The organism is Paenarthrobacter sp. AR 02 (genome assembly GCF_021538675.1).
Classification (GTDB): Bacteria; Actinomycetota; Actinomycetes; order Actinomycetales; family Micrococcaceae; genus Arthrobacter.
Genome location: NZ_JAJUKH010000011.1, coordinates 114,363 through 166,638, shown reverse-complemented (window position 1 = coordinate 166,638; position 52,276 = coordinate 114,363). Strand labels below are relative to the sequence as shown.

General features: G+C 62.6%; 51 protein-coding genes and 1 tRNA gene (1 of these 52 running past the window's edge). 40 read left to right on the top strand and 12 right to left on the bottom strand.

From position 1 onward, the window contains the following. Positions 1-135 precede the first annotated feature (135 nt). The 6 genes from LRQ04_RS17750 to LRQ04_RS17725 all read right to left on the bottom strand — a co-directional run bounded on the left by LRQ04_RS17750 (position 136) and on the right by LRQ04_RS17725 (position 4,756). Positions 136-438, bottom strand: coding sequence for a protealysin inhibitor emfourin (locus LRQ04_RS17750; RefSeq protein ID WP_235521624.1), 303 nt, complete (start codon positions 436-438; stop codon positions 136-138). Positions 439-517: 79 nt separating this feature from the next. After that, complete coding sequence (locus LRQ04_RS17745) at positions 518-1,561, bottom strand: M4 family metallopeptidase (RefSeq protein WP_257369156.1); 1,044 nt, start codon at positions 1,559-1,561, stop codon at positions 518-520. Between the two features lie 157 nt (positions 1,562-1,718). Continuing rightward, positions 1,719-1,791 (bottom strand) — tRNA-Arg (locus LRQ04_RS17740). 108 nt (positions 1,792-1,899) lie between these two features. Continuing rightward, complete coding sequence (locus LRQ04_RS17735) at positions 1,900-3,405, bottom strand: FAD-dependent oxidoreductase (RefSeq protein WP_235521623.1); 1,506 nt, start codon at positions 3,403-3,405, stop codon at positions 1,900-1,902. Then, entirely contained in the window at positions 3,402-4,274 is an 873-nt protein-coding gene (locus tag LRQ04_RS17730; protein WP_235521622.1) for an FAD:protein FMN transferase, read from the bottom strand. The genes LRQ04_RS17735 and LRQ04_RS17730 overlap by 4 nt, the downstream gene beginning before the upstream one ends. A 5-nt stretch (positions 4,275-4,279) precedes the next feature. Beyond that, positions 4,280-4,756, bottom strand: coding sequence for an FMN-binding protein (locus LRQ04_RS17725; RefSeq protein WP_235521621.1), 477 nt, complete (start codon positions 4,754-4,756; stop codon positions 4,280-4,282). Between the two features lie 245 nt (positions 4,757-5,001). Between LRQ04_RS17725 and argS the strand changes: the two genes are divergently transcribed. The 25 genes from argS (at position 5,002) to LRQ04_RS17600 (ending at position 32,450) form a co-directional block, all read left to right on the top strand. Next, a complete protein-coding gene (gene argS / locus LRQ04_RS17720; RefSeq protein ID WP_235521620.1) occupies positions 5,002-6,651 on the top strand; it encodes an arginine--tRNA ligase in 1,650 nt (549 codons plus the stop codon). Positions 6,652-6,654: 3 nt separating this feature from the next. Next, positions 6,655-8,127 (top strand): diaminopimelate decarboxylase, encoded by a 1,473-nt coding sequence (gene lysA, locus LRQ04_RS17715; RefSeq protein ID WP_235521619.1) that lies wholly within the window; start codon positions 6,655-6,657, stop codon positions 8,125-8,127. Further along, positions 8,120-9,436, top strand: coding sequence for a homoserine dehydrogenase (locus LRQ04_RS17710; protein WP_235521618.1), 1,317 nt, complete (start codon positions 8,120-8,122; stop codon positions 9,434-9,436). The genes lysA and LRQ04_RS17710 overlap by 8 nt, the downstream gene beginning before the upstream one ends. Continuing rightward, on the top strand, positions 9,437-10,540 hold the full coding sequence (thrC, locus tag LRQ04_RS17705) for a threonine synthase (protein WP_235521617.1): 1,104 nt from the start codon (positions 9,437-9,439) through the stop codon (positions 10,538-10,540). A gap of 2 nt (positions 10,541-10,542) precedes the next feature. Beyond that, positions 10,543-11,517, top strand: coding sequence for a homoserine kinase (gene thrB, locus LRQ04_RS17700; protein ID WP_235521616.1), 975 nt, complete (start codon positions 10,543-10,545; stop codon positions 11,515-11,517). Between the two features lie 300 nt (positions 11,518-11,817). Further along, positions 11,818-13,962: a transcription termination factor Rho gene (rho, locus tag LRQ04_RS17695; RefSeq protein WP_235521615.1), complete on the top strand. Its 2,145-nt coding sequence runs from the start codon at positions 11,818-11,820 to the stop codon at positions 13,960-13,962. 238 nt (positions 13,963-14,200) lie between these two features. Continuing rightward, positions 14,201-15,274 (top strand): peptide chain release factor 1, encoded by a 1,074-nt coding sequence (prfA, locus tag LRQ04_RS17690; RefSeq protein WP_235521614.1) that lies wholly within the window; start codon positions 14,201-14,203, stop codon positions 15,272-15,274. A gap of 33 nt (positions 15,275-15,307) precedes the next feature. After that, a complete protein-coding gene (prmC, locus tag LRQ04_RS17685) occupies positions 15,308-16,180 on the top strand; it encodes a peptide chain release factor N(5)-glutamine methyltransferase (protein WP_235521613.1) in 873 nt (290 codons plus the stop codon). Between the two features lie 12 nt (positions 16,181-16,192). After that, positions 16,193-17,008, top strand: coding sequence for an L-threonylcarbamoyladenylate synthase (locus LRQ04_RS17680; RefSeq protein WP_235521612.1), 816 nt, complete (start codon positions 16,193-16,195; stop codon positions 17,006-17,008). Then, entirely contained in the window at positions 17,005-17,790 is a 786-nt protein-coding gene (locus LRQ04_RS17675) for a WecB/TagA/CpsF family glycosyltransferase (RefSeq protein ID WP_235521611.1), read from the top strand. The genes LRQ04_RS17680 and LRQ04_RS17675 overlap by 4 nt, the downstream gene beginning before the upstream one ends. Further along, on the top strand, positions 17,791-18,750 hold the full coding sequence (locus tag LRQ04_RS17670; protein WP_235521610.1) for a glycosyltransferase: 960 nt from the start codon (positions 17,791-17,793) through the stop codon (positions 18,748-18,750). A 279-nt stretch (positions 18,751-19,029) separates the two neighbouring features. Then, positions 19,030-20,145 (top strand): MraY family glycosyltransferase, encoded by a 1,116-nt coding sequence (locus LRQ04_RS17665; RefSeq protein WP_235521609.1) that lies wholly within the window; start codon positions 19,030-19,032, stop codon positions 20,143-20,145. A 118-nt stretch (positions 20,146-20,263) separates the two neighbouring features. After that, positions 20,264-20,755 (top strand): hypothetical protein, encoded by a 492-nt coding sequence (locus LRQ04_RS17660; RefSeq protein ID WP_235521608.1) that lies wholly within the window; start codon positions 20,264-20,266, stop codon positions 20,753-20,755. Next, a complete protein-coding gene (locus LRQ04_RS17655) occupies positions 20,742-21,077 on the top strand; it encodes a hypothetical protein (protein WP_235521607.1) in 336 nt (111 codons plus the stop codon). The genes LRQ04_RS17660 and LRQ04_RS17655 overlap by 14 nt, the downstream gene beginning before the upstream one ends. Before the next feature lie 81 nt (positions 21,078-21,158). Then, a complete protein-coding gene (gene atpB, locus LRQ04_RS17650) occupies positions 21,159-21,959 on the top strand; it encodes a F0F1 ATP synthase subunit A (protein WP_235521606.1) in 801 nt (266 codons plus the stop codon). Between the two features lie 80 nt (positions 21,960-22,039). Further along, on the top strand, positions 22,040-22,258 hold the full coding sequence (gene atpE / locus LRQ04_RS17645; RefSeq protein WP_011775261.1) for an ATP synthase F0 subunit C: 219 nt from the start codon (positions 22,040-22,042) through the stop codon (positions 22,256-22,258). A 50-nt stretch (positions 22,259-22,308) separates the two neighbouring features. Beyond that, entirely contained in the window at positions 22,309-22,866 is a 558-nt protein-coding gene (locus tag LRQ04_RS17640) for a F0F1 ATP synthase subunit B (RefSeq protein WP_235521605.1), read from the top strand. Next, positions 22,866-23,693 (top strand): F0F1 ATP synthase subunit delta, encoded by an 828-nt coding sequence (locus LRQ04_RS17635; protein WP_235521604.1) that lies wholly within the window; start codon positions 22,866-22,868, stop codon positions 23,691-23,693. Before LRQ04_RS17640 ends, LRQ04_RS17635 begins: the two co-directional genes overlap by 1 nt. 86 nt (positions 23,694-23,779) lie before the next feature. After that, entirely contained in the window at positions 23,780-25,417 is a 1,638-nt protein-coding gene (gene atpA, locus LRQ04_RS17630; RefSeq protein ID WP_211711786.1) for a F0F1 ATP synthase subunit alpha, read from the top strand. A gap of 76 nt (positions 25,418-25,493) precedes the next feature. Continuing rightward, positions 25,494-26,384 carry a F0F1 ATP synthase subunit gamma gene (locus tag LRQ04_RS17625; RefSeq protein ID WP_211711548.1) on the top strand — a complete coding sequence of 297 codons (891 nt, stop codon included), beginning with the start codon at positions 25,494-25,496 and terminating at the stop codon, positions 26,382-26,384. Between the two features lie 84 nt (positions 26,385-26,468). Further along, a complete protein-coding gene (gene atpD, locus LRQ04_RS17620; RefSeq protein WP_014922173.1) occupies positions 26,469-27,920 on the top strand; it encodes a F0F1 ATP synthase subunit beta in 1,452 nt (483 codons plus the stop codon). A gap of 1 nt (position 27,921) precedes the next feature. Further along, complete coding sequence (locus LRQ04_RS17615) at positions 27,922-28,206, top strand: F0F1 ATP synthase subunit epsilon (protein ID WP_026540143.1); 285 nt, start codon at positions 27,922-27,924, stop codon at positions 28,204-28,206. Positions 28,207-28,216: 10 nt separating this feature from the next. Further along, positions 28,217-28,648, top strand: coding sequence for a DUF2550 domain-containing protein (locus tag LRQ04_RS17610; protein WP_235521603.1), 432 nt, complete (start codon positions 28,217-28,219; stop codon positions 28,646-28,648). A gap of 5 nt (positions 28,649-28,653) precedes the next feature. Next, positions 28,654-29,952, top strand: a complete 1,299-nt coding sequence (locus LRQ04_RS17605; RefSeq protein ID WP_235521602.1) for an alpha/beta hydrolase family protein — start codon at positions 28,654-28,656, stop codon at positions 29,950-29,952. Then, positions 29,934-32,450 (top strand): bifunctional lysylphosphatidylglycerol flippase/synthetase MprF, encoded by a 2,517-nt coding sequence (locus LRQ04_RS17600; RefSeq protein WP_235521601.1) that lies wholly within the window; start codon positions 29,934-29,936, stop codon positions 32,448-32,450. Before LRQ04_RS17605 ends, LRQ04_RS17600 begins: the two co-directional genes overlap by 19 nt. A gap of 107 nt (positions 32,451-32,557) precedes the next feature. Here the strand turns inward: LRQ04_RS17600 and LRQ04_RS17595 are convergent, their stop codons facing one another. The 3 genes from LRQ04_RS17595 to nucS all read right to left on the bottom strand — a co-directional run bounded on the left by LRQ04_RS17595 (position 32,558) and on the right by nucS (position 35,015). Then, positions 32,558-32,761, bottom strand: a complete 204-nt coding sequence (locus LRQ04_RS17595; RefSeq protein ID WP_018776337.1) for a cold-shock protein — start codon at positions 32,759-32,761, stop codon at positions 32,558-32,560. Between the two features lie 272 nt (positions 32,762-33,033). Then, positions 33,034-34,272, bottom strand: coding sequence for an N-acetylglucosamine-6-phosphate deacetylase (locus tag LRQ04_RS17590; protein WP_235521600.1), 1,239 nt, complete (start codon positions 34,270-34,272; stop codon positions 33,034-33,036). Positions 34,273-34,319: 47 nt separating this feature from the next. Then, entirely contained in the window at positions 34,320-35,015 is a 696-nt protein-coding gene (gene nucS, locus LRQ04_RS17585) for an endonuclease NucS (RefSeq protein ID WP_235521599.1), read from the bottom strand. A gap of 49 nt (positions 35,016-35,064) precedes the next feature. On the opposite strand from nucS, the gene LRQ04_RS17580 reads away from it, so the two are divergent. Both LRQ04_RS17580 and LRQ04_RS17575 read left to right on the top strand, forming a co-directional pair. Further along, positions 35,065-35,409, top strand: coding sequence for an ATP/GTP-binding protein (locus LRQ04_RS17580; protein WP_235521598.1), 345 nt, complete (start codon positions 35,065-35,067; stop codon positions 35,407-35,409). 19 nt (positions 35,410-35,428) lie between these two features. Next, positions 35,429-36,223 (top strand): alpha/beta hydrolase, encoded by a 795-nt coding sequence (locus tag LRQ04_RS17575; RefSeq protein WP_235521597.1) that lies wholly within the window; start codon positions 35,429-35,431, stop codon positions 36,221-36,223. Positions 36,224-36,332: 109 nt separating this feature from the next. Here LRQ04_RS17575 and LRQ04_RS17570 read toward each other — a convergent pair whose 3' ends face one another. Then, positions 36,333-37,625 carry an AI-2E family transporter gene (locus LRQ04_RS17570; protein WP_235521596.1) on the bottom strand — a complete coding sequence of 431 codons (1,293 nt, stop codon included), beginning with the start codon at positions 37,623-37,625 and terminating at the stop codon, positions 36,333-36,335. Positions 37,626-37,827: 202 nt separating this feature from the next. Between LRQ04_RS17570 and LRQ04_RS17565 the strand changes: the two genes are divergently transcribed. The 8 genes from LRQ04_RS17565 to LRQ04_RS17530 all read left to right on the top strand — a co-directional run bounded on the left by LRQ04_RS17565 (position 37,828) and on the right by LRQ04_RS17530 (position 47,274). Next, the gene (locus LRQ04_RS17565) at positions 37,828-39,576 is read left to right on the top strand and encodes a hypothetical protein (RefSeq protein WP_235521595.1); all 1,749 of its coding nucleotides are present in this window, start codon (positions 37,828-37,830) and stop codon (positions 39,574-39,576) included. Between the two features lie 36 nt (positions 39,577-39,612). Continuing rightward, positions 39,613-40,599 carry a tetratricopeptide repeat protein gene (locus LRQ04_RS17560; protein WP_235521594.1) on the top strand — a complete coding sequence of 329 codons (987 nt, stop codon included), beginning with the start codon at positions 39,613-39,615 and terminating at the stop codon, positions 40,597-40,599. Further along, a complete protein-coding gene (locus LRQ04_RS17555; protein ID WP_235521593.1) occupies positions 40,599-41,699 on the top strand; it encodes an NADH:flavin oxidoreductase/NADH oxidase in 1,101 nt (366 codons plus the stop codon). The genes LRQ04_RS17560 and LRQ04_RS17555 overlap by 1 nt, the downstream gene beginning before the upstream one ends. Positions 41,700-41,741: 42 nt before the next feature. Beyond that, positions 41,742-42,617, top strand: coding sequence for an ABC transporter ATP-binding protein (locus tag LRQ04_RS17550; protein WP_235521592.1), 876 nt, complete (start codon positions 41,742-41,744; stop codon positions 42,615-42,617). After that, complete coding sequence (locus LRQ04_RS17545; protein ID WP_235521591.1) at positions 42,599-44,170, top strand: transporter; 1,572 nt, start codon at positions 42,599-42,601, stop codon at positions 44,168-44,170. Before LRQ04_RS17550 ends, LRQ04_RS17545 begins: the two co-directional genes overlap by 19 nt. A gap of 86 nt (positions 44,171-44,256) precedes the next feature. After that, positions 44,257-45,039: a glucosamine-6-phosphate deaminase gene (gene nagB / locus LRQ04_RS17540; RefSeq protein ID WP_235521590.1), complete on the top strand. Its 783-nt coding sequence runs from the start codon at positions 44,257-44,259 to the stop codon at positions 45,037-45,039. Positions 45,040-45,047: 8 nt separating this feature from the next. Next, positions 45,048-45,386, top strand: coding sequence for a DUF3039 domain-containing protein (locus LRQ04_RS17535; protein ID WP_211711563.1), 339 nt, complete (start codon positions 45,048-45,050; stop codon positions 45,384-45,386). A gap of 112 nt (positions 45,387-45,498) precedes the next feature. Beyond that, positions 45,499-47,274, top strand: a complete 1,776-nt coding sequence (locus tag LRQ04_RS17530) for a DEAD/DEAH box helicase (protein ID WP_235521589.1) — start codon at positions 45,499-45,501, stop codon at positions 47,272-47,274. Between the two features lie 73 nt (positions 47,275-47,347). Here LRQ04_RS17530 and LRQ04_RS17525 read toward each other — a convergent pair whose 3' ends face one another. Both LRQ04_RS17525 and LRQ04_RS17520 read right to left on the bottom strand, forming a co-directional pair. After that, positions 47,348-47,974, bottom strand: a complete 627-nt coding sequence (locus tag LRQ04_RS17525; protein WP_235521588.1) for an isochorismatase family protein — start codon at positions 47,972-47,974, stop codon at positions 47,348-47,350. After that, positions 47,974-49,302, bottom strand: a complete 1,329-nt coding sequence (locus LRQ04_RS17520) for a nicotinate phosphoribosyltransferase (RefSeq protein WP_235521587.1) — start codon at positions 49,300-49,302, stop codon at positions 47,974-47,976. Before LRQ04_RS17520 ends, LRQ04_RS17525 begins: the two co-directional genes overlap by 1 nt. 37 nt (positions 49,303-49,339) lie before the next feature. Here LRQ04_RS17520 and clpS point away from each other — a divergent pair, with 37 nt between their 5' ends. From clpS to rph, 5 genes are all read left to right on the top strand, one after another. After that, positions 49,340-49,702, top strand: a complete 363-nt coding sequence (gene clpS, locus LRQ04_RS17515; protein WP_235521586.1) for an ATP-dependent Clp protease adapter ClpS — start codon at positions 49,340-49,342, stop codon at positions 49,700-49,702. Then, positions 49,695-50,261 carry a DUF2017 domain-containing protein gene (locus LRQ04_RS17510; RefSeq protein ID WP_235521585.1) on the top strand — a complete coding sequence of 189 codons (567 nt, stop codon included), beginning with the start codon at positions 49,695-49,697 and terminating at the stop codon, positions 50,259-50,261. Before clpS ends, LRQ04_RS17510 begins: the two co-directional genes overlap by 8 nt. A 64-nt stretch (positions 50,262-50,325) precedes the next feature. Further along, positions 50,326-51,399, top strand: a complete 1,074-nt coding sequence (gene murI / locus LRQ04_RS17505) for a glutamate racemase (RefSeq protein ID WP_374198974.1) — start codon at positions 50,326-50,328, stop codon at positions 51,397-51,399. Continuing rightward, positions 51,396-52,190 (top strand): MBL fold metallo-hydrolase, encoded by a 795-nt coding sequence (locus LRQ04_RS17500; RefSeq protein ID WP_235521583.1) that lies wholly within the window; start codon positions 51,396-51,398, stop codon positions 52,188-52,190. Before murI ends, LRQ04_RS17500 begins: the two co-directional genes overlap by 4 nt. A 45-nt stretch (positions 52,191-52,235) precedes the next feature. Next, positions 52,236-52,276, top strand: partial view of a ribonuclease PH gene (rph, locus tag LRQ04_RS17495; protein ID WP_011775233.1) — the 5' end (the start) only. It continues 718 nt past the right edge of the window; 41 of the gene's 759 nt are visible here — the first part of the coding sequence; the start codon lies at positions 52,236-52,238; its stop codon lies beyond the right edge, outside the window.

Sequence of the window (52,276 nt, the reverse complement as noted above, 5' to 3'; positions counted from 1 at the left end):
CGTTAGAGTGGGACACGAGGACCTCCTGGTATCTGTGTTTGCTCTCGACAAGCTCCACATAACACCCGGAGGTCCTCTTTACTTCGTCAATTCCAGCCCCGTGTCATCAACCTGCCGGGACAGTACATCTAGGCGTCAGCGCCGACTGCCCGATTTTCCCCGCAACTCCGAGCCCTCCGCCTTGGCGCACTCCACCAGTTCCTGCCACGGGCCCGTAATGGCCCGCTCGGGAAGTGTTGCGCGGCGTTGGCCGGCCCGGATTGAGTACATGAAGCGATCCGGTTCGTTCAGCGTACGGTCCATGCCCTGTGCCTCGTCCCATGGGCACGCCTCAACGATGGGAACCCACCGTTCCTTCTCCTCGGAAGAGATGGCTTCGACGATCCAGACGCGCGTCATCGCTGCGATTCCTCCACTGCGTTGGACGGTGATCTTCATGACCCGGCTGTTTCTCGTTCCACCCTCGGATGCCAGTCACCCGGCGGGTCCGAACACGGCCGTGGGTCCCGCCAACTGACTAAACCTTGACCTTCACAGTGTCCCACGCCTTCAGGACGGCGTCATGCTCCGCGGAGCCCGCACCGTACAGTTCTTCGGCCGTAGCAACCGTGGTCCTGGCGAACTTCCCAAAGGTGCAGGCCGCGGGCAAGGCCCCACTGGTCAGGGTGCCGTACCAGATCTGTCCCGGAGCCTCCCAGGCATTGCCGCCCAGGGTGGCGCTGACCAGGTAGAAGGCCCTGTTGGGGATACCCGAGTTGATGTGCACACCGCCGTTGTCGGCACTGGTCCTGACGTAGGTGTCCATGGAATCAGGCTGGGGGTCTTTGCCCAGGACGTCGTCGTCGTACGCCGTTCCGGGGGCTTTCATGGAGCGAAGGGCGGCGCCCTGGACCTGATCGGTGAAGAGTCCTTCGCCGATGAGCCAGCTCGCCTGCTCAACCGACTCCTGTTTCGCGTACTGCTCCACGAGGACTCCGAAGACGTCCGACATCGACTCATTGAGGGCCCCCGCTTGGTTGCGGTAGGCGAGATTGGCGGTGTATTGGGTCACACCGTGGGCCAGTTCGTGGCCGATGACGCTCACGGACTTGGTGAAGCGCTGGAAGATCTGGCCGTCTCCGTCGCCGAAGACCATTTGGCTTCCGTCCCAGAAGGCGTTGTCATACAGCTTGCCGTAATGAACGGACGCGTCGAGGGGGAGACCGGCGCCATCGATGGAGTCCCGGCCGAAGATCTCGCCGTACAGCCGGTGGGTGTTCCCCAAGCCGTCATAGGCCTCATCTGCTGCGGGATCCCCGACGGCGGGGGCGCCTTCTTTCCGGACGAGACGGCCCGGCAGCGTCTCCAGGCTCCCGGCATCGTAGATGGTCCGCTTCGGAGGGCCCGGCTTGGCCTGCCGCGCGCTGGGCGGTGCTGCTGGAAGGGGTGCCGTCCGAAGGGCCTGCAGGCCTTTGACGTGCAGCAAGGATTCCTTGGCCGCCCTGGCAACTGCCCGCAGGCGCGGTTCATTCTGGGCAGCAATCCTGCGGAGCATGTAAGGCGGGACGATTGAGCAAATCACGGCAAACCCCTTTGGCTACGGACGAGGACCCTTTGGGATCAGCCTAGGAGCAGGGGCGGACAAAATAGTGTTGGAGGCCCGGCAAGCCCCGAAGTGATAGCGGCTGACCGGGAGACAAAAATACCCCGCCAGCAAGGCTGGCGGGGTATTTTCATTGTGCCCTCGATAGGATTCGAACCTACGGCCTTCTGCTCCGGAGGCAGACGCTCTATCCCCTGAGCTACGAGGGCATCCAGGGATCCCTCCGTTGCCGGTGGGACGTCCTAGAGCTTAGCAGCCACTGAGCCGCAAAGGAAAACTGCAACACACTTCCTTCAGCAGGTTGTTCGGCAGGTTGCTCAGTACCCCGCGAAAGAGTCCACATGAACCCGTCGTGCACCTGCGCCTCGGGCTGCCGCCCGCAAGGAGTCCACGCTGGAGGGCGAACCGGAGACAAACACCTCACGTTCGGCAATATCCGGCACCAACTCCTTCAGGCGCCCTGCATCGATCCGCGACGTTCCGGCGTCGTGCATGAAGGCCGGGGGAGTGGAACCGTCCGCGAGCCGGGCAATGACTTTCGCCCCTGAGGCTTCCAACTCGTCTGTTCCGGCCAGCTCGGTGCGGCTTTTGGCGAGGTACAGCACCACCGTGTCCCGACTCCCGCGGGAGTCGGACGCCAGCTGCGACAGGAAAGGCGTGATGCCGATTCCTGCCGCTATCAGCAGGACTGGTTTGCCGGCGTCGTGCGGGAGCAGGAAATCACCGCCCACCGCGGTGGCCGAGACGGTATCCCCGGGGTGGAGCGCCAACAATGCCCTCTTGGCAGTGGACAGCGGCTCTGCCGTGCCGACTCCGAACGTCACCTCCGCCGCACCGGGCGGGTTGGTCATGCTGAAGACACGACGGCGGCCCTTCCCATCGGAGCCGGAATGCGGCAGGTTCAACTCCATGAACTGCCCGGCCGCGAACCTGACAGGACGCTGTGGTTCGAACCTGAACTCCGTGCTTCCAGGTGTCAAAGGCCGGGAGCCCTTGAAGACCAGCTCGACACCGCCCCGCTGGCCCAGGAAGAACGCAATCAGGTTGCCAAGCAGCAGCGCCAGTTCCGGAGAATTGGCGACGAATCCGAGGTTATAGGGGACAGCGAAGACAACACCCACGACGGCGGCAAGCGCCAACTGCTGCCAGCGCCGGGGAGGCAGGGTGAGCGGCTCGGAAAGCATGAAGCCGACAAAAAAGAGCAAAGGACGCTGGGCCAGGGGCTGCCACAGGGCCTGTCCGAACGTCATGCCCCGGTTCAGGAGTTCGGTGGTGATGATGCCGGTGGCGGTTACCATGAACACCGCTGCCATGAGCATCTTCCGGGTGCGGTAAAGGACAACCAGCACCCCGGGCACCAGCAGCCACAGCATCGCCGGTGTCGCAGCCCACCAGGTCGCAATGTTCAGGCCCGTCAGGCCAGTCAGGAAAGCCCCGGCCGCGGCCGGGTTGAAGATGTGCCGGCCACGGAACGCCAGCGCGTACTTGGAAACGCTCGCCAACACGCAGGCCAGTGCCACGCCGGCCATGTCAGCCGCCCCGAACGCCGGCCAGAACAGGAAGTAGAGCAGCAGCCCCGTAATGAGCGAAGACTCCGAGTGCGGCCTGACCCGGAACACCAGGGCCAGCAAGCGGCTCGACAAGTACGTCAAGCCAACGCAGAGCGCCAGGTGCACCAGCATCTCCGGGATACCGAACGTCAGCCAACCCAGCACGTCGAGAACCATGCTGTAGGCCACCAGGATGGCAAGGACCCAGAGAATCAGGCGGTACATCGTGAAGCGGCCCAGCCAGGTATCCAGACGGGACTTAACGGCAATCATGAAAACAGTCTCCCCTCAAATGCCGCGGAATACGTGGCACCACCAGCCGATGACACCTTGAGCCACGAGAACTCGAACTCATCCTCCAACGGCCCCGGATCCATCATGAACAATGCCGTGGCCAGCGCATCGGCCTCCAAGGCGCTCGCAGCCATGGTCCAGGTCGCAACAGTGGTTTCGATGGGCTGGCCGGTGGCGCCATCGAGTACATGGTGCAGCCCATCGCCCCAGGCTCGCCGGTTGGATGCCGAGGCACACAGCGCGGAGTTGGCCAGTTCCACGGTGCCAATGGCCTGCTTCGGGTTGTACGGGTGTTCCAACGCGACGACGACCGGATGCGTACCGGAATGCAGCATGTCGCCGCTGCCGTCCACCAGGAAATCGGTGTGTCCGGCAGCCCGCAGGACGTCGCCCAGAAGATCAACCAACTGGCCTTTCCCGGCGGCGCCGATATCCAGGACCACCGCTTTGGTAACCATCAGCTCCCTGCCTGTCCACTCAAGGGTGCCTTCCCACGGGGGTGGCGCCTCCGGGCTGCCCGGGCTGGCCAGGGCGTAGTTTGCGTCGTAGCCGAGATGCTCGAGGCTGCTGCCGATCAGTGGCGTCATCCTTCCACCGCTGAGCCGGTACAGGGCCGCATAGATCTTTTGCAGGGCAGGTGCGTGGTCCGGAAGGGTGATGCGGCCGGGGTCCCGTGACACGGTCGCCACCAATGAGTCCGGCCGGAACCGCGACCACGCCTTGTCGTACGCGGACACGGTGTCAAGCAGTTGGCCCCGGAGCCCAGCACCCAGGGTGTCCGGCGTCGAAATTTCCCACCGTGTACCGATCCCCTCGAAGTCGAACAGGCTCCAGCCAGGGTGCGGCATGGCTGCTACTTGGCCTGGGACTTGATCTGTTGCACGGCATCGTTGAAACCGCCGGACGTCAGCGAGGAGCCAGCCACTTTCGAGACGTTCAGCTCATCGATGTCCTTGCCGACAATCTGGGCTGCGATGCCACTGGCAAATTCGCCTTGGAACTTCTTGGTGTTCGGATTGGAGGGATGGGTTGTGATGTTGACCGCAGTGACCTTATCCGCAGCCAACGTCAGCTCTACGCCTACCGTTTCCTGGCCGTTGGGCGAGGTGTAGGTGCCGTCAGCGCTGTAGGTGCCGTCCTTGTAACCGGATGCCCCGTTGGCTGCGGATCCCTGGGACGAGGGAGCGGTGGTGGAGACCTGGCCACCGTTCTGGGCAGCGGGAGTCTCCACGGCCGGCGATTCGGCCTTGGGGGCGCAGGCCGCAGCCGTCCCGATGATGGAGAGGCCGGCAAATCCAACGTAGAGGCTCTTGCGGAGTGGCGTAGTCATGGTTCTGCTCGTTTCAACTGGGCGTTCGACGGGACCGGTTTGCATTAGGGGCAATGACTGCAAAGTCCTTGCCTGTCCGGGGTGGCCGCTCATGCCGTCCCCTTACGTGTTCATAACGTTGAAATGAGCCTAATGGTTCAGGCTGTGCCGGCCGCCAGCCAGGCCTGTGCAGGGGCTGTGTCAAAAGTATCCACATACGGCAGCCTCAATTCCGCGACTTTGCGGGCCCCCGGTAGGCTAGATCCGTGACTCCCGAAGAACTCTCTGCTGCCATATCCGCCTGCCTCAAGGACGCCGTCTCTGCCGGCGAAATCGCGTTGACGGAAACGTCCGTGCCAGACGCCGTGCGCGTGGAGCGACCCAAGAACCGGGACCACGGAGACTGGGCCACCAATATTGCCTTGCAGTTGTCCAAGCAAGCAGGCATGAATCCCCGCGAATTCGCCGGAATCCTCAGTAACCGGCTGCAGGCCATTCCCGGTGTCACGGGCGTGGATATCGCCGGTCCCGGCTTCCTGAACATCACAGTCGATGCTGCTGCAGCCGGCGCCTTGGCCAAGGCCATTGTCGAAGCCGGTTCCAGCTACGGTACAAACCAGGCCCTCGCTGGCCGCGTGGTCAACATGGAATTCGTTTCCGCCAACCCCACCGGTCCGCTGCACATCGGGCACACGCGCTGGGCTGCCCTGGGTGATTCGATTGCCCGCGTCCTGCGTGCTTCGGGCGCCGACGTCACCGCTGAGTACTACATCAACGACGCCGGTTCGCAGATGAACGTCTTCGCCAACTCCGTGCTGTCGCGGCTGCATGGACGGGGAGTCCCCGAAGGCGGGTACCCGGGCGAGTACATCCGGGAACTCGGCGACGAAGTCCTGAAGGCCCACCCGGATGTCCGCGAACTGACGGACGAGGCAGCGCTGCCGGTCATCCGTGCGGCAGCCTACGAGGCCCAGATGGCTGACATCAAGGCCACGCTGGCCGGATTTGGCGTGGAGTTTGATGTCTTCTTCTCCGAGAAGGAACTGCACGACGCCGGTGCGATCGAATCTGCCGTCGCCCGCCTCCGCGAGCAGGGCCACGTGTTCGACGACGGCGGTGCTGTCTGGTTGCGCACTACCGACTTCGGCGACGATAAAGACCGCGTCATGATCCGTGCAAACGGCGAACCGACCTACTTTGCAGCGGATGCCGCCTATTACTTGTCCAAGAAGGACCGCGGATTCACTGAGAAGATCTACCTCCTCGGCGCGGACCACCACGGCTACATCAACCGCCTGAAGGCCATTGCCGCGTGTGCCGGTGACGATCCCGAGGTCAACATTGAGGTCCTGATCGGTCAGCTGGTGTCGGTCAACGGTGCCAAGCTGTCCAAGCGCGCGGGCAACATCATCGAGCTCAAGGACCTCATTTCCTGGCTCGGCAAGGACGCTGTCCGTTACTCGTTGGCCCGCTTCCCCGCAGATTCCCCGCTGACCCTGGACCCGGAACTGTTGAAAAAGCACAGCAACGAGAACCCTGTGTTCTACGTGCAGTACGCGCATGCCCGTTCCCGCGGCACTGCACGGAACGCCGAAGAGGCCGGCGTGGACCGTTCAGTCTTCGATGCGTCGCTGCTGGATCACCCCACGGAAAACGAGTTGCTCTCCTATTTGGGCAGCTACCCGTCCATCGTTGCCAAAGCTGCCGAGCTGCGGGAACCCCACCGGGTGGCCCGCCACCTTGAGGTCATCGCCGGTGCCTACCACCGTTGGTACGACGCCTGCCGTGTCTCGCCCCAGGGTGAGGAACCCGTCCAGGACGTCAACCGCACCCGCCTGTGGCTGAACGACGCCACCAGCCAGGTGCTGGCCAACGGACTCGAACTGCTGGGCGTGTCAGCGCCGGAACGGATGTAGGCCATGAACACCAACGCAGCACATGCTTCTCCGCTCGCTCCTGATTGGCTGGCAGTTCCCGAGAACCTCAACGCCCTGCAGTCGCCCATGTGGGCCGCCGGCGTTGAGAAGAACGACGCCGGTGAGGTCGCCATTGACGGCATTACTGTCAGTGAGCTGAAGGAACAATACGGAACGCCGCTCTTTGTCATGAGCGAGTCGGACTTCCGGTCCCGCGCCCGGGCGTTCAAGGACGCGTTCGACGAAGCCTTCGCGGACATCTGCGGGGGAGTGGACGTCTACTACGCAGGTAAGTCCTTCCTGTGCACCGCAGTGGCCAGCTGGGTGGCCGACGAGGGCCTCCGCCTGGACACCTGCTCCGGCGGTGAACTTGCGGTTGCTGCACGTGCGGGGATCCCGGGTGCCAACCTTGGCCTGCACGGCAACAACAAATCCGACGCGGAAATCAACCGTGCCTTGGATATGTCCCTTGGCCGGATCGTGGTGGACAGCCTCGACGAACTGGAACGGGTGGCAAAGATCGCCTCCAGCCGGGGCGAAACAGCCAAAGTCATGTTGCGGCTGACCCCTGGCGTTCACGCCCACACCCACGAATTCATCGCCACGGCCCACGAGGACCAGAAGTTCGGCCTCTCGATGGCAGGCGATTCCACCGACGAAGCCGGGCTCTCGGCAGCAGAAGAGGCAGTCGCTGCGGCCACCGCCTACGACAGCATCGAGCTGCTGGGCCTGCACTGCCATATCGGCTCACAGATTTTCGAGCCTGACGGCTTTGCCTTGGCAGCGGAGAAACTCCTGGGATTCCTTGCTGCCATGCAGGCGAAATACTCCATCAACCTTCCCGAGCTGGACCTCGGCGGCGGTTACGGCATCGCCTACACGCCGGTGGACACTCCCCGGCCGCCTGCCGAGATCGCGCAGGCCATGGCCGACGTCGTTCGTTCCACGTGTGCCGCACTGGGCATCACCGCCCCCCGGATCTCCATCGAACCAGGCCGCGCGATCGTAGGGAGCAGCACCTTCACCCTCTACGAGGTTGGCACGCTCAAAACGGTCCGCGTCGACGTCCCGGAGAGCGAAACGGAGGACAAGAACGTTACGTATCCGCGGCGCTATGTGTCGGTGGACGGCGGGATGAGCGACAACGCCCGTCCGGTGCTGTACGACGCGGATTATTCGGCAATTTTGGCTTCACGCGACTCCACGGCCGTTCCGCAGCTGTCCCGCGTAGTGGGCAAACATTGCGAGAGCGGCGACATAGTTGTTAGAGATGTATATCTGCCCGCGGATGTGGCAGCCGGTGATTTGCTCGCAGTACCGGGTACCGGCGCCTACTGCTGGGCCCTCTCCAGCAACTACAACTACCTGGCCCGGCCTGGCGTTGTCGCTGTACGCGACGGAGCCGCCCGGCTGATTGTCCGCGGGGAAACCGAAGAAGATCTCTTGAACCGCGACATGGGAGTGGCGAATGTCTGAAGTGCAAACCTTGAAGGTGGCCCTGCTGGGCTGTGGCAACGTTGGGGCCCAGGTTGCGCGGATTCTGATTGACGACGCCGAAGCTTTGGCTGCCCGCACCGGAGCCCGTCTGGAACTTTCGGGCATTGCCGTGCGCACCATCGATGCACCCCGCGACGTCGAGCTGCCCCGCGAACTGTTCACTACCGATGCCGACACCCTGGTCAAGGATGCGGACCTCGTCATCGAGCTCATGGGCGGCATCGAGCCCGCCCGCTCCTTGATCCTGACGGCCATCCAGAACGGTGCCTGCGTGGTTACCGGCAACAAGGCATTGCTCGCCCAGGACGGCCCCACTCTTTATGAAGAGGCTGACAAGGCAGGCGTCCAGCTCTCGTATGAAGCGGCCGTTGCGGGAGCGATTCCCATCCTGCGTCCCATCCGCGACAGCCTGTCAGGCGACCGCATCACCCGTGTCCTGGGCATCGTCAATGGCACCACCAACTTCATCCTCGACCAGATGGACACCACAGGCGCACAGTTCGCTGACGCCCTCGCCGAAGCCCAGCGGCTCGGGTACGCAGAAGCGGATCCTACTGCCGACATCGAAGGACACGACGCCGCGGCCAAGGCTGCCATCCTCGCGTCCCTTTCCTTCCACACGCGCTTCTCCCTGGACGACGTCTACTGCGAAGGCATCACGAAGGTCAGCGCTGCGGACATCGCTTCGGCCAAGGAAGCGGGCTTTGTCATCAAGTTGCTCGCCATTGCCGAAAAGATCGAATCTTCGGATAACGGCAGCGGCATTTCGGTGCGGGTCCACCCCACCCTCCTGCCCCGCGAGCACCCGCTGGCTGCAGTACGCGGTGCCTTCAACGCGGTGTTCATTGAGGCCGAAAACGCTGGGGAACTGATGTTCTACGGCCAGGGTGCGGGGGGTACCCCCACAGCATCTGCCGTTTTGGGCGATCTGGTCTCCGCGGCCCGCCGACTCGTGCTGGGCGGTCCGGGTCGTACGGAAACCACCACAGGCCATGTCCCTGCGCTGCCCGTCGATGCATCCAACACGAGCTACTACATTGGCCTGGACGTCGCCGACCAGGCCGGCGTCCTGGCCCGCATCGCGCACATCTTTGCCGAGCACGCCGTGTCCATCGAGACAATGCGCCAGACAATCCACCGCGACGCTGCCTCCAAGGTCGAGTCGGCGGAGCTGAAAATCGTGACGCACCGTGCATCCGAAGCTGCACTCGCAGCAACCGTCGAGGCCGTGAAGGGCCTTGACGTCATCAATTCTGTGACATCCGTACTGCGGGTAGAAGGGGTCTAAGTGGCTCACCAATGGCGCGGAGTAATCCGCGAATACGCTGATCGTTTGCCCGTAACGGAAGCCACCAAGGTCATCACCCTCGGCGAGGGCGGTACGCCGCTCGTCCACGCGCAGAAGCTCTCCGAGCTCACGGGCTCCGAGGTATACCTCAAGGTGGAGGGCATGAACCCCACGGGTTCCTTCAAGGACCGTGGCATGACCATGGCCATGACTGCGGCCGTGGAAGCCGGCGCGAAGGCCGTTGTCTGTGCCTCCACCGGCAACACCTCCGCTTCTGCGGCTGCCTACGCAACCGCGGCGGGACTCAAGTGCGCAGTGCTTGTCCCCGAAGGTAAAATTTCCATGGGCAAGCTGAGCCAGGCCATCGCGCATGGCGCCACCTTGCTTCAGGTGGATGGCAACTTCGACAACTGCCTGGACATCGCCCGCAAGCTCGGCGAGGCTTACCCGGTGTTCCTGGTGAACTCCGTCAATCCGGCACGTATCCAGGGCCAGAAGACCGGTGCTTTCGAAGTTGTTGACTCGCTGGGTGACGCTCCCGACATCCACGTGCTGCCCGTCGGCAACGCCGGCAACATCAGCGCCTACTGGAAGGGCTACAAGGAGTACTCCGCACCGTTTGAGAGTGCCAACGGAACGCTTCCCGCCGTCTCCACCAAGACCCCGATCATGTGGGGCTTCCAGGCAGCAGGTGCCGCGCCCTTCGTGGCAGGGCACCCCATCACCGAGCCTGACACCATCGCCACTGCCATCCGCATCGGCAACCCGGCATCGTGGGATACCGCTGTCGCGGCCCGTGACGAATCAGGCGGACTGATCGAGGCAGTCACCGATGACGAGATCCTGGCGGCCCACCGTTGGTTGTCCGCCAAGGAGGGTGTCTTCGTCGAGCCCGGCTCAGCCGCTGGTGTTGCCGGCCTCATCAAGAAGCACGCGGCCGGCGAGGTTCCTTCGGGAAAGACCATCGTCATCACGGTCACCGGACATGGCCTCAAGGATCCGCAGTGGGCACTTCGTACCGAAGATGGCAGTGATGTCCAGCCCGTCAAGGTGCCGAACGACGTCGTCACCGTTGCCGCGGAACTGGGACTGGAAGAAAACTAAGAGTGGAATCAACGCAGCCCACCGCGACCGATCGTGCACTCGTCGCGGCAGGCCAGCGGCTGACCGTCAAGGTCCCCGGTACGAGTGCCAACCTGGGCCCCGGTTACGACAGCCTTGGCTTGGCCCTGTCCATCTATGACACTTTGACGGTTGAAACCCTTGGCACCGGAGAGCTCGAGTTCGAGCTCTCCGGTGAGGGGGCAGATACTCTCCCCCGCGATGCCAGCCATTTGGTGGTGCGGGCGATCGACCTGGCGCTGGATCGCCTTGGCTTTCAGCGCTCGGGCCTGAAAATTACGGCTGAAAACGTCAATCCCCATGGCCGGGGGCTGGGTTCGTCCGCGTCGGCTGTTGTGGCGGCAGTTACTGCTGCCAACGCCTTGGTTCCGGAGGAATCCCGGCAGGGCCTCGACTGGGTTCTCCAGTTGACCAGTGAGATCGAGGGTCACCCGGACAACGTCGCACCGGCGATTTTCGGCGGACTGGCGCTGTCATGGCAGGACAGCGAGCAGTACAGCAGCACCCGCGCCGATGTGGCGCCCGAGGTTATCCCCGTGGTGGCTGTGCCGGACTACGAGCTGTCCACGGAAACTGCCCGCGGACTGCTTCCTGCATCCGTTGGCCATCACGCGGCAGCCATGAACTCCGGACGCGCAGCCCTGCTCATCCACGCTCTGACAGCGCAGCCTGAGTTGTTGCTGCCGGGCACCGAAGACTACCTTCACCAGAGTTACCGGGCCCAGGCCATGCGTCCCAGTGCGGACCTCATTGCGGCGCTCCGTTCCGCCGGACATGCAGCTGTCGTCTCGGGCGCCGGACCCACCGTGATGGTGCTGGCCCATGGCGAACAAGAAGCCGCGGTTGTTACTGAATTCATCGAGGCGTACACGGCGTCCAACACACCCGACGTCGGTTGGCGTGTGATGACGCTGGCTGTAGACGTTCAAGGTGCTAGAGTGGAAGTGCACCGCCGGTAAAACCGCGGGCAGTTCCCTGATTTTGGATTGCGGCACCTTTGCCGTACCTTTCGTCAACTGTGCCAACGTTGGTGGTGCCGTCTCTTTCCGGCCTCAGGTGCCGCAGATCTTTCTCTGTTCCTGATCAATTGGCCGGCTGTCCGGGTAACTGGATCCAGTGATGACGATCAGTATCCGGCCCTGGTGGCCACAATCCATCAGGCACGGCCAAATCGCAGGCTGCAGATCTGAACTGCAGCCCAGAACAAATCATCGCGTCCAGCTCTCGCTCTGGACGCCGTCGAGGGGGAAGGATCCTTCGTGACAGAAACCACTGAGCTGTCTTCAGCTGTGGACACAACATCTTCTGCTGCCGAGTCGTCAACGGCAGCAACCACCAAGAGCAGCGGGCTTGCGGGCCTTAAGCTTGCCCAGCTTCAGGCTCTCGCGAGCCAGCTGGGCATTTCCGGGGGATCGCGCATGCGCAAGGGGGACTTGGTCACGGCCATTTCGGCCCACCGCGCAGGTACTTCCACCACGAAGGCTCCCGCCAAGGCCTCAGCCCCGGTCAAGGCCAACGCTGCCGTAGCCAAGGAAGCTCCGGCTGCGGAGGTCAAGGCCTCGGACAACGGCGCCTCTGTCGAGTCGGCTGAAGCCCCGGCCCAGGAAGCCCCGCGTGCCCGTGGACGTGGTCGAAGCCGCCGCGCCACCAGTGACGGCGTCGTAGCGGCGGCTGAAGCCGCATCGGCTCCGGCCGAGCCCGTAGCTGCACCCGTTGCTGATGCACCTGCTTCAGTGGAAACGCCGGAGGCAGGCACTGAACGCCGCCAGCCGCGCACCCGTAACCGCCGCCGTGGCGAAGCAGCCGCAGCCCCCGCCGAGGCTTCGGAGGCTCCGGCCGCTGAGCAGCGCACCGAACAGCGCGAACAGCGTGGCGACCGCACCGAACAGCGCGAACAGCGTGCCGACCGCACCGAGCAGCGCGAACAGCGTGGCGACCGCACCGAACAGCGCGAGCAGCGTACTGAACAGCGCGAGCAGGCCGATTCCGGCGAGCAGCGCGACCGCCGCGACAACACCCGTGGCCGCCGTGATGACAACAACGACGGCGATGACACGGGCAACCGTCGTAACCGCCGGAACCGTCGTGACCGCAACGACCAGAACGACCGCAGCGATCGCCGCGGCGGTCAGGACAGCCGTGACGGGAACACCCGCAGCGACCGTTTCCGTGACCGCAACGAACGCCGCCGTGGCCGCGCCCAGGGACCGGACGTTGACGACGTCGAGGTCACCGAGGACGATGTGCTGCTGCCCGTAGCCGGCATCCTGGACGTCCTGGAGAACTACGCGTTCATCCGTACGTCCGGTTACCTCCCCGGTGCCAACGACGTCTACGTTTCGCTGGCACAGGTCAAGAAGTACAACCTCCGTAAGGGCGACGCCGTCGTGGGTGCCATCCGCGCACCGCGTGATGGCGAAGACCGCAGCCAGCAGTCCGCCCGCCAGAAGTTCAACGCGCTTGTCCGCGTCACTTCCGTCAACGGCAAGACTCCCGAAGAGCTCAAGGACCGCGTCGAGTTCGCAAAGCTCGTTCCGCTGTACCCGTCCGAGCGCCTCCGCCTGGAAACCGACCCCAAGAAGATCGGCCCGCGTGTCATCGACCTCGTGGCTCCGATCGGCAAGGGCCAGCGTGGCCTGATTGTCTCCCCGCCCAAGGCTGGTAAGACCCTCATCCTGCAGTCCATCGCCAACGCCATCACCACCAACAATCCTGAGGTCCACCTCATGATGGTGCTCGTTGACGAACGTCCCGAAGAAGTCACGGACATGCAGCGCACAGTTAAGGGTGAGGTCATTGCCTCCACCTTCGACCGTCCCGCAGACGACCACACCACCGTTGCCGAGCTCTCCATCGAGCGCGCCAAGCGCCTCGTGGAAATGGGCATGGACGTGGTAGTCCTCCTGGACTCCATGACCCGCCTGGGCCGCGCCTACAACCTGGCAGCACCGGCCTCCGGCCGCATCCTGTCCGGTGGTGTCGACTCCGCAGCTCTGTACCCGCCCAAGCGCTTCTTCGGTGCTGCCCGCAACATCGAAAACGGCGGCTCGCTCACCATCCTGGCAACGGCTCTCGTGGAGACCGGCTCCAAGATGGACGAAGTGATCTTCGAAGAGTTCAAGGGCACCGGCAACATGGAGCTCCGCCTGTCCCGCCAGCTGGCTGACAAGCGCATCTTCCCGGCTGTGGACGTCAACGCGTCCGGCACGCGCCGCGAAGAGAACCTGCTCTCGCCTGAAGAAGTCAAGATCATGTGGAAGCTGCGCCGCGTCCTCTCCGGACTGGAGCAGCAGCAGAGCCTTGAGCTGCTGACCAACAAGATCCGGGAGACACAGAGCAACGTCGAGTTCCTCATGCAGGTTCAGAAGACGACGCTCGGAGCGAAGTCGGATAACGACAAGTAGCTGCTTTACTGAGCCGCTGATTCTGCTGCCCCCGCCCCTACGCGTGGTGGCCAAGTCCCTTCGGACTTGGCCACCACGCTCCGGCAGGCCCGAAGCCACTCCCGGGGCAGCAGAATCAGCGGCTCGTTCCGTTTTCGGCCCGCCTACCCGGGCCGGTAGTTAATACTCGACGGCGGTCGTGTCACCTTCCGCTGTTTGCGCCGCTAAACTTGGGCGCAGCGTTGAAAGGTTGTTCTAAATGTTTGAGTCCGTACAGGGATTGCTTGATGAGCATGCTGCTATTCAGGCGCAGTTGAGTGATCCTGCCGTTTATGCTGATCAGTCTGCGGCCAGGAAGTTGGGGCGGCGGTCTGCTCAGCTTCAGGGCATTGTGGAGGCTTACAACAAGTGGCGCGGGCTCAACGACGATCTTGAGGCGGCCAAGGAGATGGCTGACGAGGATCCCGAGTTCGCCGCTGAAGTAGTGCAGTTGGAAGAGCAGATCCCCGCCGCTGAGGAACGTCTTCGCCGGCTGCTGATCCCGCGTGATCCTGATGATGCCCGCAACGTGATCCTGGAAGTCAAGGGTGGCGAAGGTGGCGATGAAGCTGCGTTGTTCGCCGGCGACCTCCTGCGCATGTACATGCGCTACGCCGAATCCCGTGGCTGGAAGACCGAAATGATCTCGGCCACCGAATCTGACCTCGGTGGTTACAAGGACGTCTCCGTCGCGATCAAGGGAAACTCCAACGATCCCGCTGAAGGTGTCTTCGCCAGGTTGAAGTTTGAGGGCGGCGTCCACCGTGTGCAGCGCGTTCCCGTGACCGAATCGCAGGGTCGTATCCACACCTCCGCTGCAGGTGTCCTGGTTCTTCCCGAAGTGGATGAGCCCGAAGAGCTTGAAATCAACCAGAACGACCTCAAGATCGACGTTTACCGTTCTTCAGGTCCCGGTGGCCAGTCCGTGAACACCACTGACTCCGCCGTCCGCATCACCCACTTGCCCACGGGCATTGTTGTGGCGATGCAGAACGAGAAGTCGCAGCTGCAGAACCGTGAAGCCGGCATGCGCGTTCTTCGTGCCCGGCTCCTTGCCCACCAGCAGGAGCAGATCGACGCCGCCAACTCGGAACAGCGCAAGTCGCAGATCCGCACCATGGACCGTTCGGAGCGCATCCGCACGTACAACTTCCCGGAAAACCGGATTGCGGACCACCGCACGGGTTATAAGGCCTACAACCTTGATGCCGTGATGAACGGCGATCTTGAGCCCGTCATCCAGTCGGCCATTGAGGCTGACGAACAGGCGCGCCTGGACGCCATCGGCGAATAGCACCCTGCCGCACTCCAACAGCAGAGTAGATCCATGACGTTTTACCCAGGCCAGAGCCTCGCGGACGCAGTTCGCGAGGCTACTGCCATTCTTACCGAGGCGGGCGTGCCCACGCCGCGCGTGGACGCGGAACTTCTCGCGGAGCACCTCCTGGGAGTCGGTCTTGGCCGTCTTCGCGCGATGCTCCTCGGCAGTGATCCTGCGCCTGAAGGCTATGCGGACCTGGTGGCCGAACGTGCCGGGCGGGTGCCGTTGCAGCACATCACCAGCGTCGCGTATTTCCGGTACCTTGAACTGCGCGTTGGCCCCGGTGTGTTCATACCCCGGCCTGAAACGGAATCGGTGGTCCAGTTGGTCATCGACCACCTGGCAGGAATGCCACATCCCAAAGTAGTGGACCTTGGCACCGGATCCGGCGCGATCGCCGGCTCGATTGCCCACGAGGTCCCGGGTGCCGAAGTCCACGCGGTTGAGTTCAGTACTTTTGCGCACGCGTGGGCCGCGAAGAACCTGGAACCCTTGGGGGTCACGCTCCTGCAGGGTGATCTCAGGGATGCGCTGCCCGAACATAACGGAACCTTCGACGTCGTCGTTTCCAACCCGCCGTACATCCCGGCGGAGGCGATACCCACAGAACCGGAAGTTGCACTCCACGATCCACCCGAGGCACTGTACGGTGGGGGAGCGGACGGCATGGAACTCCCGACGGCGGCAGCAGCCTCTGCGGCGCGGCTCCTGAAACCAGGCGGCTACTTTGTGATGGAACACGCTGAAGTCCAGGCGGCGTGGATCGCGGGGATGCTCCGGGGAACGGGACGTTGGAATGACGTCACCACGCACTTTGACCTGAACGGCAAGGAACGTGCCACCAGCGCAGTGCTGGCAAGCGCCGCTCCTGATGAGTGAAAGAATAGGGCTGTGACCACAACCTACAATTGCACTTCCGATGACCAGCGGACTGAAGGCCTTCAGCACGCCCAGCGCGCCATCAGCGAAAAGAAGTGCATCGTGCTTCCCACTGACACTGTTTACGGCATTGGTGCGGACGCCTTTTCACCCCTGGCCGTCACCCTGCTGCTCGCTTCCAAGGGCCGCAGCCGCCAGATGCCTCCGCCGGTGCTGATTCCCCGGATCAATGCCCTGGATGGGCTGGCCACCGATGTACCGGCCGATGCCCGGGCACTCGCGCAGGCTTTCTGGCCCGGTGGACTGACCCTCATTCTGCACGCCCAGCCATCCCTGGACTGGGATTTGGGCGATACCAAAGGCACCGTAGCCCTTAGGATGCCAGACGACGAGATCGCATTGGACCTCCTGAGCCTGACCGGCCCGCTCGCGGTCTCCTCCGCCAACCGCACAGGCCAGGAGGCGGCCCAGACAGCTTCCGAGGCCCGCCTCCAACTGGCTGAATCGGTGGAGGTCTACCTGGAAGGCGGGTTCCGGCCCGTCAAGGGCACCGCAGCGCTGCCGTCCACGATCGTCGATGCCACGTCCACGCCATTCCGTGTGGTTCGCCAAGGCGCCATCGAGCTTGAACGCCTGCGCGAAATCGTTCCGTCCATCCTTGGTTTTGGGGAAACCCTTGGGGCTGAGGTCCCGGGACCGCAGGCCGAACCCGAGGAAACTGCCTCCGGTGACGCGCAGGGGGACGTATCGGAACCTGACGCCGTCGAACAGGGACCTGCGGCCGACATCGCGGAACCAGGCGCTCCAGTCCAATCCAAGCCCGAATGATTCCCGACCGCCAACGCGTCCCCGTCCTTGACGTCGACGCCACTCCGCTGCGCGTTGATGAGCTCATCAATGCCATGGGCGGCCTCATTGCAGCGGGCACCACCGCCACGGTGCTGGGTCACAACCTCCACAGCATTACGCTTTTCCACTCCTGCCCGGAGTTCCGCTCCCTCTACCGGGACAGTTCCATTGTCCTGCTGGACGGCGCGCCCGTGGCCTTGCTGTGGGGCCTGGCCCACAGGAAGCGATTACATCCACTCGGCCAAGGAGCCATGGCCTACCGGCTTGGGTCAATGGATTGGATTCCTGACCTCGGGAAAGTGCCCGGCTTGCAGCGCGTGGCAGTGGTTGGCGCCGGTCGTGAGGCCAACACGAAGGCCGTCATGCGGTTGCGGTCCATTGCGCCCGGCGTAACCGTTGACGGAATGCCCGGTGAAGACTGGGATGGCGCCACGGAGGCCGCCGTAGTGAACTGGCTCAGCGACTTCCGTCCGCAACTGGTCCTCCTGGGTTTGGGTATGCCCCTCCAGGAAGCTGTCCTCCAGCGACGACTCGCGGAGTTGCCACCGGCTGTGTACTGCGCAGTCGGAGGGGCCATTGAACAGGTTGCAGGCGTCCAGAAACTCGCTCCACGCTGGCTGGGGCGCCTGGGCCTGGAATGGGCCTGGCGACTGCTGCTCCATCCGGGGCGGGTTGCCTACAGGGTATTTGTTGAACCGTGGAAGCTGGCAGGCCTCTTGATTCGCCGCCGCTTCCAACCATCCAAGACCGAAGGCCAGTGAATGACCTCCCAACCCATAGTGGTCGCCGTCGTGGTGACCTACAACCGACGTGAACTTCTCCAGACAACCTTGGCTGGGATCGCCTCTGGCACCCGGGTGCCGGACGTCGTCGTCGTCGTCGACAACGCCTCCACGGACGGAACAGCGGAGTTCCTGCGGACCTACCAGGGGCCGGTGACCACGGACGTGGTGACGTTGAATACCAACGTAGGCGGCGCAGGAGGCTTCGCAGTCGGCATGGAACGAGCAGTCCTTGACCATCGCGCCGACCACGTGTGGATCATGGACGACGACACTGAGCCCCAGCGCCCGGCGCTGCAGGAAGCACTGGACCTTGCCCAGGCATATGGGCAGGACACAGGAGACGTCCCTGGTTTCATCGCCAGCCGGGTTGTGTGGACTGATGGTCGTGACCATCCCATGAACCGCATGCGCCCCCGGATGGCCGCAAGCGAAGAATCCCGAAGCGCGGCTGCCCGACTCGGTGCCACGCAAATCCGGAGCGCTTCGTTCGTTTCGGTCCTCATTCAGGCAGCGGAAATCAGGCGCCACGGACTGCCCATAGCGGACTACTTCATCTGGAACGATGACCTGGAGTACACCGCCAGGGTTAGCCGCAAGGGCATCGCACTGAGCACCAACGCGTCGGTTGCCAACCACCACACGAAAGTCTTTGGTGACGCCGGCGCCGACCCGGGCCCCCGCTTCTATTACGAGGTGCGCAACAAGGTGTGGGTCTACACGCGGTCCAACGCACTGGCGCCGTGGGAAAAGGTGCTCTTCACCGGTGCTTCACTGAGAAACTGGACCCTGACGATCATCGCTTCCAAGAACCGGAAAGTACTGTTGGCAGGACTTTTCAACGGCCTCCGGGACGGCCTTAAGGCCCCGCGACCCAACGCCGAAGTGTTGGCCGGTATCTACGCGCTGCGTGATGTCCGGCAGCCCGTCCGGCAGTAAAAAAGCGGTGCTAAGGCAGCTAAACAACTTGGGGTACTGCGGCTGCGTCACAGGCTGGTCACGGCCGATGGCATTAGTATCGTGACAAGAGTCCACGAAAATCCCGCAACATTCGGCAGAGCCGGTGCAGGCATGGCGACGGAGTAGTTCCATTTATCCACAGACAGAATTCCACACCTTGAGCTGCCCGGGATTCCCCGGCATCCAGGCGGGGATCCGGCCACGTTCGCTGACAAGCGCTTCCGATCCAACCGGCGGACAACTTCCGGGAGCCGCAGCATGATCATGTATCTGCTGATGGCGCTTACGGCTGCCGTGGTGTCCTACGCGGGGACGTGGGGCGCACGCGTGGCAGGGAACAAGCTGCGGCTCTACCGGCCCATCCGGAGCCGCGACATGCACTCCGTGCTGATTTCCAAGCTGGGCGGCCTGGGCATTTTCGCCGGCTTCTTCGTCGCGTTGGTTGTTGCCAGCAATTCCTTCTTCGTCAGGGACATTTTCAGGCACAACGATGCTCCATGGGGGATTCTCGCGGGCGCCGTCGTCATCGTGGCGGTTGGAGTTGCGGACGACATCCTGGACATCCGCTGGTGGATCAAACTGCTCGGACAAGGAGCGGCTGCGCTCATTGTGGCTGTCTGGGGAGTCCGGATGTCCGTCGTCCCGTTCATCCCCGAACCGATCTTCCTGGGCTCCGAGGTGGTCCAGATTGTCCTCACCGCGGGCCTGATTGTCACCACCATGAACGCCGTGAACTTTATCGACGGGCTCGATGGACTGGCAGCAGGGGTCGCAACCATTGGCGGGGGAGCGTTCTTCCTCACCGCCTACTGGGTCCACCGCAACAACCCCTCCACCGACAATTCAGACCTGGCGACACTCCTGATGGCCATCCTGGTCGGCAGCTGCATCGGCTTCCTGCCCCATAACTGGTTCCCGGCAAAGATCTTCATGGGGGATTCGGGAGCCATGCTGATCGGGCTGCTCATGGCATCCGCCGGCGTCGTGGCGACGGGACAGATCGGGTCCGGCCTCTACGATCGCGCCAACGGTATCCCCACAGTGGTTCCCATCCTCCTGCCCTTCGCGGTCCTGTCCCTTCCACTCCTGGATCTGGGAATGGCGGTGATCCGGAGGACGGCAAGGGGACAGTCACCATGGTCCGCCGACCGTGGGCACCTCCATCACAAGCTGGTCGACCTGGGGTACTCGCACCGCACCGCCGTCGTCATGCTGTATGTGTGGACCTGCATCCTTGCGTTCGGCGGCGTCGCCTTCGCGGTCTTCCCGTGGCAGGTGGTACTCATCGTTGTCATCGCGGCAGCGCTCGTCATGGCGGCAGTCACGGCGTGGCCCTACTTCACCCGGAACTCGACGCGGCCGGGGGAGCAGTAGATGAAGTCTGGTTAGAGTCACAGTTCTATCTCATGTAGAATTCTTACTGCGGACAGTCACTCGCCCGTAAATCCCCCTTTGAGAAGATGGCACCTGTGCCACAAGGATTGGTATCCCCATGACATCCAACGCCGAAACCGGACGACCGTCCGGTAAACGTGGTGTTGGATCTGTTGGCGGCCAGTCTTCGTTGTGGCTCCGGTTGCTCATGCTCAGTGCCGCAGCAGCGGTGGCAGCAACAGCCATAACCTGCGTCATCGCGGCCTTCATGAACGGCGGGCAGGGCGCTCTTTCAGCAGCGTTTGGCTCCGCCTTGGTCATGCTCTTCTTCGGAATCAGCCTCCTGATCGGCCATTTTGTTGGCCGTGACAACCCTTCCGGCGCAGTCGGGCTCTTTGTTGCCACGTATTTCATCAAAGTGATCGGATTCGCCGTGGTGCTCTTTGTGCTCGGCGCTCCGGACTGGCTCCACCACCGCTGGTTCCTGATTGGTGCTGTGGTTGCCGTTGTCTTCTGGCAGGCTGCAGAAATCTACGGCTTCAGCAAGGCCCGCCTCCAGATCTACAACGACCCAGCCGAGCAGAAGGATGGTCCGGATGTCTCCGCGTAAGCGCTATTCACGCCCGTCCCTTACTGCCCAGCAGCCTGCCAGCGGCAACGAAACCGGCAACGACGGAAACGACGGCGGATATAACGCCGGTATGGCTGTCTTCAGCTACATCATTGGCGGGATCATTGTCTGGAGTTTGGTAGGCTGGGGTCTGGATAATCTGTGGGGGACCCGCTGGATTGTGCTCCTTGGCGCTCTGCTGGGAGCCGCAGGAGGGTTCTATCTTTCCCATATGCATGGCCTCACCAGGCAAAGCACCACTCCTGGCGAGAGTAACGCAGACAGCGGTCCGTCCACGGACGGGGACAGTAATGCCAAATAATTTCACACGGATGACGAATGCGTCCAACGCGTCCGGACTCCAACCAATGCCCAATGATGGACACAGCAGAGAGGAAACGCGTTGATCGCGCTTGCGCTCCCCGCCCAGGATTCGGGGTCCTTCACCCCACCCGGAATCGACGAAATGCACCTGCCGGCAATCCTGCCTTGGGGTGCGCACGATGGCTTCTCCAAGCAGATGCTGCTGGTGATCCTATCGGTCGTCATTATTGCTACATTCTTTATCCTCGCTGCACGTAAGCAGCAGCTGGTTCCCGGCAAGCTGCAGTTCGCAGGCGAGATGGCCTACGGCTTCGTCCGCAACAGCATCGCCAAGGACATCATCGGCGGCAAGGACTTCATCAAGTATGTCCCGCTGTTGTTCAGCTTGTTCTTCTTCATTTTGGTCAACAACATCTATGGCGCGATCCCCGTCATCCAGCTGCCAAGCTTCTCCCACGTTGGTGGAGCGTACGTGCTGGCAGGCATCGTCTTCTTCACCTGGATCGCAATCGGTGTCAAGAAGAACGGCCTGAAGTACTTCAAGCTCGCAACCGTGCCGTCGGGAATCCCGTGGTACATCCTGCTGATCGTCGTACCGATCGAAATCATCTCCAACTTCCTGGTCCGCCCCGTCACGCACAGCCTCCGTCTGTTCGCGACCATGCTGGCCGGCCACCTGATCGTGATGCTTGCCGGTTCCGGCATCGAGTTCCTTGTCATGCAGGAGAACGTACTGCTCAAGGGTGCATCGGTCCTGGTTCTGGTTGGTGCGATCGCCATGTACATGCTCGAGGCCCTGATCATGGCCCTGCAGGCATACGTGTTCACTTTGCTGACCGCGATCTACATCGAAGGCGCCCTGCACGCCGACAGCCACTAAGGCTCACAACACTTCCCCTTGCGGGGATGAAGCAACCCAAACAACCTGCCGCACGGGCGGCATCTTGAAAGGAAGAAAAAATGGAAGGCACCATCAACGGCTCCCTCAACCTCATCGGCTACGGTCTTTCGGCCATCGGCGGTGGTATCGGTGTGGGTCTCGTGTTCGCCGCTTACATCAACGGTGTTGCACGTCAGCCGGAAGCTCAGCGTGTGCTGCAGCCGATCGCGTTCCTTGGTCTGGCACTGACTGAAGCTCTTGCCATCCTCGGCCTGGTCTTCGCTTTCGTTCTTTCCTAGTCCTTAGAACCAAGCGAATCCCAAGCACGAGTAGATAGGACGGGTGAAATATGAATCAGCTGATCATCTCAGCCGCCACTGAAGGCGAAAAGGGCACCAACCCGCTCGTTCCCAATATCTGGGAAATGGGTGTCGTCCTCGTTGGCTTCGCAGTCCTCCTGTACATCGTGGTCAAGTTTGTTGTCCCGATGTTCGAGAAGACCTTCGCGGAGCGCGCCGAAGCGATCGAAGGTGGCATTGCCAAGGCCGAGGCGGCACAGGCGGAAGCATCTGCAGCACTCGAAGAGTACAAGCAGCAGCTCACCGATGCCCGCGCCGAAGCCAACCGCATCCGCGAAGAAGCACGTGCCGAAGGCGCCCAGATCCTCGCGGACCTGAAGGCCAAGGCCGCTGCCGAGTCTGCCAGGATCACCGAGCAGGCACACGCCGCTATCGAATCGGAGCGCCAGGCAGCAGTTGTCTCGCTCCGCTCCGAGGTTGGCACCCTGGCAACGACGCTTGCCGGCCGCATCGTTGGTGAAGCACTCACCGATGACGAGCGCGCTGCACGCGTTGTGGACCGCTTCCTTGCAGATCTGGAGACCCAGAGCGCAGGTGCAGCTAAGTAATGGCAGGTATATCGAGCGAATCGCTGACCACAGCGCTGGCGCAGTTGGAAGCCAAGCTTCCCTTCGCCTCGCTGCAGTTGGCTAAGGACCTCTTCGGAATCCTGGGAACGGTGGACAGCTCGGCTGGCTTGCGCCGCGCCCTGACTGACCCGTCCCGTACCGGAGACGAGAAGTCGGCGCTGGTCAAGCAGCTGGTTGGCGGGAAAGTCTCCGCTGATGCTGCTGAGATTGCGGGCGGGTTGGCTGGCTCACGCTGGGCATCTGCACGCGATATCGGCGATGCACTCGAGACCCTTGCCGCCACGGTGGTCATTGCTGTAGCTGAAAACAAGTCGGCCGTTTCTGCCTCTGGTATCACGGGGCTGGAAGAGCTGGAAAACGATCTGTTTGCTTTCAACCAGGCCGTCGCTTCCAGCCACGAAGTACAACGTGCTTTGTCTGAGCCGCAGGCGTCGCCCGCGGCAAAGATCGCACTGGTCGAGAAGCTTGTTCCTGGCATCAGCGAGGAAGCCAAGGTTCTCATCAACCAGGCAGTGACGCATCCGCGGGGTGTCAAGCCGAGCAAGCTTGTCGAGTCCTTCGCCAAGCTTGCAGCCAAGCGCCAGCAGCGCTGGATTGCAACCGTCAGCGTTACCCGTCCGTTGACGGAAACGCAGGCCAGCCGTCTGCAGGCCGGGCTGAACGCCCTTTACGGCCGCGAACTGAAGGTCAACGTCAATGTCGAACCGGCACTGATCGGCGGAGTCCGCGTCCAGGTAGGTGACGAAGTGCTTGACGCTTCGGTCATAGCCCGCCTGACCGAACTTCGCCGCCAGCTCGCTGGCTAAGCAAAGACAAAGCACAACTTAACTGATATAAATCCCGGTCATCGTGAGCAACGATGATCACGAAAACAGGAGAGCAGGGACTGCAGATGGCCGAATTGACCATCAACGCCGACGACGTCCGTAATGCGTTGAACGAGTTCGCGGCGTCCTACGAACCCGGTAACGCAGAGCGCGTAGAGGTTGGTCGTGTGACCACCGCAAGTGACGGCATCGCCCGTGTTGAGGGTCTTCCCTCGGTCATGGCGAACGAGCTGCTTCGCTTCGAAGATGGCACGCTGGGCCTCGCCCAGAACCTCGACGTCCGCGAGATCGGTGTCATTATCCTCGGTGACTTCACCGGTATTGAAGAAGGCCAGGAAGTTCACCGCACCGGTGAAATCCTGTCCGTTCCGGTTGGCGATGCCTTCCTGGGTCGCGTTGTCGACCCCCTGGGCCAGCCGATCGACGACCTTGGCGAGATCAAGGCAGAGGGCACCCGTGCACTGGAACTCCAGGCACCGGGCGTTACCGAGCGCAAGTCGGTTCACGAACCGATGCAGACCGGCCTCAAGGCTATCGACGCCATGATCCCGATCGGCCGTGGCCAGCGTCAGCTGATCATTGGTGACCGCCAGACCGGTAAGACCGCAATCGCAGTGGACACCATCATCAACCAGAAGGCCAACTGGGCTTCGGGAGATGTCACCAAGCAGGTCCGTTGTGTCTACGTTGGTGTTGGCCAGAAGGCTTCCACCATCGCAGCCGTACGCCAGACCCTTGAGGACCACGGCGCGCTGGAGTACACCACCATCGTGGCGTCCCCGGCATCCGACCCCGCTGGCTTCAAGTACCTGGCACCTTACGCAGGTTCTGCCATCGGCCAGCACTGGATGTACGGCGGCAAGCACGTCCTGGTGATCTTCGATGACCTGTCCAAGCAGGCCGAGGCTTACCGCGCCGTGTCCCTGTTGCTGCGCCGTCCGCCGGGACGCGAAGCCTACCCGGGCGACGTCTTCTACTTGCACTCCCGCCTGCTGGAGCGTTGTGCAAAACTCTCCGACGAGCTCGGCGCAGGTTCGATGACCGGTCTTCCGATCGTTGAGACGAAGGCGAACGACGTTTCGGCCTACATCCCGACCAACGTGATCTCCATCACCGATGGCCAGATCTTCCTCCAGTCGGACCTCTTCAACGCCAACCAGCGTCCTGCTGTTGACGTTGGTGTGTCTGTGTCCCGCGTTGGTGGTGCCGCACAGGTCAAGTCCATGAAGAAGGTCTCCGGTACTTTGAAGCTGGACCTGGCCCAGTACCGCGACATGCAGGCCTTCGCCATGTTCGCATCCGACCTTGACGCTGCTTCCCGTCAGCAGCTGACCCGTGGTGCCCGCCTGATGGAACTGCTCAAGCAGGGCCAGTACTCGCCGTTCCCGGTCGAGAACCAGGTTGTCTCCATCTGGGCCGGTACCAACGGCTACCTGGATGACGTTCCGGTTGAGGACATCAGCCGTTTCGAGTCCGAGTTCCTGGAGCACCTCAAGCACCAGTCCTCCATCCTGACCACGCTGGCCCAGACCAACGTCCTGGATGACGACACCGCTGCTGCATTGAAGGAAGCCATCGTTTCCTTCAAGAAGGGCTTCTTCGGCCAGGGCGACAACCACTTGGTTGGCGCAGGCCACGAAGAGCACGCAGCGATCGCCGGCGGCGACGTCGACCAGGAAAAGATCGTCAAGCAGAAGCGCTAGTTTCGATAACCTGCCCTGCCGGGGTCCGCGAGGGCCCCGGCAGGGCAGCACATCGGGAACATAGGAAAGGATAAGTATGGGAGCCCAGATTCGGGTCTACCGTCAGAAGATCAGCTCGACGACGTCGATGCGCAAGATCTTCAAGGCGATGGAACTGATCGCTACCTCGCGCATCGGTAAGGCCCGCGCACGCGTAGCAGCTTCACTGCCTTACGCGAACGCGATTACCCGCGCCGTTTCTGCTGTCGCAACTCAGAGCGAAATCGATCACCCTCTGACCACGGAACCGGAGCAGATCCGCCGTGCCGCTGTCCTGATTATTACTTCAGACCGCGGCCTTGCAGGATCCTACTCGGCCAGCGTGCTCAAGCAGGCTGAAGGTCTCTTCGAGCTTCTTCACGCAGAAGGCAAGGAAGTCAAAGCGTACCTGGTTGGCCGCAAGGCGCAGGCGTACTTCGATTTCCGCAACCGGTCATACTCCCGCGTATGGACCGGCGGCACGGACGCACCGGAATTCGAAACCGCCCAGGAAGTCGGCGCTGCACTTTTGGAAGACTTCTCCACAGACTTCGAAGAGGGAGGCGTGGACGAGATCCACGTCGTCTACACCCGCTTCAAGTCCATGGTGACGCAGGAACCCACGGTTATCCGTTTGCTCCCGCTGGAGGTCGTCGAAGAGGAAGCAGCCTCGGAGTCCGAGCTGTTGCCGCTGTACGAATTCGAACCGGAAACCGAGCAGGTGCTTGATGCACTGCTCCCGCGTTACATCGAATCCCGCATCTTCGCAGCAATGCTGCAGGCTGCAGCTTCCGAGCTCGCTGCCCGCCAGCGTGCCATGAAGTCGGCCGGTGACAACGCTACGGATCTGATCAAGAAGTACACGCGCCTTCGCAACACGGCCCGCCAGGCCGAAATTACGCAGGAGCTTTCCGAAATCGTGGCCGGCGCCGACGCTCTCGCGTCCTAGCCCGCAGCTGTTTCGGTTGTAAAGCCCTACCTGCAACAACAGATAAACTTAACCCCACGCCATCTACTGAGTGAAGTGAGAGAGATGACTGCCACTGCTACCGAACACGTAGCAACGGCCGGTGCCACCGGCCGCATTGCCCGTGTTATTGGTCCGGTTGTCGACGTCGAATTCCCGGCTGACGCAATCCCGTCGATTTACAACGCTCTGACCACTGAGATCACCCTCAATGGGCAGACCAAGACCATCACGTTCGAGACCTCCCAGCACCTGGGTGACAACCTCGTTCGCGCCATCTCCCTGCAGGCTACCGACGGACTTGTCCGCGGTACCACCGTGCAGGACTCCGGCGCTCCGATCTCCGTTCCTGTTGGCGACGGCGTCAAGGGCCACATCTTCAACGTGTTGGGCAAGCCCCTCGACGTTGAAGAGTCCGAGATCAAGGCTGACGCTTACTGGCCGATCCACCGCAAGGCTCCGTCCTTCGCTTCCCTCGAGGGCTCCACGGAGATGCTCGAGACCGGCATCAAGGTCATCGACCTTCTCACCCCGTACATCAAGGGTGGAAAGATCGGTCTGTTCGGTGGCGCCGGCGTCGGCAAGACCGTTCTGATCCAGGAAATGATCACACGTGTTGCCCGCAACTTCGGTGGTACTTCCGTTTTCGCCGGTGTCGGCGAGCGTACCCGTGAAGGTAACGACCTCTGGGTTGAAATGGAAGAGGCAGGCGTTCTTAAGGACACCGCCCTTGTATTCGGCCAGATGGATGAGCCGCCGGGAACGCGTCTGCGCGTGGCCCTGTCCGCCCTGACCATGGCGGAGTACTTCCGCGATGTCCAGAACCAGGACGTGCTGCTCTTCATCGACAACATCTTCCGCTTCACGCAGGCAGGTTCGGAAGTTTCCACGCTGCTCGGCCGCATGCCGTCCGCTGTGGGTTACCAGCCGAACCTTGCTGATGAGATGGGTCTGCTCCAGGAGCGCATCACCTCCACCAAGGGTCACTCCATCACGTCGATGCAGGCCATCTACGTGCCCGCTGATGACTACACCGACCCGGCTCCGGCAACGACCTTCGCACACCTCGACGCGACCACGGAACTTTCCCGTGAAATCGCATCCCGTGGTCTGTACCCGGCCGTTGACCCGCTGACGTCGACCTCCCGCATCCTGGACCCCCAGTACATCGGTAAGGACCACTACAACACGGCTGTCCGTGTTAAGCAGATCCTGCAGAAGAACAAGGAACTCCAGGACATCATCGCCATCCTTGGTGTTGACGAACTGTCCGAAGAGGACAAGATCGTCGTGTCGCGTGCACGTCGTATCCAGCAGTTCCTCTCCCAGAACACCTACACCGCCAAGCAGTTCACCGGCGTCGAAGGCTCCACCGTGTCCATCAAGGACACTGTTGAAGGCTTCACCGCTATCTGCGACGGCGAGCTGGACCACATCGCAGAGCAGGCGTTCTTCAACGTCGGCGGCCTGGATGATGTCGAGCGCAACTGGGCCAAGATCCAGGAACAGACCAAGTAGTATGGCTGAGCTCGAGGTTGAGATTGTCGCAGCGGACCACTTCGTGTGGTCCGGGGCGGCCAAGATGGTGAAGGCCCGCACCAGCGATGGTGAAATCGGAATCCTGCCGGGCCACTCGCCCCTTCTGGCCATCCTGGCCGAGGGCGAGCTGGCAATCCAGCCGGTTTCCGGTGACCGGATCGCTGTAGTTGTTGACGGTGGATTCTTCTCCGTGGACAACGATCGCGTGGTCATTGTTGCTGACAACGCCAAACTGGGCGAAGCGGCTACAGCGGGGATCCGATAGCACGACCTTGATGGACGATTCCCTTTTTCCGTTCATCGCCCTGGCAACAGCGTTTACGTTGCTGATCATTTCACTGTGCCTTCTGGGGGTGCGCCGCTTCAATCTGCGGCGTGCCCTCGGCACGGTAGACGCCTCCATTTGCATGGCTGGAAACAGCTGGCAGATGGGGGTTTGTCGTTATCAGGACAATGAGCTTGAGTGGTTCCGCTTAATGTCGCTCAGTGTGATTCCCAAGTACAAGTTCACCCGCAGCTCACTGGAGCTGCTCGGGCGGCGCCAGCCGACTGAGGACGAACTCGTGAGGGTTCAACCCGGCGTCGTGGTCGTCGAACTGCAGTATGAAGGCACCAAGTTCATGCTTGCCATGAACTTTGATGCCTATGCAGGACTTTCGTCCTGGCTGGAGGCCGGTCCGGTCATCGGCGTGGGAACCTGGCGATAGGCGACATGGACTTCCTTTCGGATGTCAGCCTGGTTGATGGGCCCTTCATGTGGTTCTGCGTCGGATTCGGGGCTGTTGGGGGCTTGTACCTGCTGTGGCGCCGCCAGCGGTCCTGGCCAGTCGTAGTCCTGGCCTGCCTTCTCCTGTCCGTAGGTGTAGTGGCCCTGGTCCATTGGATCCTGATTGACCTCATGGCATCGTTCTCGGAGAACCTGCCATTTGAGACGTTGGTCTGGTCTGTCATTGCAGTCACAGCCCTGCTCCTGAGTATTGCGCGCCTTCCACGAAACGGCGCCAAAAGTCGCTTGCTGGGTTGTGTGGCGATGTTGGGCGTGGTTCTCCTGTGCGTTGCCCAGGTAAATCTTTACTTTGGACTCAACAAGACTGTGGCCGATTTGCTCGGCACGGCCGTGGCGCGGATACAGCCGCTGGAGCCAAGTCTCCAACGGTCAGCGGGCAGTGTGCCCGGCCCGTCGCTGAGTGCATGGAAAGCTCCTGATTCCCTGCCTGGAGGCGGAGTCCTCCGCAAAGCCCACATTCCCGGTACGGCTTCAGGCTTCGATGCCCGGGACGCTTACATTTATCTTCCGCCTGCCTACTTGTCGACGCCGCGGCCCAGTCTGCCTGTTCTCATTCTTTATGCGGGTCAGCCCGGCGGTCCTACCGACTGGCTGAGTGGCGGGCGGCTCCGGGCGCTCCTGGACCGCTTCGCCGAGGACCACGGGGGATTGGCGCCCGTGACGGTAGTGGTGGATCCCAATGGGTCGGCCAACGCAAACACTATGTGCATGGACAGCAACATCGCTCACGCCGACACGTACCTGTCCCAAGACGTGCCAGCCTGGATCAGCAGCACTTTGGACGTCTCCACTGACCACAGGCAGAGGGCAGTTGGCGGATTCTCTTTCGGTGGCACCTGCGCCCTGCAAATGGGAACCCTGCACCCGAACCTGTTTCCTTCCGTTGTTGCCTTCTCCGCCGAGCGTGAGCCGGCCCTTGCCAAGGACCGAGGCAAGACGATTGCCGACTCGTTCGGCGGGGATGTTGAAGCTTTCGAGTCCAGGACGCCGTTGGTTCTGATGGCTGAACGCAGGTATTCCGGCAGCGGGGTGTATCTGGTTTCCGGTGAAGCCGACCACGAGTTCACCGCGTACATGCATGAACTGGCAGACGCGGCGCGGAACTCGGGATTCGACACCCATGAGCAGTCCATTGCCCGTGCCGGACACTCCTGGGACGCCGTCATCGAAGGGATGCCGGGTGCGCTCGGATTCCTTGCCAAGCGGTGGGGAATCCCGCAGTGAGCCTCGCCCTGAGCCGTATGGTGATGCCAGCGATCAGGCAAGCGGGCAGGCACCTGCGTTCCACACCTTTCACTCTCTTTGCGCTGATGCTTTTTGTTGTGCTCTCCGTAGCGTCCGGAAGCCTGTTGACGGGCCCGCCGGAGCCGTGGCTTCCAGTGGCCGGTGTTTCACTGGCTGGGCTCAAAGCTGGGGAGTGGTGGTCCATCTGGACCTCCCTCTTCTTCACCACCAACCCCCTCGCCTACGTCACAGCCATTCTCATGATGCTCTTCCTGCTTGGTTTGGCCGAACGGCGCTTCGGACCACTCAAGACGGCAGGGGTTTTTTTGGGCGGCCAGTTCGCCTGCGTTTCCGCGTTCTTGCTGGTCACCCAAATTGCCCGCCAAGCTGACGACGGCTGGTTGTCGCGCATGGCCGACACCCGGTTGATTGGTCCTTACGGCGCAATCCTGGCTACGGCCATGGCAGCGAGTGCGCTTCTTCCCACCCTGTGGCAGCGACGCCTGCGGACGGTGACGCTATCCATTTCATTGCTCCTGCTGCTGTACGTTGGCCACGCAGAGACGGTCGTGGGGTTCCTCGGTGCGCTGATTGGGCTCGCCGCCGGGTGGTGGATGCAGAGCAGCCAGGGGCATCTTCATCTCTACCGGTCCACGGGCAGGGAAGTGCGCAACCTGCTTTCCTTGACCATGGCGATCTTCGCCGTGGGGCCAATCGTGACGGCTGTAGCGAAGAGCCCCTCTGGACCGCTGTCCCTGCTGCGTGATGTCATCCTGAATCCTTTGCCCACCCTGAGCCAGTTGGAAACCAGCTGTGGCGGAACGATCGACGTCGCGTGCCTTGAATCGGGACGGCAAGCGTATACGGGACCTTTCGGGCTGGCCCTGGCAGTGGTGCCGGTTGTGCTCCTGCTCATTTGCGCGGACGGAATGCGGCGGGGCCGCCGGCTGGCCCTGGGGATTGCCATCGGAGTGCAGCTGGTAGTGGTCGCGTTGTCAGCAATCTACCTGGCCCTCTTCGCCGGAATGCCTCGGGCGCAGGGGCGTCCTCACGTTGGGATGCTGAACTCGGCCGTGGTGCACCTGATTCCGTTGGTACTTGTTCCCCTGGTGCTTGCGCTTCTGATGTTCGTATACCGGGGGCACTTCAGGGTGGGGTCCTCAGAGCGGCTTCGCCGGAGGGTTTTTTGGTGGGTGGGGCTGACCGGTGGTGCGCTCATCATCGCTTACACAACGGTTTGGCTGGCGTCGGGCGGGATGGACCGCGACGGTGGACTGCTTGGCTTGGCAGCTGAGCTTGCCCGCCAGTACCTCCCGGTCCCACTGCCGGGGGTCTACCGGAAGGTTTTTGCCGACCGTGACGTCCTTGAGGTCTTCCTTTTTTCCTACTCCGGCACGGTCTTTTGGCTCGTCGCGCTGGCGGGGGTCTGGGTCCTCCTGGTCCGTGGGCACCTGGCTGGAGGCTTGGACCACCAATCACGCCAGAAGGCCCGGATGTTGGCCATCCAAGGCGGCGATTCGTTGTCATGGATGGCGCTGTGGGAGCCCAACAAGTACTGGTTCACGGCAGATGGCACCGGGGGAGTTGCCTATCAGCAACACGGTCACGTGGCCCTGACGCTCGCCGGTCCCCTTGGCGCCGCGGAGAACCACGTAGCTACGGCTGAGGGATTCCTTGAGTTCTGTTCCCAGCACGCCCTGATCCCGTGCTTCTACTCCTGCACCGATGAGTTATGGCCCATGCTGCAGTCCAAGGGTTTTCGCAGGGTCGCGGTGGCCCAGGAAACCCGTCTCCGGATCAGGGACCTGGAGTTCCGGGGCAAGGAGTGGCAGAACGTCCGGACGTCCCTCAACCGCGCAGCAAAACGTGGCATCACAGCCAGTTGGGGCCGCTATTCGGAGCTGCCGCTCGGCGTCCGCGCCCAGGTCAGCGAGGTTTCCGAAGAATGGGCTGCACAGAAGAAGATTCCCGAGATGGGCTTCACGCTCGGTGGCTTGGACGAGCTCGAGGACGACGACGTTCTGTGCTGCGTGGCCGTGGACGAGGCGGGTTATGTCTACGGGGTGACCAGTTGGCTTCCGGTGCACCAGGACGGAAAGATTGTGAGCTGGACGCTGGACTTCATGCGGCGGCGCGGTGATGCCTTTCCCGGAGTGATGGAGTTCCTCATAGCCTCGGCCGTCCTGCATCTGCGGGACTCGGTGGAAGTTATCTCGTTGTCGGGCTCCCCGCTTGCCAGTGACAAGGGTGAAATCGAGCAGCAGGCGAAAGGACTTGCCGGAATTCTCGACGCCGTGGGCCAGGCGCTGGAACCGGTTTATGGATTCCGGTCATTGGCATCCTTTAAGTCACGATTCCAACCTGAGTACCGGTCCTTGTACATGTATTACCAAGACCCGCTGCACCTTCCCGCAATGGGACGTGCGCTGAGTCGCGCGTATCTGCCGGGATTGTCGGTACGACATTCTGCAAGGCTTCTTCGAACATTGGTTGGTTGAATTGTCAACGCCTATTGGTGGAGGCTTTTCTTAAATGCGTTGGCCCCGGCTGGTAAGCCGGGGCCAACGGTGTTGTTCCTGCCGGAAGCAGAATTCAACAGGTAATGCTAGACGACGGTAACGCCGGTTGCCTGGGGGCCCTTGGCGCCCTGGCCGATCTCGAACTGAACGCGCTGGTTCTCATCGAGGGTCTTGAAGCCACCGGTCTGGATCTCGGAGTAGTGAACGAAAACGTCCCCATCCGAGTCATCCGGGGTGATGAAGCCGAAGCCCTTTTCAGCGTTGAACCACTTGACGGTTCCCAGTGCCATGTATTTCTCCTCATTATGGAAAAGCAGTCCGATACACCTCGTACCGGCTTTGTTACTCCGCGAGAAGACCATGGATTCCCGCCAGGCCTGGCCCGGCTGGTTTCGCAGGAGCTTCACGCTCGCAACTCGTCTTGCGAGCATGAAAACCACCTACACAAAGACTGCTACAACACTTTCATGCGGCCTGCCGGAGGTCAACGGTCTTTTGGGCAATTCGGGAAAATTTTCGGTAAAAAGAAGGTAACGCCGACACCCGAATTCATATGCCGTCATTACTGGTGCAACCACTGTCCGTTTCGAAGGACGCCGGTGAGTTCCAGGTCCGCATTGGTGACAACCACGTCGGCCCGCAATCCGCGGCGCAGCCCGCCAATTTCATCGGATAGCCCCAGGACTGCGGCGGGGACCGCTGTTGCCGAACAGAGGGCGTCAGGAAGTGCGACGCCGGCTGCCACCGTTTTGCGGACCACTTCAAGAAGGGTTGCGGTGCCTCCCGCAATGGATCCGGTCGCATCCAGTGTTGCTACTCCGCCGCTGACGGTCACGGGCGACGGGCCGAGCATGTAGTTTCCATCCGAGAGGCCGGCTGCCGCCATGGAATCAGTCACAAGGACAATGTTGGCGGCACCTACGAGCTGGAAAACGGTCGCCACAGTGCCTGGATCGAGGTGGGTGCCGTCCGCGATGAGCTCGACGACGGCCTTGCCTGACTGGGCCATGCGCAGGCAGGCGGCGACAGGGCCGGGTGAGCGGTGATGGAGGGGTGGCATACCGTTGAAAAGGTGCGTCACCGTGGGAAGTGAGCTGACGCCGTCGAACCCTGCCAGCTCAAGCCCCTCCCGGGCCGCAGCCAGCGACGCCGCCGCAGTGGCGTCGTCACAGTCGGTGTGTCCCAGTGACGGTGTGACGCCGTGGGACGTCATCAGGTCCACCAGCGCTCCGGCCCCGGGAAGCTCGGGGGCGTAGGTCATGGTGGCGAGCTTGCCAGCAGCGGCGCCGACCAGCTCAGCCATGAGTTCGAGGTCAGGCTCCAGCAGGAAATCGGGATTTTGGGCGCCACAGCGGGCATGGGAGAGGAAAGGGCCTTCGAGGTGGATGCCGGCAACGAGCCCCTCGTCCACCAGCTTCACGTACAGTTCTATGCCACGAAGCAGGTCTTCCCTGGGTGCCGTGACCATGCTGGCGAGGAAAGTGGTGGTACCGGAGCGGTGCAGGAAGTCCACGGCTTTACGTGCCGACGCCTCATCGCCTCCCGGGAAATCTCCACCGTTTCCGCCGTGGCAGTGCACATCGACAAGGCCAGGAATGAGGTAGCTGCCGCTGGGAACGCCAAGTCGGACAGCGCTCTGGAAGCCCTCATAGGCCTCGGGATCAAAACCCCCGGCAGGACCCGCATAGGCGATCCTGTCGCCGTCGATGGCAAGAAGGCCGTCTTCCACCACCTCGCCGTCGCTGACAAGCGTCCCTTTGATGATCTGATGGCTCGGCGCGGAAGAAGTGGCGGCAGTCATGGTCTCGATTCTAGTGGCCCAACGCACAGTCCCCCGAAGGGAGGGGATCAGAAGAGGCGGGATTCGCTGTCATCCACGCCGCGCATCGCGTCATAATCCAACGTGACGCAGTCGATACCGCGGTCGTTGGCAAGGACTTTGGCCTGCGGCTTGATTTGTTGGGCGGCGAAAATACCGCGCACGGGTGCCAGCAGGGGATCGCGGTTGAGCAGTTCAAGATAACGGGTCAACTGCTCGACGCCGTCGATGTCGCCGCGCCGTTTGAGCTCGATGGCAACCGTGGCTCCGTTGGCGTCCCTGGCCAGGATGTCCACGGGGCCGATGGCGGTGAAGTACTCGCGGCGAATCAGGGAGTAGCCCGTTCCGAGGGTTTCGATCTGCTCGGCAAGCAGCCTCTGGAGGTCCGCTTCCACGCCGTCCTTGATCAGGCCGGGGTCGGTTCCGAGCTCATGGGACGTGTCGTGGAGCTGCTCGTAGATATTGATGATGAGGCGGTCGTCGGTTTTGGCTGATTGAACGGTCCACTGCTCCACCACGCCTTCTTCAACCTCGGTCTCTTCGGGTGACGTCACCCGGAGCGTGGCGGGAGGGCTCATCCAGTTCAGCGGTTTGTAGGAACCGCCGTCCGAGTGCACCAGCACTGAGCCGTCCGCTTTGACCAGCAGCAGCCGGGTGGCGAGGGGGAGATGGGCCTTGAGGCGGCCAACGTAATCAACAGAACAACGGGCTATGACGAGTCGCACCCGCCCCACAATACCGCCTGGGACCTCGTGGCTGGGGCAGAATGGAACCATGCCCCGCTCCAACCGCCCCCGTCGCAACGCGTCCGGTACACGCTCGGGCAGCAACGGCGGCAAGTGGACTGAGCCGGTGCCCGAACTTGACCTGGAGCGGGCCCGCAGCGGCATTGCGCGGCGCGAGAGCGCACCTGACGGGGACTGGATGGTGCGGACCATGACGGCCAAGAAGGCAGAGAAGGAATACATCTGCCCGGGTTGCTCCACGGCGATCCTGCCGGGCATCGCCCATCTGGTGGTGTGGTCTGACAGCCATTTGTTCGGACAGGCAGCCGGCCTGGCCGAACGCCGTCACTGGCACACCAACTGCTGGACGTCGCGGACTTACCGCTACCGCTGATTCGAATAGGCTTGGACGCATGACTTTCGATCCCGCCTCGCTTGTTTTCACGCCACAGGACGCGCCTTCCGAGATCCGCGCTTCAACGGTCCTGCCTGCCCGGCGCGAAAATATCGAGTTCACCACCGAGGACGGAAAAGTCCTGCGCGGGGAACTCGCGCTTCCCGAATCCGGTGAAATCACCGCTACCTTGATCACCCTGCATCCGTTGCCGACGCACGGTGGGTTCATGGACTCGCATGTTTACCGCAAGGCGTCCTACAGGCTTCCGGCGTTGGCCGGCGTTGCAGTGCTGCGGTTCAACACCCGTGGCACGCAGTCGCCGCGGGGGACAAGCGACGGAGAGTTCGAGGAAGGCATCGGTGAGCGCTACGACGTCGAAGCGGCGGTGCGGTTTGCCGTGGATCGTGGCCTGCCGAACCGCTGGCTGGTGGGGTGGTCCTTTGGTACCGAACTCGCCCTGATGTACGGCGCGGTGGAGCCGGTCGCTTCACAGATCCAGGGGGCTGTGCTGTTGTCGCCCCCGCTGCATCGTGCCAATGACGTCCACCTCAAAGAGTGGGCGTCTTCCGGGAAGCCGCTGACGGTCCTGGTGCCCGAGCACGATGACTATCTGCAACCTGCCGAGGCAGCGCAGCGCTTCAGCCTGGTTCCGCAGGTCCGGTTGGTCGGCGTCGACGGTGCCAAGCACCTCTGGGTGGGCGAGAAGTACGCGGCGCGCGTCCTGGATGAAATTGTCGACGACGTCACTTCCGCGGGTGCCGGAGTGGACGGCCTGCCGCGCCAGTGGGCGGGGCCGGTTGCCAGCGCCTGACCCGGTCGCCAGCGCCTGACCCGGTCGCCAGCGGCTGACTGGGTGGTTATGCAAAAATGCCCCTAAACCCGAGGGTTCAGGGGCATTCTCTGTACTAAACAGCGGAAGGTCAGTGCCGGTCTTGGCGGACGATAAAGACTTCCTTGATCAGAAGCATGATGGCCGCTGCCGTTGGGATGGCGATCAGCGCGCCCAGCACCCCGAGCAGGCTGCCACCGGCGATCACGGAAATCACGGCAACGGCGCCAGGAACCGCGACTGCGCGTTGCATGATGCGGGGGGAGATGAAGTAGGCCTCGAACTGCAGGTACGCGAAGTAGGCGATGGCATAGACGACGGCGGTCTGCCATCCGGCCGTGAGTGCAACGAGGATGACCACGACCGCGGCGATCAGGCCTCCCACCAGCGGAATGAACGCGAGCAGCAACACGACGAACGCGAGGAGCACGCTGAACGGGACGCCGAGGATTGTCATCACGATGAACGCGAAGATCGCGTTGAGGAGGGCGACGCAGGCCTGGCCGATCACGTAGTTGCCCACGGAATCAGTGATGGCCTCCGACAAAGCCTGGACCCTGGGCCGGCGGGAACGGGGAGCCAGGCGGTACGCCCATTTCTTCATGGACGGCAAGGCTGCCAGGAAGTACAGGCTCAGCACGAGCACTATCAAGGAACCGAACAGCCCGTTGGCCACGGTGGAACCGAAGCCGACCACGCCGCCAAAGATTCCGCCCATGGTCTCAGGGTCCTTGACGAACTTATCCAGTTCCGTGGTGATCCGGTCCCGGACACCGAACTGGCTGTCCGCTGTCCGGAAGAAGTCCGAGTCGAGGAAGCCGCGGATCCAGTCCGGGGCCTGGCGCACGATTTCCGAAACCTGCTCGACAATCGTAGGAATCAAGGTGGCGAAGAAACCGGCTACCGCCAGCACCAGCACGGAAACGGAAATCAAAATACCGGCGGGGCGGGGGACCTTGCGGCCCTCCAGCCACCGGACCACAGGGTCAAGTCCGAGCGCAATGAAAAGGGCCGCAACGATCCACAGAATGAGCTGCGTGGTGTTGCTTGCGATGTAGAACACTGCAAGGGCAACGCCGACTCCGGCGGTGCCCATGAACCCTACGTACAGCGGGTGCTGGGACGACATCCGGGGGCCAGGGGAGCCGAAGCCATGATCGTCCTCGGGACGGAAGTCCTCGCGGACATCTGTGCCCTCTTCCTCGGGAGGCATTTCGAAACGGACGCGGGTACGCGCTCCCGGTATCGGCTGCCTCAGTCTCCGGCTGATGGCGGCAAGCCGTCCGGTGCGGACAGGAACGGTCGCGGCGGTTCCGTCTGACGTGGCCTCCACCGCACTTGACCCGGGCTCATTGGCGGGACGGGGCTCCAACGGTTCTTTCACGCGGTTTAGCTGCCTTTTCATTGGTGGTACGGGGCTGACCGGCACGCAGGAAGGTCCTGTGTTCATGATCATCGCCACACTATCAGGACCGTGTAATCGCGCTGCAGCGGCGCCATCCCGGGCTTTAAGGGACCATGCCGCCGTCGGCCCGATCTGACTCTCTGATAACAAAACGGTTACCCTTGAAGTTCAACGACCGCTGATGATAGGTGATCCTGTGCGTTTGAAGACTGCAGCCTTGCTGGTGCTGCTGGGCCTGCTGACGATGCTGGCCGGCATTGGCCAGCTGACTTTTTGGGCTCCCTCCGAGACTGTGACGGCTTCGGTACCCAGTGATACCAAAGCTGCCCCGCTGACCGTGATCGACCAGAAGTTGATTGCACTCCACGACGGGCCGGTGAAGATCAAGATCCAGGGCGAAGGCAACTTCACGGTTGCTACCGGGCGTCCGGACGACGTCAACGCCTGGGTTGGCAAGACTGCCCACACCACCCTGACGGGCGTGTCGGCCGACCAGAAGTCCCTGGAGGTTTCCTCTGCCGACGGTGAGGCCACCGCGCCTTCTCCCGCAGGATCCGACCTTTGGGTCAGCACTGAAGACGGCAGCGGCGAACTTGACTACACCTGGAACCCGCCGGCTGATGGCGAGTGGTCCCTCCTGGTAGCCAGCGACGGAACCAAGCCCGCGCCGTCGTCGATTTCCATGACTTTCCCGAACAACGCCACGACCCCCTGGGCCGTGCCGCTGATCGTCCTGGGCATCATCATTATCCTGATTGGCGCTGCCCTTCCATTCATTGCCAAGGCCCTCATTAACCGCCGCAGGGATGGCGAAGATGACGGCCGGGGGAACGCTGATGAAACAACGTCGCTGCCGGTGCAGTCGCCCGCGGACGACACGACGCCGGTCGGTGAGACCAAAAAAGAAGGCCCCGCATTGCGGGTGACGGCAGTAGCGGCAGCGTTGGCTGCTGTCATGGTGGGCGGAACGGCCGTCGCCGCGCAGGCCACCACCACGCCCCAGCCTTCTGCCAGTTCAGCCCCGGCAGCCGCGGACGGCGGCACGCCGGTCATGCTGGAATCCCAGTTGCAGCGCATTCTGGAGCAGGTTGCCAGTACCGTTGACGCAGCCGATGCCGCAAAGGACGCAGCCAAGCTTGCTCCCCGGGTGGACAAGATGGAACTCCAGGTCCGGACCGCGAATTACAAGATCCGGTCTACAGTGTCCGCCTACGAACCGCGTATGCCGGTTCGTGCCACCAAGCTGCAGAGCAGCGTTATCAGCACCAAGCGTGACTGGCCCCGCACAGTCTTCGCCCTCACCCAGGGCGACGGAAACGTTGTGCCGCAGGTCCTGACGCTGGTTCAACTGTCCCCGCGTGAAAACTACAAGCTGTGGGGCACCGCTCCGCTGCAGCCGGGAACCAACTTCCCGTCCTTCCCCGTACCCCGTGAAGGAACCCAACCCGTTCCTGCCAGTGACAAAACCGGCCTTGCGTACAGCGGTAACGAGGCCTTGGGCATCCTCGGCGAGATGTTGACGAACCCCGATTCGCCTAACCGGAGCAAGCTCGCCGATGGGCAGTCCTCGCCTTACATCGCCGGTGCGTTGGCCTACCAGGCAGACACCGTGAAGAACGGCACCAGCGCCAACTTCAAGTTCACCCACACCCCGGTCACCAACCAGACTGTGGTGTTGCGCACGGCCGACGGCGGTGCGCTGGTGGTTGGGCGACTGGACTTCGCTTTCGAAGGCACGCCGAAGGCTGCCGGTGACAAGCTGTTGTTGGAGGATGATTCCGCAGTCTTTGCCGGAGGCAAGGAAACCACGACGGGCATGGTCCTGAACTTTGCCGAGTCCGTTGCGGTCTACATTCCGCCGGCAGGCTCCGCTGATCCCATGAAGCTGGTTGCAGCAACGCGTGGGCTGGTGGGAGCCAGCTTTAAGTAGCATTCCCCTGGCGGGGCAGCGGCTAGAGTGGACGGTATGAGTTCGCCCGGATACCGACCCACTCCAGCCGCTGCCAGCCAGCTCAACCTTCGTGGTGCAGTAGACCTTTCGTCGTTGCGCCGCCCGGCAGCGCCACCCGCGCCGCCTGCTTCCGCGTCACCGGATGGGGGCACCCCCGGCGAAGGCGGGTCCGGTAAGGCCCCGCTGCGTGTGGAAGCCACCGAAACAAATTTCCAGGACCTGGTGCAGCTTTCCGCCCAGATCCCTGTGCTGTTCCTTCTCTGGTCCCGCTATGCGGCAGAATCACCCGCTGTCCTTGAGGCCTCCGAACGGGTTGTTGAAAGCTATGGTGGTCGCCTGGTGCTCGCTGCCGCCGATGTTGATGCCTTTCCCCAGCTTGCACAAGCGTTCCAGGTCCAGGCTGTGCCCACCGCAGTAGCGGTCATCAAGGGCCAGCCGGTTCCGCTCTTCCAAGGACCCGCAGATGATGCGCAGATCCGGGACCTTGTTGAAGAACTCCTGAAGGTCGCTGCGGCCAACGGCGTTACCGGCAGCATCGGCGACTCCGCCCAGCCTGAAGGGACGGACGAACCCGAAGCGCTTCCGCCGCTCCACCAGGCAGCAATCGATGCCATTGAGGAGGGCGACTACGCGGGGGCGGCTGCGGCCTACAAGCAGGCTCTTTTGGAACAACCGGCCGACGCCGACGCCAAAGCCGGATTGGCCCAAGTGGACCTCATGGCACGGTTGGAGAGCCTCTCTGCTCCCGACGCCGAAAAGCTCCGCGACGTGGCTGCCCAGGAACCGGACAACATCGAAGCCCAGCTTGGTGTGGCCGACCTTGATGTTTCCGGCGGCCACATCGAGGACGCTTTCAACCGCATCATTACCTTCATTGGCCGTAATTTCGGACCGGAGCGCGAGGCGGCGAGGGTTCGCCTCCTGGAACTTTTCGAGGTTGTCGGAACACAGGACGACAGGGTCGCAAAGGCCCGCCAAGGACTCGCGAGAGTGCTTTTCTAATGCCGTCCGCACTGTTCACCCCGCTTCAGCTGCGCTCACTGGCCGTCCCGCACCGTGGCTGGGTTTCGCCCATGTGCCAATACAGCTGCCATCCCGAAACCGGGGAAGGAGTCCCCAACGACTGGCATCTGATGCACCTCGGTTCTTTCGCGGTGGGCGGTGCCGGCTTGATCATGAGCGAGGCCGCTGCGGTGAACGCGGAGGGCAGGATCAGTCCCTTGGACGCTGGCCTATACTCCGATGAACAAGCGGCGGGTTGGGAACGGATAGTCCGTTTTGTGCACCAAAACGGCGCCGTGGACTGCAGGATCGGGGCCCAGCTGGCCCATGCGGGCCGCAAGGCATCAACCTATTGGCCTTTCTCGGGCCGTTCGGGATCAGTTGCAGTGTCCGACGGCGGTTGGGCCACCGTTGGGCCGACCACGGACGCGTTTGATGGGTATGCCGCGCCGGCTGCCATGAGCGAAGCCGACATTTCACAAGTGGTGGCGGATTTCGCTGCGGCAGCTTACCGCGCCGTTGCCGCAGGGTTCGACACCGTCGAAATCCACGGCGCCCATGGCTACCTGCTGCACCAGTTCCAGAGCCCGCTGATCAACACCCGGACCGATCGGTGGGGTGGTGACGAAGATGGCAGGAACAGGCTGATGCTCACCGTGGTGGACGCCGTCCGGAAGGTCATTCCGGAGTCGATGCCGCTTTTGCTGCGGATATCAGCTTCGGATTGGGCAGAAGGGGGAGTGGACGTCCAAGCGTCGGTCCGCCTGGCCCGCGCTGCGGCTGAGCGTGGAGTGGACCTGGTGGATGTGTCCAGCGGAGGTGCCGTGGCCCACCAGAAAATCACGGTTGCTCCTGGATACCAAGCAGGGTTCGCCGAGCAAATAAAGCGCGACGCCGGTGTTCCCACCGCGGCAGTCGGCCTGCTTACCAGCCCCGCCCAGGTCGAAGACATCGTGGCCAACGGGCGTGCGGATGCCGTCTTCATGGCCCGTGCTGCACTGCGGGACCCGCACTGGTGGCTCCGGGCGGCATATGAACTTGGACATGACATCCCATGGGTGCCGCAATACCAGCGCGCTGTGCCCCGCCACGGCTTCTAGGACGTCCGGGCAGGTACACACCAGCGAGGTTAGGCTGGTCACATGACGGAACCACGCCATGAACCCATGTCCACACCACCGCAAGCACCCGAGCCGCACGTAAACCGACCAGCCCAGGCCAACGCTACGCCGCCGGCACCAGGTGGTTCCCCCGCTGGAGGCGCCATTGCCGCGCTCTCCATCCAGGGCCTGGCCAAGCGGTTCGGCGAAAAGATTGCCGTGGACGGCGTGAGCCTGGAGGTCCCTGCGGGCTCGTTCTATGGAATGGTCGGTCCGAACGGGGCTGGCAAGACCACCACCCTGTCCATGGCCACCGGTTTGCTCCGGCCCGACTTCGGTGCGGCATTCGTGCACGGGGTGGATGTCTGGGCCAAACCCCTTGAGGCCAAGAAGCTCATGGGTGTCCTTCCTGATGGTGTGCGTTTGTTCGACCGCCTCACAGGCGAGCAGTTGGTGACCTATTCGGGGCTGCTGCGCGGTATGGACCGGGACGTCGTCGGCGCCCGTGTCACCGAGTTGCTTGCCGCCCTTGATCTCCAGTCCGACGCCGGCACGTTGGTGGTTGACTACTCAGCCGGCATGACGAAGAAAATTGCCTTGGCCTCGGCGCTCATCCATGCCCCGCGACTTCTTGTCCTTGACGAGCCATTCGAATCGGTGGACCCCGTTTCAGCCGCAAACATCCGCGGCATCCTGGAAAGTTACGTCGCATCCGGCGGCACTGTCATCGTCTCCAGCCACGTGATGGACCTGGTGCAGCGTATGTGCAGCCACGTCGCCGTCGTTGCCGGAGGACGGGTGCTGGCGGCCGGTTCCGTGGATGAGGTCCGTGGTGGTTCCACGTTGGAGGAGCGTTTCGTTCAGTTGGTGGGCGGCGGACACCGGACGGAGGGCTTGGAATGGTTGCGCACCTTCTGAACCTGAAGTGGCGGTTGCTGCTGAACGGCTTCAAGCGCAGTCCTTGGCAGCTGGTGGGCATGGCCCTCGGTTTGCTCTATGCACTGGGTGTCCTGACCCTCCTTGTGGGTGGATTGGTGGCCCTGCGCTGGGCCGACGCCGGGATCGCGCACACCGTGGTTGTGCTGGGTGGCGCGGTAACCGTACTGGGGTGGGCCATCATTCCACTGGTCGCTTCGGCAGCTGACATGACCCTGGATCCCGCCCGCTTCACGACTTTTGCGATTCCGCCACGGCAACTGCTGACTGGCCTGGCGCTTGCAGGATTCATAGGCATTCCTGGGCTGGCCACGTTGATCGCGGCCTTGGGAACGGTCGGGACCTGGTGGAGGAGCGTCCCGGCCGTATCAGGGGCGCTGCTTGGCGCTGTCCTTGGTGCTGTTACCTGCGTGGTGCTGTCCAAGGTGGTCACTACGGCTACCGCCGGCCTGGCGTCCTCGCGGCGTTTCAAGGACGTCAGCAGCATTATCGTGTTCATCCCACTTGTCCTGCTTGGTCCGATCATGGCGGGAGTGGTAGATGGCGTCCGGGGAAGCGCGGAGTATCTTCCAGCGCTGGCCCGCACCGTGTCCTGGACACCTTTTGGCGCCCCATGGTCCTTGGGTGGAGACCTTGCGGCAGGCGATGTTGTTGCTGCGGCCGTCAAGGTCCTGATCTCGGTTGCGACCATTGTTGCCCTGCTCTTTTGCTGGCACCTGTTGCTGCAACGCGCGTTGGTCACTCCGCCGTACTCCGGCGGTTCGGCGAAGAAGGGCGGAAAACTTGGACTGTTCGGCCTTCTGCCAGGGACGCCGGCAGGCGCGGTAGCGGCCCGGGCCTTGATCTATTGGTTCAAGGATCCCAGGTACGCGGCATCCCTGGTGATTGTCCCAATGTTCCCGGTCCTGTTCTTTTTTGCCGGGTCCCAAAGCGGCGGCTACGGCCTGCTCATGATCCTCGGACCGTTGACGGCGTTCACCATGGCGTGGTCAATTTGCGCTGATGTCTCGTATGACAACACGGCTTTCGCCCTCCATCTAGCAGCTGGGGTCCGCGGCCTTGATGATCGGCTGGGGCGTGCGCTGGCTTGCCTGGCCATCTCGCTTCCCGTCGTCTTGCTGTTCACGGTTGCCCCGTTGTTCGTCACGGGGGATTGGCACTGGTTGCCGAACCTTTTGGGCTTGTCGCTGGGGACGCTCTTCACCGGTCTGGGTCTTGCTTCCGTGATTTCGGCCCGCTACAACATTGCGGTTCCGTTGCCGGGAGACAGCCCCTTCAAGAAGCCACCAGGAAACGTTGCCCAGACCCTGGCTGTGCAGGCAGTGGGTATGGGACTTCTTGCCCTCCTGCTGGTGCCTGAACTGGCGCTGGTGGCTGTCCAGGCTTTCAGCGGTGGGCCCGAAGCGGGCTGGATCAACCTGGCGGTGGGGCCGTTGTTGGGGCTGGTCCTCTTCGTTCTTGGCGTGCGCCTGGGCGGAAAATGGTTGGACGCGCGCGGGCCGGAAATGTTCGCCCAGCTCAGCGTTAATCGCTGATTCCGTAATATCCATGCCCACAGATGGGACATGGGATAACCTCTGTGAAAGATACTTTGAGAACCCATAAGTAGAAAGGCGTGACGATGGAAGTTGTCATTCTCCCTGGCACCAAGCAGATCGGTGCGCTCGCTGCCGACGCCATCGAGGCGCTGGTGCGCCGTAAGCCGAACGCAGTGCTGGGCTTGGCAACAGGCTCTTCGCCATTGCCCGTCTATGACGAACTGGCGAGCCGTTACGAAGCCGGGGGACTGGACTTCAGCCAAGCCCACGGTTTCGCTTTGGATGAGTACGTGGGCCTCAAAGCCGGCCATCCTGAGTCCTACCGGGAAGTGATCCGCCGCGAGTTCACCAACCGCGTGAACATCAAGCCGGAAAACGTCCATGGTCCCGATGGTGCCGCCGATGACCTCGAAGCGGCGTGCCAGGCATACGAGGACGCTATCAAGGCCGTGGGCGGAGTGGACCTGCAGATCCTCGGCGTCGGAACGGACGGCCACATCGGTTTCAATGAGCCGGGTTCTTCGTTGGCTTCGCGTACCCGCATCAAAACCTTGATTGAGCAGACACGCAAGGACAACGCACGCTTCTTCGACAACATCGACGACGTTCCCCACCACGTAGTGACACAAGGCCTTGGAACCATCATGGATGCCCGGCACGTAGTCCTGGTGGCCACCGGTGCCCAAAAGGCGCAGGCCGTCCGTGACTTCGTCGAAGGCCCTGTTGCCGCCATATGTGCTGCTTCCATCCTCCAGATGCATCCGCACGCGACCATCCTGGTGGACGAGGCTGCTGCTTCCTCACTCAAATTGGCTGACTACTATCGGCACACTTACGACAACAAGCCGGAGTGGCAGGGGCTGTAGACGGTAAGATGTTTGGCATGACTACGCTTCCTCCGGATCCATTCGAAAACGACCCCATGCGCGAGCTTTCCGGAGCCGGAACGTCCACTGCCACCATTGAGCGCGAGGAAACGCGCCAGGAAGTGGAGCCCGGCGACCGTGAGCGGTTTTCGCACTACGTCCGCAAGGAAAAGATCATGGAATCGGCGTTGACCGGTGAACCTGTGATCGCTTTGTGCGGCAAGGTGTGGACGCCAGGACGCGATCCCCAGAAGTTCCCGGTCTGCCCGGAGTGCAAGGAGATTTACGAAGGCCTCCGCCCCGGCAACGACGGTGGAAAAAACGGCGGCCCGGACAACTCCAAGTAGTGGGCAGGAAGCAAACACAGGCCCAATCTGATCGTTACCGCTTTCCGGACCGCTGCGGCGTGTCCGGAAAGCAGGGCGTCGCCGACGCTGCCAGCTTGCGGGGGAAACCAGCATGACCGAAACACTCTTTGGTGGCCCCTCGCTGCCTCCCGCGTACCCGGAGCGCGCCGCCTGGGGTACCGCGCCCAAGCTTCGTGCCTGGCAGCAGGAGGCACTTGACCTCTACATGACGCGCAATCCCAAGGACTTCCTTGCCGTGGCAACGCCCGGTGCAGGTAAGACCACCTTTGCGCTGCGCATCGCCACCACGCTGCTGGACAGCGGGGTGGTCAACCGCGTGACCATCGTGGCGCCCACGGATCACTTGAAAAGGCAGTGGGCGGACGCTGCAGCCAAGGTCGGAATTGCCATCGACCCCAACTTCAAGAATTCCGACGGGCAGCACGGCCGTGGGTTCGTTGGGGTGGCCGTCACCTACGCCCAGGTGGCCAGCAAGCCGATGCTGCATCGAGCGAAGACTGAAGCTGCCCGCACCTTGGTGATCCTTGATGAGATCCACCACGGCGGTGAAGCTTTGTCCTGGGGTGATGGTCTCCGCGAAGCGTTCGATCCTGCAACGAGGCGGTTGTCCCTGACGGGTACGCCGTTCCGCTCGGATACCTCTCCCATTCCCTTCGTCGAATACGCCGAGGACCGTGATGGCATTCGCCGTTCCAAGGCCGACTACACCTATGGTTACGGCAATGCGCTGCGAGACCACGTGGTTCGTCCCGTCCTGTTCATGGCTTACTCGGGCCAGATGCGTTGGCGGACCAGCGCCGGTGACGAGATGGCGGCCTCGCTGGGCGAAGCCGCCGTGACCAAGGACATTACGTCCCAGGCCTGGCGAACGGCCCTGAACCCTACTGGCGAATGGATTCCGGCTGTCCTGGCTGCCGCGGACAAGCGCCTGAGCGAGGTCCGGCGGACGGTTCCGGACGCTGGTGGCCTGGTGATCGCTACGGACCACGACGACGCCCGCGCCTATGCGGGACAGTTGAAGAAGATCACGGGGCAGTCGCCCACAGTGATTCTTTCTGACGATTCCAAGGCTTCCAGCAAGATTGAAGAGTTCTCTGCAGGGGACAAGCGCTGGATGGTTGCCGTTCGGATGGTGTCCGAAGGCGTGGACGTTCCGCGCCTGTCGGTGGGTGTCTACGCCACCTCGACGTCCACCCCGCTGTTTTTCGCCCAGGCCGTGGGCCGCTTCGTGCGTGCCCGCAAAAGGGGCGAAACGGCGTCGGTATTCCTGCCTTCGGTCCCGCCGTTGATGATCCTTGCCAACACCATGGAAGCGGAGCGCGACCACGCCCTTGACCGTCCGGAGAAGGACGACGACGGACTCTTCAGCCCCGAGGAGAACCTCATGGCTGAAGCAAACCGGGAAGACAAGGCCTCGGACGAGCTCACCAAGGGTAAATTCGAAGCGCTGGACTCGCAGGCCTCCTTTGACCGTGTCCTGTTCGACGGCGGCGAGTTCGGTACGGGGGCCGACATCGGTTCCGATGAAGAGCTGGACTTCCTGGGCATACCGGGGCTTCTAGACGCCGAGCAGGTGGGCACGTTGCTGCGCCAGCGCCAACACGAACAGCAGTCGCGGAAGAAACGGCAATCACCCTTGGCGGCAGCCGCGTCGCCGGCGATCCCCGACCACCGCATGCTCATGGACCTGAGGAACGAACTGGCCAAGAACGTGGCCGCGTGGTCCGCCCGTACAGGAACGCCGCACGGAGTGGTCCACACCAAGCTGCGGGAAGTGTGCGGTGGCCCGGCTGTGGCCCAGGCCAATGAGGAGCAGTTGCAGGCACGCCTGCGTAAACTCCAGGACTGGTTCATAGGCCGGAAGTAGCCGGCCCACGTTTCAGCACGTATGCCAAAGGGCGCCGCGGTTGCGGCGCCCTTTGGCATTCATGGCGTCCAGGTCAGTTGTGTTCAACCTCGACGCCGGCTGCTTCCATCTCCTCGAATGCCTCGGTGAGGTCCTCGGCAATGCCGGCCGTGAGGTCCGCGATGACTGTGGTGCTGTATCCGGCCTGGACAGCGTCCAAGGCCGTGGACTTGACGCAGTAGTCGGTCGCAATGCCTACCACCACCACTTCCTCCACGTCGTGGCTCTGCAGCCAGTCGTCCAGGCCGATGGCCTCTTCATCGACGACTTCGGGCACCGCGGCCCCTGCTTTGAGGTCGCCGGAGGGAACGTCGTCTTCGGGCGCCAGGATGCCTTCGAAGCCGGAGTAGGCAGCGGTGAACTGCCCTTTGCGAAAATAGGCCTGGATGTACTCGGGGTCCAGGTCCTCGTGGAGCTCAGCCCCTTTGGTCCTTGCCCGGCAGTGCGGAGGCCACGAATCGACCATGTCGGGCTCGTCCGAGAAGTGGGCGCCCGGCTCGATGTGCCAGTCCTGGGTTGCAACGATGTGATCGAAGAGATGCTGGTTGGCATCGACGTATTCGGTGATGGCGCCGGCTACGGCTGCGCCTCCCTCAACTGCAAGGGTGCCACCCTCGCAGAAGTCGTTCTGGACATCGACGATGATCAGTGCCCTGGACATCAGTTCTCCTCATAGACAGTGGGAATGGCGGGCTCGCCACGTTGCAGCCGGTTGACGACGGCGGGTAGCTCAGCCATGGTTGCGGCGTGCCGTTCCTTGGCACGGACGACGCCTTCCGGGCCGGTCCAGCCGGGAAGGACCTCGCCGTTCTTGACGAACTGCTGGAGCAGTTGCCGGTCGTTGCCGTCGTCCTCGGGACGGTGGCCGATCCCCACGATTTCGTGGGTTGCCTTGCCGCGTTCGTTGAGCTTGCGAAGGGCGTATTTACGGCCCCCGACGCTGACCTTGTTCTTGGCTGCCTTGGCCACCGGGATGAATTCGCCGTCGTCGTTGGTCCGGCTCACCAGTTTGTAGACCATGCTGGCCGTCGGTGCGCCGGAACCGGTAACGAGGGATGTGCCTACCCCATAGGAGTCCACGGGGGCGGACTGCAGGGCCGCGATGGCGAATTCGTCGAGGTCCGAGGTCACCACAATGCGTGTGTTGACGTTGCCCAGGTCATCGAGCAACTGCCGGACCCACTGTGCCTGGGCGACGAGGTCGCCTGAATCCAGGCGCACCGCGCCCAGCTTGTCACCGGCAAGGTCGACGGCGGTCCGGACGGCTGCTTCGACGTCGTACGTGTCGACGAGCAGCGAGGTGCCCGGGCCAAAAGTTGCAATTTGGGCTTCAAAGGCCTCCCGCTCCGTGTCGTGCAGGAGCGTGAAGGAGTGGGCAGCAGTGCCCACGGTCTTGATGCCGTAGCGGCGTCCGGCTTCCAGGTTGGAGGTGCTGGCAAAGCCGGCAATCACAGCGGCCCTGGCGGCCGCCGTCGCGGATTCCTCTTGGGTGCGCCGGGAGCCCATCTCGATGCACGGGCGGGTGCCGGCGGCAGAGGTCATCCTCGAGGCAGCGGAGGCGATGGCGCTGTCATGGTTCAGGACCGAGAGGATGAACGTTTCCAGGATGCAGGCTTCAGCAAACGTTGATTCGACGATGAGGATGGGGGAGTTGGGGAAGTAGGCGTCGCCTTCGGCGTAGCCCCAGATATCGCCGCTGAACCTGTAATTGGCGAGGTAATCCAGGGTTTCCCGGTTGACCACGTTGTTTTGCTCCAGGAACTCCAGTTCGTCGTTGCCGAACCGGAAGTTGGCGATGCCCTCCAGCAATCGTCCAGTGCCTCCCACAACGCCGTAGCGGCGACCGTCAGGCAGCCGCCGGGCGAAGGCTTCGAACACTGATCGGCGATGCGCGGCCCCGGAGTGCAAGGCTGCCTGAAGCATGGTCAGTTCGTAGTGGTCTGTGTACAAGGAAGTTGCGGGGTGGTCCCACGACGTGGCTCTACTCACGAATTCACTCTAGTGCGAGCCGCCATAGAATGGACAGATGAGCCCTAGCGTTGCGTTTGGCACGGACATCGATGAGCGGACGGAAACTGCGGAGCAGTCGTCCACCGGTGTCCTGACCGCCCCTGATATCCCTTGGAACCTTGTGATCTGGAATGATCCCGTCAACCTGATGAGCTACGTGAGCTATGTGTTCCAGAGTTACTTCGGCTATTCGGAGTCCAAGGCGCACAAACTGATGATGGAGGTCCACAAGAAGGGTCGGTCCATTGTTGCCCATGGCAGCAAGGAACAAGTTGAGCAGCACGCCGTAGCAATGCACGGATTTGGTCTCTGGGCCACCGTGGAAAAGGCCGCGAGCGGCAATGAGACACCCGGAAAGGGCGGCCGCCAGCGTGGCTAAGGCATTCAAGTTTGGACTTAAGGGCATCACCGGATACCTGGAGCCGGCCGAGCGGGACCTCCTGCGCGGATTGTTGGACGACGTCATCTCCATGCTGGACTCCGATGCCCGGGACAATGAGGACCCGCTGGCGGCCTTGATCGGCTTGGATATGGACGTCAAGAAGCCGAGTGACCGTGCCCTTCTGCGGCTCCTGCCCAACGTCCTGAAGGACGACGACGACGGCTCGCTGGAGTTCCGGCAGCTCACCGAACGTTCTGTCCGGGAAAGCAAGGTCGGTGCCCTGCGGGCCACCGCCATGGGACTGGACAAGGACGAACTGGTCCTGACCCTCGAAGATGCCACCCGCTGGTCCATGGCACTGAACGATGTGCGGCTTGTTCTGTCCGAACGCCTGGACATCCGCGATGAGGCTGACGCGGAGCACATCCACAGCATGCAGGACTGGAGCCAGGCGGAGGACGTTGAGAGCTACTTGGCGTTGGTCTACAACTTCACGACGTGGCTCCAGGAGTCCCTGGTGCAGGCCATGATCTCCGCCAGGCAGGCGAAATCCTGATCCGCCCCGTGGGTTGGTGCTGCCGCCTTGTGACACATCAGACACGAGGCGGAGACCACAGGTAATGGCCGGACGCCATGGGAAGCCTTATTCTCGAATAATTATGACTTCAGCATCGGGCAGTTCACCAAGCGGCGCTTCAGCCAGTGGCGGCCACCTCAGCGACGGGGAAATCGTGGGGGCGCGCCCGATCGGTATTTTCGACTCGGGAGTTGGCGGGCTGACGGTAGCTCGGTCCATCATTGACCAGCTCCCCAATGAGTCGATCCTCTATGTGGGGGACACCGCCAACGGCCCCTACGGCCCGCTTCCGATAGCCGAAGTGCGGGCCAACGCCCTGGGCGTCATGGACGAGCTGGTGGACTCCGGGGTCAAGTTGCTCACCATTGCGTGCAATTCCGCGTCGGCTGCCGTGCTCCGGGATGCCCGTGAACGCTACACGGCCCGCTACGGTATTCCTGTTATCGAGGTCATCCAGCCGGCCGTCCGCCGCGCCGTCTCAGCCACACGCTCCGGCAGGATCGGCGTTATTGGCACCTCCGCTACGGTTGGTTCCCGGGCCTACGAGGACACGTTCGCTGCTGCACCGGACCTGACCATCACGTCCGCGGCCTGCCCGGCATTCGTTGAATTCGTGGAAGCCGGAATCACCACCGGCCCGGATCTTCTGTCGGCTGCCAACGAGTATCTGCAGCCGCTCAAAGCCGCCGACGTGGACACCGTTGTCCTGGGGTGCACGCACTACCCCCTGCTGACCGGGGTCATCTCGTTCGTCATGGGCGAAGACGTGACGCTCGTTTCCAGCGCCGAAGAGACGGCCAAGGATGTCTACCGTGCGTTGGCCAACCACGGTATCCAACGGACGGAGCCTGCAGCGCCCAGCCACGAGTTCATCGCCACCGGGGATGCGGCACATTTCGAAACCCTGGCCCGCCGCTTCCTGGGACCCGAGGTTCTTTCCGTCAAGCACGTTGACCATGTGGCTGCCCAGTACCCCACGGGGAGCCTGGCCCGGATTACCCCCGAGATGCTGGAAGCTGCCCGATCGGGATCCGGGTTGTCGCGACGTTCCTACTTCGTCCAGCCAGAGGGCAACGCTGCCTTCGGCTCGGGTGCGGCCATGGGACGTGGCCTGTGAAGTTGACGATCGTGGGGTGCACCGGATCTTTCCCGGGCCCCGGTTCGCCCGCGTCCTGTTACCTGGTGACGGCTCACGATGGCGAACGTGAGTGGAAAATTGTCATGGACCTCGGCAGTGGAGCCCTGGGCGCGATCCAGCGCTACACGGACCTTGAGGATATTGACGCGATTTTCCTGACCCACCTGCACCCGGACCACTGCATGGACCTTTGCGGCCTGCATGTCGCCGTCCGCTGGAAGCCAGGCGGTTGGGGTCGTGACAGGCTTCCGGTGTGGGGGCCTGCAGCTACCGCGGACCGGATGGCGACAGCCTATGGGCTGGACCTGGACCCTGGGATGCACGAGGAGTTTGACTTCACCAACTGGGCCGAACAAAAGCCCGTAACTGTGGGGCCCTTCACGGTCACGCCCTATTCCGTCAACCACCCGGTTGAAGAGGCATACGCCTTGCGTGTTACCGCTACGGAACCGGGCAAGGACGGCATTCCGGTTACCAAGGTCCTGACGTACTCCGGGGACACTGATTCCTGCCAGGGGCTCGAGGACGCTGCCAAGGGTTCGGATCTGTTTCTCTGTGAGGCGGCCTTCGAGGAGGGCCGCGACGACGACATCAAGGATGTCCACCTCACAGGCAAGCGGGCAGGCGAGGCCGCCGCCAACGCAGGGGCCAAACGGCTGCTGTTGACGCACATTCCCGTGTGGACCTCGCAGACCAAAGTACTCTCGGAGGCCAAGCCGGTATTCGGAGACGTGGCTGTGGCTGTCGCAGGGGTTCACTACACCATCTAGGTGGGCCGTCGTCGGGGGCCTGGTCGGCTTGGCTAAGCTTGGACCATGACTTCTGAAGCAACAGCCACACCCGTCATCCGCGCCGA

Bases quoted from the DNA above. Each gene is read 5' to 3' on its own strand.
- LRQ04_RS17750 (WP_235521624.1), bottom strand. From the start codon at position 438: ATGAAGATCACCGTCCAACGCAGTGGAGGAATCGCAGCGATGACGCGC.
- LRQ04_RS17735 (WP_235521623.1), bottom strand. From the start codon at position 3,405: ATGATTGCCGTTAAGTCCCGTCTGGATACCTGGCTGGGCCGCTTCACG.
- LRQ04_RS17730 (WP_235521622.1), bottom strand. From the start codon at position 4,274: ATGCCGCACCCTGGCTGGAGCCTGTTCGACTTCGAGGGGATCGGTACA.
- LRQ04_RS17725 (WP_235521621.1), bottom strand. From the start codon at position 4,756: ATGACTACGCCACTCCGCAAGAGCCTCTACGTTGGATTTGCCGGCCTC.
- lysA (WP_235521619.1), top strand. From the start codon at position 6,655: ATGAACACCAACGCAGCACATGCTTCTCCGCTCGCTCCTGATTGGCTG.
- LRQ04_RS17710 (WP_235521618.1), top strand. From the start codon at position 8,120: ATGTCTGAAGTGCAAACCTTGAAGGTGGCCCTGCTGGGCTGTGGCAAC.
- prfA (WP_235521614.1), top strand. From the start codon at position 14,201: ATGTTTGAGTCCGTACAGGGATTGCTTGATGAGCATGCTGCTATTCAG.
- prmC (WP_235521613.1), top strand. From the start codon at position 15,308: ATGACGTTTTACCCAGGCCAGAGCCTCGCGGACGCAGTTCGCGAGGCT.
- LRQ04_RS17675 (WP_235521611.1), top strand. From the start codon at position 17,005: ATGATTCCCGACCGCCAACGCGTCCCCGTCCTTGACGTCGACGCCACT.
- LRQ04_RS17670 (WP_235521610.1), top strand. From the start codon at position 17,791: ATGACCTCCCAACCCATAGTGGTCGCCGTCGTGGTGACCTACAACCGA.
- LRQ04_RS17665 (WP_235521609.1), top strand. From the start codon at position 19,030: ATGATCATGTATCTGCTGATGGCGCTTACGGCTGCCGTGGTGTCCTAC.
- LRQ04_RS17660 (WP_235521608.1), top strand. From the start codon at position 20,264: ATGACATCCAACGCCGAAACCGGACGACCGTCCGGTAAACGTGGTGTT.
- LRQ04_RS17655 (WP_235521607.1), top strand. From the start codon at position 20,742: ATGTCTCCGCGTAAGCGCTATTCACGCCCGTCCCTTACTGCCCAGCAG.
- atpE (WP_011775261.1), top strand. From the start codon at position 22,040: ATGGAAGGCACCATCAACGGCTCCCTCAACCTCATCGGCTACGGTCTT.
- LRQ04_RS17640 (WP_235521605.1), top strand. From the start codon at position 22,309: ATGAATCAGCTGATCATCTCAGCCGCCACTGAAGGCGAAAAGGGCACC.
- LRQ04_RS17635 (WP_235521604.1), top strand. From the start codon at position 22,866: ATGGCAGGTATATCGAGCGAATCGCTGACCACAGCGCTGGCGCAGTTG.
- atpA (WP_211711786.1), top strand. From the start codon at position 23,780: ATGGCCGAATTGACCATCAACGCCGACGACGTCCGTAATGCGTTGAAC.
- LRQ04_RS17625 (WP_211711548.1), top strand. From the start codon at position 25,494: ATGGGAGCCCAGATTCGGGTCTACCGTCAGAAGATCAGCTCGACGACG.
- atpD (WP_014922173.1), top strand. From the start codon at position 26,469: ATGACTGCCACTGCTACCGAACACGTAGCAACGGCCGGTGCCACCGGC.
- LRQ04_RS17615 (WP_026540143.1), top strand. From the start codon at position 27,922: ATGGCTGAGCTCGAGGTTGAGATTGTCGCAGCGGACCACTTCGTGTGG.
- LRQ04_RS17610 (WP_235521603.1), top strand. From the start codon at position 28,217: ATGGACGATTCCCTTTTTCCGTTCATCGCCCTGGCAACAGCGTTTACG.
- LRQ04_RS17605 (WP_235521602.1), top strand. From the start codon at position 28,654: ATGGACTTCCTTTCGGATGTCAGCCTGGTTGATGGGCCCTTCATGTGG.
- LRQ04_RS17595 (WP_018776337.1), bottom strand. From the start codon at position 32,761: ATGGCACTGGGAACCGTCAAGTGGTTCAACGCTGAAAAGGGCTTCGGC.
- LRQ04_RS17590 (WP_235521600.1), bottom strand. From the start codon at position 34,272: ATGACTGCCGCCACTTCTTCCGCGCCGAGCCATCAGATCATCAAAGGG.
- LRQ04_RS17580 (WP_235521598.1), top strand. From the start codon at position 35,065: ATGCCCCGCTCCAACCGCCCCCGTCGCAACGCGTCCGGTACACGCTCG.
- LRQ04_RS17575 (WP_235521597.1), top strand. From the start codon at position 35,429: ATGACTTTCGATCCCGCCTCGCTTGTTTTCACGCCACAGGACGCGCCT.
- LRQ04_RS17565 (WP_235521595.1), top strand. From the start codon at position 37,828: ATGATAGGTGATCCTGTGCGTTTGAAGACTGCAGCCTTGCTGGTGCTG.
- LRQ04_RS17560 (WP_235521594.1), top strand. From the start codon at position 39,613: ATGAGTTCGCCCGGATACCGACCCACTCCAGCCGCTGCCAGCCAGCTC.
- LRQ04_RS17555 (WP_235521593.1), top strand. From the start codon at position 40,599: ATGCCGTCCGCACTGTTCACCCCGCTTCAGCTGCGCTCACTGGCCGTC.
- LRQ04_RS17550 (WP_235521592.1), top strand. From the start codon at position 41,742: ATGACGGAACCACGCCATGAACCCATGTCCACACCACCGCAAGCACCC.
- LRQ04_RS17545 (WP_235521591.1), top strand. From the start codon at position 42,599: ATGGTTGCGCACCTTCTGAACCTGAAGTGGCGGTTGCTGCTGAACGGC.
- nagB (WP_235521590.1), top strand. From the start codon at position 44,257: ATGGAAGTTGTCATTCTCCCTGGCACCAAGCAGATCGGTGCGCTCGCT.
- LRQ04_RS17535 (WP_211711563.1), top strand. From the start codon at position 45,048: ATGTTTGGCATGACTACGCTTCCTCCGGATCCATTCGAAAACGACCCC.
- LRQ04_RS17530 (WP_235521589.1), top strand. From the start codon at position 45,499: ATGACCGAAACACTCTTTGGTGGCCCCTCGCTGCCTCCCGCGTACCCG.
- LRQ04_RS17525 (WP_235521588.1), bottom strand. From the start codon at position 47,974: ATGTCCAGGGCACTGATCATCGTCGATGTCCAGAACGACTTCTGCGAG.
- clpS (WP_235521586.1), top strand. From the start codon at position 49,340: ATGAGCCCTAGCGTTGCGTTTGGCACGGACATCGATGAGCGGACGGAA.
- murI (WP_374198974.1), top strand. From the start codon at position 50,326: ATGGCCGGACGCCATGGGAAGCCTTATTCTCGAATAATTATGACTTCA.